Origin of the sequence: Mammaliicoccus sp. L-M44 (assembly GCF_022386355.1) — a bacterium.
GTDB lineage: Bacteria > Bacillota > Bacilli > Staphylococcales > Staphylococcaceae > Mammaliicoccus > Mammaliicoccus sciuri_A.
The window spans coordinates 1-47,311 of record NZ_JAJNIU010000020.1 but is presented as its reverse complement, the minus strand read 5'-3'; the positions used below and the strand labels follow the sequence as shown (position 1 = coordinate 47,311).

General features: G+C 33.1%; 54 protein-coding genes, 2 tRNA genes, 1 pseudogene and 1 riboswitch. Of the genes and pseudogenes, 4 read left to right on the top strand and 53 right to left on the bottom strand.

The window, feature by feature from the left end; translation table 11 throughout:
- Positions 1–102: 102 nt before the first annotated feature.
- From LQ611_RS11160 to LQ611_RS11070, 19 genes are all read right to left on the bottom strand, one after another.
- Positions 103–176: transfer RNA gene (locus tag LQ611_RS11160), tRNA-Gly, on the bottom strand.
- 23 nt (positions 177–199) lie between these two features.
- Positions 200–285 (bottom strand) — tRNA-Leu (locus LQ611_RS11155).
- A gap of 266 nt (positions 286–551) precedes the next feature.
- On the bottom strand, positions 552–998 hold the full coding sequence (locus LQ611_RS11150; protein WP_107565857.1) for a SprT family protein: 447 nt from the start codon (positions 996–998) through the stop codon (positions 552–554).
- Positions 988–3,141 carry a Tex family protein gene (locus tag LQ611_RS11145; RefSeq protein WP_107565856.1) on the bottom strand — a complete coding sequence of 718 codons (2,154 nt, stop codon included), beginning with the start codon at positions 3,139–3,141 and terminating at the stop codon, positions 988–990. Before LQ611_RS11145 ends, LQ611_RS11150 begins: the two co-directional genes overlap by 11 nt.
- 119 nt (positions 3,142–3,260) lie before the next feature.
- A complete protein-coding gene (gene sigB, locus LQ611_RS11140; protein ID WP_025904515.1) occupies positions 3,261–4,031 on the bottom strand; it encodes an RNA polymerase sigma factor SigB in 771 nt (256 codons plus the stop codon).
- Positions 4,006–4,482 carry an anti-sigma B factor RsbW gene (rsbW, locus tag LQ611_RS11135; protein WP_025904514.1) on the bottom strand — a complete coding sequence of 159 codons (477 nt, stop codon included), beginning with the start codon at positions 4,480–4,482 and terminating at the stop codon, positions 4,006–4,008. The genes sigB and rsbW overlap by 26 nt, the downstream gene beginning before the upstream one ends.
- Positions 4,483–4,486: 4 nt before the next feature.
- Entirely contained in the window at positions 4,487–4,810 is a 324-nt protein-coding gene (locus LQ611_RS11130; protein WP_025904513.1) for an anti-sigma factor antagonist, read from the bottom strand.
- A 104-nt stretch (positions 4,811–4,914) separates the two neighbouring features.
- On the bottom strand, positions 4,915–5,925 hold the full coding sequence (locus LQ611_RS11125; RefSeq protein ID WP_239709574.1) for a SpoIIE family protein phosphatase: 1,011 nt from the start codon (positions 5,923–5,925) through the stop codon (positions 4,915–4,917).
- A 96-nt stretch (positions 5,926–6,021) separates the two neighbouring features.
- A complete protein-coding gene (locus tag LQ611_RS11120; protein WP_025904511.1) occupies positions 6,022–6,393 on the bottom strand; it encodes a type II toxin-antitoxin system PemK/MazF family toxin in 372 nt (123 codons plus the stop codon).
- On the bottom strand, positions 6,394–6,561 hold the full coding sequence (gene mazE, locus LQ611_RS11115) for a type II toxin-antitoxin system antitoxin MazE (RefSeq protein ID WP_025904510.1): 168 nt from the start codon (positions 6,559–6,561) through the stop codon (positions 6,394–6,396).
- A gap of 84 nt (positions 6,562–6,645) precedes the next feature.
- Positions 6,646–7,794: an alanine racemase gene (gene alr, locus LQ611_RS11110; protein ID WP_107573085.1), complete on the bottom strand. Its 1,149-nt coding sequence runs from the start codon at positions 7,792–7,794 to the stop codon at positions 6,646–6,648.
- A 47-nt stretch (positions 7,795–7,841) separates the two neighbouring features.
- Positions 7,842–8,204 (bottom strand): holo-ACP synthase, encoded by a 363-nt coding sequence (acpS, locus tag LQ611_RS11105; RefSeq protein ID WP_239709573.1) that lies wholly within the window; start codon positions 8,202–8,204, stop codon positions 7,842–7,844.
- Between the two features lie 30 nt (positions 8,205–8,234).
- Positions 8,235–8,699, bottom strand: a complete 465-nt coding sequence (locus LQ611_RS11100) for a PH domain-containing protein (RefSeq protein ID WP_204257307.1) — start codon at positions 8,697–8,699, stop codon at positions 8,235–8,237.
- A complete protein-coding gene (locus LQ611_RS11095; protein WP_107565853.1) occupies positions 8,689–10,209 on the bottom strand; it encodes a PH domain-containing protein in 1,521 nt (506 codons plus the stop codon). The genes LQ611_RS11100 and LQ611_RS11095 overlap by 11 nt, the downstream gene beginning before the upstream one ends.
- Entirely contained in the window at positions 10,199–10,678 is a 480-nt protein-coding gene (locus tag LQ611_RS11090) for a PH domain-containing protein (RefSeq protein WP_103361829.1), read from the bottom strand. The genes LQ611_RS11095 and LQ611_RS11090 overlap by 11 nt, the downstream gene beginning before the upstream one ends.
- A gap of 90 nt (positions 10,679–10,768) precedes the next feature.
- Positions 10,769–12,298 (bottom strand): degradosome RNA helicase CshA, encoded by a 1,530-nt coding sequence (gene cshA / locus LQ611_RS11085; protein WP_037589762.1) that lies wholly within the window; start codon positions 12,296–12,298, stop codon positions 10,769–10,771.
- A gap of 173 nt (positions 12,299–12,471) precedes the next feature.
- Positions 12,472–13,137 (bottom strand): alpha/beta hydrolase, encoded by a 666-nt coding sequence (locus tag LQ611_RS11080; protein ID WP_239709572.1) that lies wholly within the window; start codon positions 13,135–13,137, stop codon positions 12,472–12,474.
- 11 nt (positions 13,138–13,148) lie between these two features.
- Positions 13,149–14,498, bottom strand: coding sequence for a UDP-N-acetylmuramoyl-tripeptide--D-alanyl-D-alanine ligase (locus tag LQ611_RS11075; RefSeq protein WP_239709570.1), 1,350 nt, complete (start codon positions 14,496–14,498; stop codon positions 13,149–13,151).
- 11 nt (positions 14,499–14,509) lie between these two features.
- Positions 14,510–15,583 (bottom strand): D-alanine--D-alanine ligase, encoded by a 1,074-nt coding sequence (locus LQ611_RS11070; protein WP_239709568.1) that lies wholly within the window; start codon positions 15,581–15,583, stop codon positions 14,510–14,512.
- A gap of 180 nt (positions 15,584–15,763) precedes the next feature.
- On the opposite strand from LQ611_RS11070, the gene LQ611_RS11065 reads away from it, so the two are divergent.
- On the top strand, positions 15,764–16,963 hold the full coding sequence (locus LQ611_RS11065; protein WP_239709567.1) for an FtsW/RodA/SpoVE family cell cycle protein: 1,200 nt from the start codon (positions 15,764–15,766) through the stop codon (positions 16,961–16,963).
- Positions 16,964–17,009: 46 nt separating this feature from the next.
- Here LQ611_RS11065 and LQ611_RS11060 read toward each other — a convergent pair whose 3' ends face one another.
- Entirely contained in the window at positions 17,010–17,144 is a 135-nt protein-coding gene (locus LQ611_RS11060; protein ID WP_224658879.1) for an Lmo0850 family protein, read from the bottom strand.
- 141 nt (positions 17,145–17,285) lie between these two features.
- Positions 17,286–17,489 carry a copper ion binding protein gene (locus LQ611_RS11055; protein WP_025904499.1) on the bottom strand — a complete coding sequence of 68 codons (204 nt, stop codon included), beginning with the start codon at positions 17,487–17,489 and terminating at the stop codon, positions 17,286–17,288.
- Positions 17,490–17,640: 151 nt separating this feature from the next.
- Between LQ611_RS11055 and cls the strand changes: the two genes are divergently transcribed.
- Entirely contained in the window at positions 17,641–19,122 is a 1,482-nt protein-coding gene (gene cls, locus LQ611_RS11050; RefSeq protein WP_107590703.1) for a cardiolipin synthase, read from the top strand.
- A gap of 64 nt (positions 19,123–19,186) precedes the next feature.
- Positions 19,187–19,852, top strand: coding sequence for an HD domain-containing protein (locus LQ611_RS11045; RefSeq protein WP_107590704.1), 666 nt, complete (start codon positions 19,187–19,189; stop codon positions 19,850–19,852).
- 26 nt (positions 19,853–19,878) lie between these two features.
- Here the strand turns inward: LQ611_RS11045 and yidC are convergent, their stop codons facing one another.
- The 6 genes and pseudogenes from yidC to LQ611_RS11015 form a co-directional block, all read right to left on the bottom strand.
- Positions 19,879–20,748, bottom strand: a complete 870-nt coding sequence (gene yidC, locus LQ611_RS11040; RefSeq protein WP_025904496.1) for a membrane protein insertase YidC — start codon at positions 20,746–20,748, stop codon at positions 19,879–19,881.
- A gap of 81 nt (positions 20,749–20,829) precedes the next feature.
- The gene (gene thiE / locus LQ611_RS11035) at positions 20,830–21,471 is read right to left on the bottom strand and encodes a thiamine phosphate synthase (RefSeq protein WP_107590705.1); all 642 of its coding nucleotides are present in this window, start codon (positions 21,469–21,471) and stop codon (positions 20,830–20,832) included.
- Positions 21,472–22,263, bottom strand: a complete 792-nt coding sequence (thiM, locus tag LQ611_RS11030; RefSeq protein ID WP_107590706.1) for a hydroxyethylthiazole kinase — start codon at positions 22,261–22,263, stop codon at positions 21,472–21,474. It lies immediately after the preceding gene.
- Positions 22,256–23,068, bottom strand: a complete 813-nt coding sequence (thiD, locus tag LQ611_RS11025) for a bifunctional hydroxymethylpyrimidine kinase/phosphomethylpyrimidine kinase (RefSeq protein WP_107590707.1) — start codon at positions 23,066–23,068, stop codon at positions 22,256–22,258. The genes thiM and thiD overlap by 8 nt, the downstream gene beginning before the upstream one ends.
- Before the next feature lie 97 nt (positions 23,069–23,165).
- Positions 23,166–23,264, bottom strand: a riboswitch (TPP riboswitch).
- A 125-nt stretch (positions 23,265–23,389) separates the two neighbouring features.
- Positions 23,390–23,662 (bottom strand): annotated as a pseudogene (locus tag LQ611_RS14225) (aggregation-promoting factor C-terminal-like domain-containing protein); the annotation flags it as partial.
- Positions 23,663–24,601: 939 nt separating this feature from the next.
- Positions 24,602–25,171: a single-stranded DNA-binding protein gene (locus tag LQ611_RS11015; RefSeq protein ID WP_107590709.1), complete on the bottom strand. Its 570-nt coding sequence runs from the start codon at positions 25,169–25,171 to the stop codon at positions 24,602–24,604.
- A gap of 180 nt (positions 25,172–25,351) precedes the next feature.
- Between LQ611_RS11015 and LQ611_RS11010 the strand changes: the two genes are divergently transcribed.
- Positions 25,352–25,789, top strand: a complete 438-nt coding sequence (locus tag LQ611_RS11010) for a YwpF-like family protein (protein ID WP_025904490.1) — start codon at positions 25,352–25,354, stop codon at positions 25,787–25,789.
- A 237-nt stretch (positions 25,790–26,026) separates the two neighbouring features.
- On the opposite strand, the gene fabZ is transcribed toward LQ611_RS11010, so the two are convergent.
- From fabZ to LQ611_RS10880, 26 genes are all read right to left on the bottom strand, one after another.
- Entirely contained in the window at positions 26,027–26,464 is a 438-nt protein-coding gene (gene fabZ, locus LQ611_RS11005) for a 3-hydroxyacyl-ACP dehydratase FabZ (RefSeq protein WP_025904489.1), read from the bottom strand.
- Positions 26,464–26,748 carry a DNA-directed RNA polymerase subunit beta gene (locus LQ611_RS11000; RefSeq protein ID WP_025904488.1) on the bottom strand — a complete coding sequence of 95 codons (285 nt, stop codon included), beginning with the start codon at positions 26,746–26,748 and terminating at the stop codon, positions 26,464–26,466. Before LQ611_RS11000 ends, fabZ begins: the two co-directional genes overlap by 1 nt.
- A 1-nt stretch (position 26,749) precedes the next feature.
- Entirely contained in the window at positions 26,750–28,045 is a 1,296-nt protein-coding gene (gene murA, locus LQ611_RS10995; RefSeq protein ID WP_025904487.1) for a UDP-N-acetylglucosamine 1-carboxyvinyltransferase, read from the bottom strand.
- Between the two features lie 150 nt (positions 28,046–28,195).
- Positions 28,196–28,426 (bottom strand): DUF1146 family protein, encoded by a 231-nt coding sequence (locus LQ611_RS10990; RefSeq protein WP_025904486.1) that lies wholly within the window; start codon positions 28,424–28,426, stop codon positions 28,196–28,198.
- A gap of 58 nt (positions 28,427–28,484) precedes the next feature.
- Complete coding sequence (locus tag LQ611_RS10985) at positions 28,485–28,889, bottom strand: F0F1 ATP synthase subunit epsilon (protein ID WP_025904485.1); 405 nt, start codon at positions 28,887–28,889, stop codon at positions 28,485–28,487.
- Positions 28,890–28,911: 22 nt separating this feature from the next.
- A complete protein-coding gene (gene atpD, locus LQ611_RS10980) occupies positions 28,912–30,327 on the bottom strand; it encodes a F0F1 ATP synthase subunit beta (RefSeq protein WP_025904484.1) in 1,416 nt (471 codons plus the stop codon).
- 18 nt (positions 30,328–30,345) lie between these two features.
- Positions 30,346–31,215: an ATP synthase F1 subunit gamma gene (gene atpG, locus LQ611_RS10975; protein WP_107590710.1), complete on the bottom strand. Its 870-nt coding sequence runs from the start codon at positions 31,213–31,215 to the stop codon at positions 30,346–30,348.
- A gap of 31 nt (positions 31,216–31,246) precedes the next feature.
- Positions 31,247–32,761: a F0F1 ATP synthase subunit alpha gene (gene atpA / locus LQ611_RS10970; protein WP_025904482.1), complete on the bottom strand. Its 1,515-nt coding sequence runs from the start codon at positions 32,759–32,761 to the stop codon at positions 31,247–31,249.
- A gap of 18 nt (positions 32,762–32,779) precedes the next feature.
- The gene (locus tag LQ611_RS10965) at positions 32,780–33,319 is read right to left on the bottom strand and encodes a F0F1 ATP synthase subunit delta (RefSeq protein ID WP_025904481.1); all 540 of its coding nucleotides are present in this window, start codon (positions 33,317–33,319) and stop codon (positions 32,780–32,782) included.
- Positions 33,319–33,843, bottom strand: coding sequence for a F0F1 ATP synthase subunit B (locus LQ611_RS10960; protein WP_048540915.1), 525 nt, complete (start codon positions 33,841–33,843; stop codon positions 33,319–33,321). The genes LQ611_RS10965 and LQ611_RS10960 overlap by 1 nt, the downstream gene beginning before the upstream one ends.
- A gap of 99 nt (positions 33,844–33,942) precedes the next feature.
- Complete coding sequence (atpE, locus tag LQ611_RS10955; protein WP_016998905.1) at positions 33,943–34,161, bottom strand: F0F1 ATP synthase subunit C; 219 nt, start codon at positions 34,159–34,161, stop codon at positions 33,943–33,945.
- Positions 34,162–34,214: 53 nt separating this feature from the next.
- Positions 34,215–34,937, bottom strand: coding sequence for a F0F1 ATP synthase subunit A (gene atpB, locus LQ611_RS10950; RefSeq protein WP_025904479.1), 723 nt, complete (start codon positions 34,935–34,937; stop codon positions 34,215–34,217).
- A gap of 30 nt (positions 34,938–34,967) precedes the next feature.
- Entirely contained in the window at positions 34,968–35,318 is a 351-nt protein-coding gene (locus LQ611_RS10945) for an ATP synthase subunit I (protein ID WP_058612666.1), read from the bottom strand.
- A 162-nt stretch (positions 35,319–35,480) separates the two neighbouring features.
- Positions 35,481–36,617 (bottom strand): non-hydrolyzing UDP-N-acetylglucosamine 2-epimerase, encoded by a 1,137-nt coding sequence (wecB, locus tag LQ611_RS10940; protein ID WP_037589782.1) that lies wholly within the window; start codon positions 36,615–36,617, stop codon positions 35,481–35,483.
- Positions 36,618–36,639: 22 nt separating this feature from the next.
- The gene (gene upp / locus LQ611_RS10935) at positions 36,640–37,269 is read right to left on the bottom strand and encodes a uracil phosphoribosyltransferase (protein ID WP_025904476.1); all 630 of its coding nucleotides are present in this window, start codon (positions 37,267–37,269) and stop codon (positions 36,640–36,642) included.
- A gap of 22 nt (positions 37,270–37,291) precedes the next feature.
- Positions 37,292–38,533, bottom strand: a complete 1,242-nt coding sequence (locus LQ611_RS10930) for a serine hydroxymethyltransferase (RefSeq protein ID WP_103361551.1) — start codon at positions 38,531–38,533, stop codon at positions 37,292–37,294.
- A gap of 24 nt (positions 38,534–38,557) precedes the next feature.
- On the bottom strand, positions 38,558–39,082 hold the full coding sequence (locus LQ611_RS10925) for a TIGR01440 family protein (RefSeq protein WP_048540920.1): 525 nt from the start codon (positions 39,080–39,082) through the stop codon (positions 38,558–38,560).
- Complete coding sequence (gene rpiB, locus LQ611_RS10920; RefSeq protein ID WP_025904473.1) at positions 39,079–39,516, bottom strand: ribose 5-phosphate isomerase B; 438 nt, start codon at positions 39,514–39,516, stop codon at positions 39,079–39,081. The genes LQ611_RS10925 and rpiB overlap by 4 nt, the downstream gene beginning before the upstream one ends.
- Positions 39,517–39,602: 86 nt before the next feature.
- Positions 39,603–40,019: a low molecular weight protein arginine phosphatase gene (locus LQ611_RS10915; RefSeq protein ID WP_107572982.1), complete on the bottom strand. Its 417-nt coding sequence runs from the start codon at positions 40,017–40,019 to the stop codon at positions 39,603–39,605.
- The gene (locus tag LQ611_RS10910) at positions 40,016–41,062 is read right to left on the bottom strand and encodes an L-threonylcarbamoyladenylate synthase (protein ID WP_107572981.1); all 1,047 of its coding nucleotides are present in this window, start codon (positions 41,060–41,062) and stop codon (positions 40,016–40,018) included. Before LQ611_RS10910 ends, LQ611_RS10915 begins: the two co-directional genes overlap by 4 nt.
- Before the next feature lie 90 nt (positions 41,063–41,152).
- A complete protein-coding gene (prmC, locus tag LQ611_RS10905) occupies positions 41,153–42,007 on the bottom strand; it encodes a peptide chain release factor N(5)-glutamine methyltransferase (RefSeq protein WP_107572980.1) in 855 nt (284 codons plus the stop codon).
- Complete coding sequence (gene prfA, locus LQ611_RS10900; protein WP_037589786.1) at positions 41,994–43,070, bottom strand: peptide chain release factor 1; 1,077 nt, start codon at positions 43,068–43,070, stop codon at positions 41,994–41,996. Before prfA ends, prmC begins: the two co-directional genes overlap by 14 nt.
- Positions 43,063–43,662 (bottom strand): thymidine kinase, encoded by a 600-nt coding sequence (locus LQ611_RS10895; RefSeq protein ID WP_025904468.1) that lies wholly within the window; start codon positions 43,660–43,662, stop codon positions 43,063–43,065. The genes prfA and LQ611_RS10895 overlap by 8 nt, the downstream gene beginning before the upstream one ends.
- 118 nt (positions 43,663–43,780) lie before the next feature.
- Positions 43,781–44,035: a type B 50S ribosomal protein L31 gene (locus LQ611_RS10890; RefSeq protein WP_025904467.1), complete on the bottom strand. Its 255-nt coding sequence runs from the start codon at positions 44,033–44,035 to the stop codon at positions 43,781–43,783.
- A gap of 109 nt (positions 44,036–44,144) precedes the next feature.
- On the bottom strand, positions 44,145–45,461 hold the full coding sequence (rho, locus tag LQ611_RS10885; RefSeq protein ID WP_025904466.1) for a transcription termination factor Rho: 1,317 nt from the start codon (positions 45,459–45,461) through the stop codon (positions 44,145–44,147).
- 214 nt (positions 45,462–45,675) lie between these two features.
- On the bottom strand, positions 45,676–47,106 hold the full coding sequence (locus LQ611_RS10880) for an aldehyde dehydrogenase family protein (protein WP_103361558.1): 1,431 nt from the start codon (positions 47,104–47,106) through the stop codon (positions 45,676–45,678).
- Between the last annotated feature and the right edge of the window lie 205 nt (positions 47,107–47,311).

The window sequence follows — 47,311 nt, the reverse complement described above, 5'->3', positions numbered from 1 at the left end:
GATTGGTTAAGCCAATCACTCTGAAGTACTTTCAGTACTCAATTATTGGAATTAACGTTGACATATTGTCATTCAGTTTTCAATGTTCATTATAAAATAATTTGGAGCGGGTGATCGGAATCGAACCGACAACATCAGCTTGGAAGGCTGAGGTTTTACCACTAAACTACACCCGCTTAGCTATATTAAAATTGATGAATGGTGCGGCCGAGAGGACTTGAACCTCCACGGGATTTCTCCCACTAGGCCCTCAACCTAGCGCGTCTGCCATTCCGCCACGACCGCGCATGGTTTGCAGTACTCAATCAATTTGTTATTTAAGTGACTGTCATTAAGTATATTACATTAAGTTTACAAAGTCAATACAAATGTTTAACTTTTTAATGTAATTTTACATTGAATAACTTGTCTTATTATTTGTTACGTTTCGTTCAAGCAACATTAACTATAATACGCTGGATCTATTATTTCGTCAATGCTTTTTTATTAAAAATTTAAATAAAAAGTACTACACTCGCATATTTTTAGTGTAGTACTTTCCCAATTATTCTTTATGTTATATTTTTTAACTTTCCACCACATCGTCCACATCTATATTTACGTGTATTAACACGTTTAATACGTTTGAATTCTGTTTTACATTGCCCACATTGATATAAATAGTTAGCACGTTCTTTATAACTTTGAACGGCTTTACAAAATCGTGGTGCACCTACTTCGTTACTTAAATCTTTAAAAGCTTTGTCTTTATGCTGATATCCTTTACCCTCTATATGTAAATGATAATGACAAAGTTCATGTTTAATAATATCTATTAGTGCTTCAACACCAAAATGTTCATATTGTTTCGGATTAATTTCTATATCATGACTTTTTAATAGATACCTTCCACCAGTTGTTCTTAACCTTTTGTTAAATACTGCATTGTGTTTAAAAGGCTTATTAAAATATTCCATTGATATATTAGACACAAGTTCTTGAAGTGTCTTATTGTCCATTAGGGTCTATCATAGTTAATGATACTTTTTGTTTATCTTGGTTTACATCTAATACCCAAACATCAACTATATCTCCTACACTTACAATATTCATAGGATGCTTAACATATCCTTTAGATAATTTAGAAATATGAACAAGACCATCTTGTTTTACACCTATATCTACAAACGCACCAAAGTCTACTACATTTCGTACTGTACCACTTAAAGCCATATTTGGTTTCAAGTCTTCCATAGAAAGAACATCTGACTTTAAAATTGGTGTTTCGAATTCATCTCGTGGATCTCTTAAAGGTGCTATTAAAGAAGCAATGATATCTTCAAGTGTCGGTATACCTATATTTAAATTTTCACTTGTATCTTGTATATCTAATTTATTTAGTTTTTCTTTTAATACATCTGAACCAATATCTTCTTTTTGTAAACCAACATGTTGAATTAACGCATAAGCCGCTTCATAACTTTCAGGGTGAATAGCGGTTTTATCAAGTGGTTCGCTTCCATCTAGTATTCTTAAAAATCCAATACTTTGTTCAAATGTTTTATTACCTAATCTTGGAACTTTAGCTATTTCTGAATGATGTGTAATAACACCTTTTTCTTCTCTGAATTTAATAATGTTATTTGCAACTGTATTGCTAAGACCAGATACATAACTTAGTAACGATGGAGATGCAGTGTTCACATCAACACCAACTTGGTTAACGGCAGTTTCCACAACGAATTTTAAAGTTTCACTTAGTGCTTTTTGATTTACATCATGTTGATATTGACCGACACCGATTGATTTAGGATCTATTTTAACAAGTTCACTTAATGGATCTTGTACACGTCTACCTATAGATACAGCACTTCTCTCTTCAACTTTAAAATCAGGAAATTCTTCTCTAGCTATATCTGAAGCTGAATAAACCGAAGCACCCGCCTCGTTAACGATCACAAATTGGCAAGGTAAGTCATGCTTTTTAATCATTTCAGCTACAAATTGTTCTGATTCTCTACTTGCCGTTCCGTTACCAATCGCAACTAATTCAATATTATGTTTCTTGATCATATCTACAAATATCTTTTCCGCTTGATCAGTTTTAGATACTGGAGGATGAGGATATATCACATTTTTATCAACAAATGAGCCATATTCATTAATAACAGCCAACTTACAACCCGTTCTGTATGCTGGATCTAGTCCTAGTATTTTTTTACCTTTTAATGGTGCTTGCAATAAAAGGTTTTTTAAATTCTCAGAGAAGATCTCAATTGCATGTTCTTCAGCTTTTTGTGTTAATTCACTTCTAATCTCTCTTTCAATAGAAGGTAAGATTAATCTTTTCAAGCTATCTTGAATGGCTTCTTTAATCACTTCAATATGTTTATGTTCTTTTTTCACAAATTGAGTTGTTAAATAACTTTCTAATGAAGCAGTATCTATTTCGAATCCTACTTTCAATATACCTTCTGATTCTCCACGGTTAATAGCTAGAACTCTATGAGGTACTATTTTCTTAATTGGTTCTTCATATGTATAGTACATTTCAAAAATATTTTTCTCATCTTCAGCTTTCTTTTTCTTCTCAGTCACTAATTTACCTTGTCTTTCAACACTATTTAAAATGTATTTACGGTATTTTGGCTCATCTGAAATCATTTCAGCTATAATATCTTGTGCACCTTTAATGGCAGCTTCATGAGATGTAACTTCTTCAGTAATATATTTTGAAGCTTCTTCTACTAAATCAATATTAGAAGTACCTTCAAGTATCCATTTAGCTAAAGGTTCTAAACCTTTTCGTTTTGCTTCTGTAGCTCTTGTTTTTTTCTTTTTCTTAAATGGTCGATATAAATCTTCTATTCTTTGTAATTTTGTTTGTTTTAAAATATCATTTTTTAAGTCTTCTGTTAATAAACCTTGTTCATCAATTAATCTAATGACTTCTTCTTTTCTATTATGCAAGTTAAGTGCATATGTATATTCATTTTCAATTTGTTTAATTTCAACTTCATCAAGACCACCAGTTAATTCTTTTCTATATCTTGCTATAAAAGGCACGGTATTCTTATCTTCTAGTAATTCTAGTACAGTTTTAATTTGTTTTTCTGTAAAAGGATGATTTTTCTTTATGATTTCTATTAGTTCTTGATTCATAATTGCCTCCTAAAAATGGTTATATTTTATTTTAACATAAATAGAATATAACCATTTTTGATTTTGAAATAAGAAAGCCAGAAACATTTGAAATGTTTCTGGCTCTACTAATATATTATTTATTTCATTGCAGCTTCTTTTAATTTCTTTATTGCTGTTCTTTGAAGTCTTGAAACATGCATTTGACTGAGACCTATTTTTTCTCCGGTCTCTTTTTGACTTAAGCCCGAAATAAAGGTGTATTGAATTATTTCTCTTTCTCTATCCGTTAAAATAGGCAGAATTTTTTCTAATATCATTCTTTTTTCAGTTAAATCATAACCTTCTTCTGATTCTCCCATAATATCCAACAACGTAACGGTCGATCCGTCTTTATCCGCTTCGATAGAATGGTCAACACTTAAGGCATTATAACTTTGACCCATTTCCATTGCTTCTAGGACATCTTCTTCTGTTACTTCTAGTCTATTTGCAATTTCAATAATTTTAGGTGACCTTCCTAATTCATTGGTCAATTCTTCATTTGCCTTTTTTATTTTAGGGCCAATTTCTTTAATACGTCTAGGTACATGTACACTCCAAGTTTTATCTCTTAAATATCTCTTTATCTCACCAATTACAGTTGGAACTAAAAATGCTTCAAACTTTCTTTCAAATGAAACATCGAATCTTTTTATAGCACCTAATAAACCAACCATACCAACTTGAACAAGATCTTCATGATGTGCTTGACCTTTAGAATATTTATATGCTAAAGATTCTACTAATTTCTGATAATGTAATACTAGCTTTTCTTGAGCTTCACTATTATCATTTTCTTGGTAATCTGCTATCCAAGCATTAATGTCTTCTGGAGAAACTTCATTATAAACTTTGGACTCTTCCGTCATGTGTTTGCACCTGCTCTTTAGATAAATACTTTGTCATACTTATTGTAACACCAGCATCTTTTTGGACACTTACTTCATCCATTAATGACTCAATAAGAAATAGTCCTAATCCACCTTGTCTCAAGAAATTGATATTATCACTTTCTTGGTATGGTCCAAGCACTTTTTTAGCTTCTTCATAATTAAAGCTTTTACCTGAATCTGATACAATGATTTCTATTTTATCTTCAAATACAAGGTAACCTATTAATATTTCACCTTCAACTTTATCACTATATGCGTGTTTCACTGCATTGGTTACCGCTTCTGACACTGCAATTTTTGAATCTTCAATATCTTCATATGAAGCACCAGCTCTATTAAACACGCCAGATAATGTTAATCTGACAAGTCCAACATATTCTGGAGCTGCAGGGAATCTCATCTCTATATAATCATAGTTAGATGTCATCTCATTATACCTCCGTTCCTTTGTTGACATGCATTAATTCTTTAAGTCCTGTAATATCAAATAATCTCTCAATTCTATCAGATACACCAAGCACATATAGTGATTTATCATGTTCATTGAGTGATTTTAATGTGCCAACAAATAAACCTAAACCAGTAGAATCCATATAACTTACGTTCTCCAAATTAACATGTATATCATGTGTTCCTTTTTGTCTAATCGGTTGTAATACGTCTTGAAGTTGAGGCGCAGTGTACACATCCAGTTCTCCGCCAACTTTAATTTCATAGTAATTTTCATGTTCAGTAGTTTCAATGTTAAGATTCATTCCTTGTTACACCCCTAAATGTATTAGACTTTCATCATTTATTTTTACCCGTTTTTAAAATGTTTAATCTTATTTAACACATCTTAAATATTTTTAACTTACAACTATTTAACTCTTTTAACAATTAATATCGTTAAATCATCTCTTTTATTTGGATTCTGTAGTTTAACAAGCTCTTCATATAAGATTTGGACAATGTCTTGCGGATGTAGTTGTTTATACTCATCAATCATACTTAATAAATCTGTCGTTTTGATAAATTCATTTTGTTGATTGCGCAGTTCTGTTACACCGTCAGTAAACACGATAATCATATCTTGTAATTCTATTTTTATTTCACTTTGCTTATAACGTGTATGTTTATTAACACCAAGTACAATGCCTCGTTCAGACATTTCTTTAAATTCTCCAGTCTGACTTCTATATATGTACCCTGGTTCGTGGCCTGCAGAACTATAATAAAGCATATTATTTATTTCTTCATATAGACCATAGAACATTGTTACAAACATATTTTGATTAACGTTCTTTTCTACAACTCGATTCAAACGTTTCAAACCGTCACTCGGTAATTGCGAATGACCGTAAGAATCCATGCCAAATTTAATCATACTCATCGCTAATGCTGCCGGTATACCTTTACCGATAACATCTGCTACTGCAAAACTCATTGTTCCGTCATTGTGATCAATTAAATTAAAATAATCTCCACTAACTTTTTGTGCTGGAACGGAAATTGCCCCAATTTGAATACTATCAAATTGAGGGATTTGAGGCTTTAGCATCGTTTGTTGCAAACTAGACGCAACTTCCATTTCTTTATCATGAATTTTAATCTTATTTAATAACTTCTTATAATCACGGTATGTAAAGCCATAGCCTATCATGACTTCTAAAAGAACATCAAATGAACGAATGATTTGTTCTTTAGTCAGTTCTTGTTCCTGTTCCTGTTCCATAATATTTACATGTAATTGTACTATCTCCTCTGGTGAAACATTATCTTCAATGGCTTCAGTTGAAAATGTTTGGCAAGATGATAAAATTGCGTCATCATTTGTTTGAACATAATCAAGTAATAATTGAAGATACTGTTGTTTCTTTTGTTCTGACACGAAGTCACCTCGTTTCAAATATACTAAAAAAGCTTTAGGTTAATCCTAAAGCGGAAGACGTTTTAAAGTAATATTGATTCTTTTAAAACAATTTCATTATGTATTACCTAATGTATCAAATTTTTGTTGCAAAGTAAGATTGAGGCTGATGGCAATTGCAGTATCAACCTCTTTCATCTTTGCATCAGATAAATATGTTAATTTTTCTTTTAAGCGTTTTTTATCAATAGTTCTGATTTGTTCAAGCAAAATTACGGAATCTCTGTCTAGTTTATATTTCGCTGCCTCAATTTCTACATGAGTGGGAATTTTGGCTTTATTTATCTTACCAGTAATTGCTGCAACAATCACAGTCGGGCTGTATCGATTACCTGTATCATTCTGGATAATAACGACTGGTCTTGTTCCCCCTTGTTCAGAACCTGTAACTGGTGAAAGATCTGCGAGATATACATCTCCTCTTCTCATTTATTCACCTTGCTGAGAGGCTATATGCGATTCATTTGAATCACAAGCTTCACATTCACAATAGTATGCTTCAGATGCAAGGGAGAGATTTAAATCGGCCATTGAACGGTAGCCTTCTTTCAGTGTTTGTTCTAAACTTTGTGTACGATTTTGCGTTAAAGATGTCATAACAAATACCTCCAGATAAAATAAATGTAAATTTTGTTGATTAAGTTATTAATATCATAACAAATGTAACTCTATTTGACTATGCTATTTTAATAATTCGTTCGTAATTTCAACATTTTCATCGTCATGATAAATACGTGGTAATCTCTTTTTCAAGTTACAAAGTACTTCATAATTAATGGTATCTTGCGCTTCAGCAATCTTTTCTGCTGATTGTTCTGAATCAACATCATTATCCATGAGAATGACTTTATCACCTGTTTGAACATCATCTGGCACTTTAATCATCGTTTGATCCATACATACTCTACCTATGACGGGACAATTCACACCATTTACATTCACGAGTGTGTCTTGCATCTTTCTTAAGTAACCATCTGCATAACCTATTGGTAATGTGGCCACTTTAATACGTTCACCAGCAGTAAATGTTGCACCATAACTCACTGTTTCTCCAGGTTCTAAATATTTAGTTTGAACAACTTCTGTTACTAATTGCGCAGAAGGCTTTAATTTTAAATTAGAAATTTCTTGAATATATTTTGATGGATAATATCCATATAATGAAATACCAAATCTAACAGCTGTACAAATAGATGCATCATATCTTAAAGCACCTGCTGAATTTTGAGCATGTATATATTCAGGTGTTTGAGAAGACTCTACAAATTCTTCAAATAATTCATATTGCTTTTTAGAAAAATCATTTGGTTCGTCTGCAGAAGCAAAGTGCGTATATACACCTTCAAATATAAGGCGTTCATGCTGTTCTATTTTGTGAACGACATGTTGGTAAGTTTCAATATCTTTTAATCCAATTCTACCCATGCCTGTATCTATTTTTACGTGCATCCATAAAGGTTTATCAGAATCATCATCTATTGATTCTATTGCATCATCTAACCATTGTTCTGACGGAACGGTTAATGCAACTCTATGTTGAACAGCTTTATTAATATCTTTAGTATTAATAACGCCGAGTACTAATATTTTAGCTTTAATACCATGCATTCTTAATTCAATTGCTTCATCTAATGTCGCAACTGCAAAGAAGTCTACACCTTCATTCATTAAGTAAGTCGCAATTGGTACACTTCCTAATCCGTATCCATTTGCCTTAACGACTGCCATAATCTTCTTATTTGGATGAAGTCTTCCTACTGCTTGATAATTTTCTAGTATTGCCTTTAAATCGACGTTGATATAAGTTGGCCTATAATATTTTTCGGACAACAGCAAGGCACCTCCTCTTATAATATTTGTATTTTATCATATAGAAATCAATCTTGCTTAATATTTTCTATAATCACAATAGCTTCTGCATAATGTTTTGTGTGTGTAATGGACGGATGAACACGGTATCCTTCGCATATTATTTCTGGTTTCCCATTTTTATCTGGTAAACAATTAATCGAATGAAAGCCGTATTTTTTACCAATACCTGTACCCATCGCTTTACTAAATGCTTCCTTCACAGCAAATCTACCAGCGATAAATTCGATTTTTCTCGATTCTAATTTAATTTTGCTATAAATATTTATTTCATCTTTTGTTAAAATTTTATTAACCATTTCTGGTCGTTTCGTATACCAACCTTGTATACGTTCTATTTCGACTAAATCTATGCCGACACCTTGAATCATCGTTAACACCTTCATTTTCACTGATTAAAATCATTTTTCAATTCTATTTTGTATTGCGTGTTTAATACGATTTGCCTTTTCTTTATTTAAATATTGAATCATTCGATTCCCTCCAGCTGTAGACAACGTAATATTAGCCAGGTTAAACTTTCTCATTATGAATCCTTCATATAAATCAACATTTTGAATTCTACCCATAGGTATCGTTGTTTCTCTAATCATAAAAATTCCTGATTTAATGTTTATTTCATCATCATTAATTTCATACCTGAAATTTCTATACATGTAATAAGGCTGGATGATTAAACCATATATTGCTATTACCAAGATAAGCACTACAGGAATAAGCAGAAACCATTTTGAAGCTGTCGTCCACCATAAATTAAAAATTACTGCCATGACGATTAATATGATGATGAGTATTGAAATTGTAATGAGCGATCCAATACGTTCAACGACCATTCCCTTTTTATCCATTCTATATCTAGGAAGCATCTACGTGACCTCCTTTATCTTTATACCATTTATAAATATTTAACGTATCTTGTTTATTAATAAATCTTAATCCTTTAGACAACATACCATTTCCATATGCTATTTGAATTGTGAAATGTGCAATATCTTTACGTTTAATAATTGGATTTTCATGTAATTCAAAAGTTAAAATCTTATTTCTATTCGCCCAAATTGTTGTATATTCAAACGGTGTTGCATTCAATATGACAATTGAGTCGTCATAAATTTTATATCCAGATTTCAACGTAATGATACTTGCATAAAATATCATAACCAAGAATATTACTAATCCGATCATCCAAGTATAAGACCATAAATATATTTGGATAGGTATCACTATTAACAATAGAATAATCGTCGGGATGAACACTCTTCTACGAATACCTTGTTTAGGTAAGCCTTTTTTAACGGAATGAAACTGAAATTGTGGAATAATATCTTCAAGTAATTGATATGCTTCTTTCTTCTTCATAAATGGCAAGATTGTAACAGTTCCTACATCAGTATCTTCTCCATTTTCAAAATGTCCATCTGAAGTAATTATCGCTGATATTTTAGTATATCCGATCACTCTTCTGAATATAGATTCTTCTTCTTTTAATGCTTGTATTCTTCTAATTGGAACGGTACGCTTTTGAACAGTTAACAAACCATATTTAACCGTTAAAAGTTCCCCATCAAATGTTAATTGATATTTATAATTTTTAATAAATACAATAAGTGATCCAACGACATAACTCAATATAATAAATAAAAGTGTAATTGATATGATAACAAATGTTAAATTAACAACTTGATTAATCAGTGGACTGATATAATCCTCGATATCGATTATTTGTGTGAAAAATCCAAGTAATGAGCCAAGTGCCGCAAATACAATCAAAATGCCACCACTTGTAAAACTCATCTTCAATAAATCTTTAGTAGATAATCTAAAGAACACGACTTCTTCTTTTTCATTAATAACATCACGTTGATCAGAATCAGACGACGTTCCATGTTCCTCGTTTAACTCATCTTCGCTTTGCTCTTTATTTTTAATAGCATATTTTCTTTCTTTTAAATATTTTGAAAGACTATCACTTTGTGACTTCGTAATCGTATCTAATTCAATACCATCACTCGGTGTTTTAATACTTAAACTCACGCCACCTAACAACTGATGTACAATATTTTGAGAAGTATCAACAGACTGAATCCTTTCAATATTTAACTCTTTACGATTTTTTGAAAAGACACCCCAAGTCATAATCAATTGATCATTCTCTATCCAATAACGTGTATTGTAAATCTTAATTGCTTTAAAAATACTACTTATAAGTGAAAAAATTAATAGAACAATTGGAAATGTAAGGTCCCAAAAATTATCAAGTCCGCGTGTTACAACAATAAACACAGCGATTATTAATGGAAATACATTTTCTTTTAAACTGGCTAGGAAGCCACTAACATAAGATATTGGATGTAATTTTTGAGGATCAAACATCATCAGTCACCTCTTTAACCTTAGTCATGATATTTAATCTCGTTTGGTCAGCTATCACTCGGTTGACCATTGGTAACACTTCTAAATTACCTGCTGTTACAACAACGACAAAGTAAATGTTAAACAATCTTGAAATTGGTCCGTGCTTTATCGTTACATATTGTATTCTGTCATATGGTTGTACAAATCTTTTTTGATAATAAAGCCCGCTTTGTACTTCAATATACCGTTCTCCAATTTCAAAAGATGTTCTTTTAAGTCGTATGATCGGACTTATAAATCCTATCGCAATGATCAACAGCGCAATCGGTGTCACAATATAAATGAGAAATGTCCACCAATCATATTTATGCCATAAAAATACAAATACACTGTACAAAACTAAGATAACTATGACATTTATAATATGATTTACATACTCATATTTTATAGACTGTTTTGGCATTTTGTGTTCGAGTATTGGTTTATACATATAATCTCCTCTATCGTTCAATTTACGTGTATTATATCATAAAGAAAGTGTGCGTAACCTTAGAGATTACACACACTTCTTGTTTAGTTTTTATTTTGAATGCTCAGCAAATGTTCTACCTGAGAATTGTTTTTTTGAACGTTGTTTGTTTGGTTTATTGTTTTTACCTTTGTTACGGTCAAATTGATTGTTTTTATCATTACCGCGACGTTTGTTGTTTTTACCATCAAATCTAGTTCTAGATTTACCACGTGAGTTACCACCACGGTTACCTTGTTTGCCTCTATGATTAGACTTTTTAGATAATGGTTTTTCAAATGTTAATTGAATTTCTGCATCGTTGTTAGAAGTAATTAATTCTTGTAATAATGCAGCAACTAATTTTTGGTCACCGTATTCTTTAATTAATGATTCAGCAATTTTTTCAATGCGACCTTCGATTGGACTTTCTACCCAACCTTTAACTTTATCTTTAACATCTGATTCTTTCGCTTTCATAACTTCACCAGGTGTTGGTGGACGTAAAGCGCTCATTTGACGTTTATTAGCTTTTTCGATTTGACGGATATAATCCATTTCGATTGGATTTACAAATGTAACGGCAACACCTTGTTTACCCGCTCTACCTGTACGACCAATACGGTGTGTATAACTTTCAGTATCTTGAGGGATATCAAAGTTATAAACGTGACTTACGCCAGAAATATCTAATCCACGAGCTGCAACATCTGTAGCTACTAAAATATCGATTTGATCATTTTTGAATTTTTTCAATACTTCTAAACGTTTAGCTTGTGTAATGTCACCGTGTAAACCTTCAGCACGGTATCCTTTAGTGATTAAAGCACTTGTTAATTCATCAACACGACGTTTCGTACGACCGAATACAATTGCTAATTCAGGATTTTGAACATCTAATAAATTCGTAAATGTCTCGAATTTTTCTAATTCTTTAACGATTGTGTAGAATTCATCAATTTGTGGATCTGACAATTCGTTAGACATTGTTTTAACAATTTTTGGACTCTTCATGAATTTTTGAACTAATTCTTGAATAGCTTTTGGCATTGTTGCTGAGAATAGTAATGTTTGACGATTTTCAGATGGAAGTTTAGACATTATAAATCTCATATCATCTATAAAGCCCATGTTCATCATTTCATCTGCTTCATCTAAGATCAATGTAGAAATTGATTCTGTTTTTAATGTTCTTCTATTTAAGTGGTCAATCACACGTCCTGGTGTACCTACTACGATTTGTGGACCTTTTTTAAGTGATTTGATTTGTCTGTCTATTGGCATACCACCGAATACAGTTACGACACTTACGTTTTGTCCTTTACTGAAACTACGTAATTGCTCTGCCACTTGGTTTGCTAATTCACGTGTTGGTGCAAGAATCAATGCTTGTACACCTTGTTTATCTGCTACTTTATCAATTAATGGAATACCAAATGCACCAGTTTTTCCTGTTCCAGTTTGTGCTTGTCCTAGCACGTCCGTACCTTGTAATGTATGTGGAATACTTTCGATTTGTATTGGTGTTGGTTCAGTAAATCCCATTTTGTCCAAAGCGTTTAAGGTAGCTTCAGAAATACCTAATTCTTTAAATTTTTGCAAAATAATTCTCCTTTTATATAGTTAATTCATCTCGTCTTTTTTATTCAACTTCTATATACTACCACCCTTTTACCAATAGCGCAATGCGATTAAATCGTCGTTTACATTTAATTTTCATAGACAAAAACATAAAAAAACTGCACTAAAAAGGGATTTAGTACAGTTTCACTTCTTTATTTATTTTTAAATATAAATTTTTCCACTTCATAAAAAACTTTATAATTTACTTTTGATAAACAAATTTCATGTGGTCCTTTATCAATTTCAACTAGACGTGCATGCTTTATTCTCTTTACTAAGTTTCTCGATTTCTCAATTGGAACAAGACCATCTATTGTGCCATGTATGATTAACGTTTTCGCTGCTATTTGTTCTGGAACATATAGCGCACTTTGCTGTAATTTTTTAAATGCCACAAATGATTTATAGTTTATTTTGATCGTACGTCTCACCATAAAATCAAGAATCTTTAAATCAGCATATCTCATATTATTGATAAATGCATATGGTGACTTGACCAAGTATTGTATATTGATATTTTCAAAAGCTGGTGCAATTAACACTAATTGATCGGGTTGTTTAATTTTAGCTAACAAACCTGCAATAATGCCACCCATTGAAAATCCTATCACAATGACTTTATCTGATTTCTTTCTTAATATTTCATAAGATTGTTTCGCTCTCTCAAACCACATATCTTCATTTGTATCTTTAATCAATAAATTCAAGCCATGTCCTGGGTATTCCGGCGCTTCAAGTATAAAATCATAGCGACTACTCAAATATTCAATTAATGGTAATAACTCATAACGACCACCTGTATAACCATGTAAAAACAAGATACCTACTTTCATGTAAGCGCGTTAATAATCGTTTCGAGTGACATACCTCTAGAACCTTTAAACAAAGTGATAGAGTCTTCATTTAATTGATTTTTTAAATAGTCTGTGATTTCCTCTTTATGCTCAAAGTGATAAGTTTCAGGTATATATGCTTTCGCAATATTTGATATATGAGCCGCTTCTTCACCATATGTGATTAACGTTTGTATAGCTTTATGTTCTAAATAATAGCCAACTTGCTCATGCATCTCTTGACTCATTTCACCTAATTCTAATACATCCGCAAGAATAAGTGTCTTATCCGATTGTTCCATATTATGCAGTGTATCAATTGCTGCTTTCATACTTGTTGGACTTGCATTATATGCATCATTAATGAGTAAACCATATTGGTCAGTTTCAATTCTTTGCATGCGCATATCCGTTAATACAAGATCATCTAGAGAACTTTGAATAACATCTTCCGTTACACCTAAATGTTTAGCCACTTGAATTGCATATGTGGCATTTTTAACATTGTGTTCACCTAATATATTTAAATGATAAATGAAATGACTATTATTCAATTGAAAATTGATGCCATGACTTGATGATTGATTCGTTTTGATGATCACATCATTATCATTCGCTACCCCTACAGATAGTTTGTCATGTTTCATTTCAGATACGAAAGGTTTAAGTAATAGCTCATCACCATCGTATATGAATAGTCCTTTATCTTTAAGACCTTCTGTAATTTCAAATTTGGCTTTTGCTATACCTTCTCTAGAACCTAAATCTTGCATATGAGACTCACCAATGTTCGTGATAATGGCAACATCAGGTTCAGCTAAATGTGTTAATTCACTAATTTCACCAAATCCACTCATACCCATTTCTAGAATGGATACTTCAGTATCTTCATCTAAGTCTAGTATCGTCAATGGACAACCAATCTCATTATTATAATTCCCTTGTGTCTTCTTAACTTTAAATGATTTATTCAATACACATTCAACCATATCTTTAGTTGTTGTTTTACCATTTGAACCTGTAATTGCGACAACTTTAGGATTTACATATTTCAAATATGCTTTAGCTAAACTTTGTAATGCTGCTAAAGTGTCATCAACAAAAATAATGGGTCCTTCTGGCGGATTTGGTACATCTTTTTGCCAAAATGATGCACCTACACCATCATCAAGTGTTTGACGTACAAATTTATGACCATCTACATTTTCACCTTTAAATGGTATAAACAAATTTGATTTAGCAATTTTTCTTGAGTCTATACATGTACCTTGAACAACGACATCAAGATATTCGTCTTGAATGTCACAATCAATCCATTCTTTAATTTTACGTAAATTAATATTCATTCTATTTACCCTCAGTCAATTTTATATTTGATATTCTTCTTGTTATCGTATCGTTCAATAGCAAGTTCAATTAACTTAGTTATAAGCTCTGTATAGCTTAAGTTCATGTTCTCCCATAATAATGGATACATGCTGTATTGTGTAAATCCTGGCATTGCATTTGTTTCATTAATATAAATTGTATTATCTTCTGTTAAAAAGAAGTCTGCTCTTACCAATCCAGAACAATCTGTTGCTTTAAAAGCTTCAATAGCCATATTTCTTAAAGTTGTTGCTATTTCTTCATCTACATCAGCAGGTATTTGAAGTTTAACTTTGCCATCTTTATATTTAGATTTATAATCATAAAATTGTACATCTTTAATAACTTCACCAGGTAAAGTTGTTTCTGGGTAATCATTACCTAATACGGCTACTTCAATTTCTCTTGCATCAACACCTTGTTCGATAACAAGTTTACGGTCAAATTGAAATGCTTCTTCAATACCAGAAATTAATTCTTCTTTATTCGTACATTTACTAATTCCAACACTTGAACCTAAATTTGCTGGTTTAACGAACACAGGATATTCAAGTTTATTTTGTATAAGCTCCACTATATTATGTTCATATTTCTCGTATTCACTTTTTAAGAAACTTACATATGGTAATTGAGGTAATCCTCTGTGAGCGAATAAATGTTTCATCACTAATTTATCCATTGAACTTGATGCTGCAAGCACACCATTACCAACATAAGGAATATCCAATACTTCAAATAAACCTTGAATTGTACCGTCTTCACCGTTTGGACCGTGTAATAATGGAAATACTGCGCTATATGCGTTTCCATCATTACTCGCTTCTAATAATTTAGATATTGGTGTTAATGATTCACTTGATAATTTTAATTGTTCAATATCTTCGACTTTTCCATCGATAGATTGGTCGCTTTTAATCCAATCCCCATCATTTGTAATATAAATGATATCAATTATGTATTTAGATAGATCAACTGCATTGATCACATTTTGAGCCGTTAAAATTGATACATCGTGCTCTGCACTTTTCCCACCATATATAATGCAAATATTTTTTTTAGACATATATAAGCCTCCAAGTAGATTATTAGCCTATATTTTATCATGTTTTTAGCTATTGTTGCACGTATCAACATGACTATTTTAAAAATAACGCTTTTCTGAATAGCAAAAATGTATCACTTTATGTACAATCAAGTTATAATGAAAATTATGAAATTTAGTGTTAATTAAAGGAGTCTTTTAATGGAAACTTCTACTCGTACATTAAATAAATCGTTTCTAGAAAGAATAGATTGGCGATTAATTACGATTATTCTTATCTTATTTGGAACGAGTTGTTTAATAATCAATTCTGCAATGTCTGGCGGACAATATGAAACAAACTTTTTAATTAAACAAGTTTTATACTATGTGCTTGGTTTTATTTTAGCCATTGCCTTAATGTTCATATCTCCAAAGACACTAAGAAAATATGTTTGGATTATATACATAATTGGAAACTTATCATTAGTTGGACTATTAATCCTGCCTGAATCTAGCTTTACACCTATTATTAATGGTGCTAAAAGTTGGTATAGACTAGGACCTATCAGTATCCAACCATCTGAGTTTATGAAAATCATTTTAATTATTGCGCTAGCTAATGTTATCTATCAACATAATAGATTTACTTACAACAAATCATTATCAAGAGACTTTAATTTATTACTAAAAATTGGTTTAACTTCTTTAGTACCAATGTTATTAATACTTTTGCAAAATGATTTAGGAACAACACTCGTATTAATTGCGATCATTCTTGGTATCGTTGTTGTTTCAGGCGTGACATGGAGAATACTCGCACCAGCATTCATCGCTTTTTTCGGAATTGGTTCAAGTATCATTTTATTAATGATTTTTAAACCAAGTGTGATTGAGAATGTTTCAGGTATTAAGACGTATCAATTAGGACGTATTAATTCTTGGCTAGATCCATATGCATACAGCTCAGGTGACGGATACCATTTAACAGAATCATTAAAAGCCATTGGTTCTGGTCAAATATTTGGTAAAGGTTTAAATAACGGTGAAGTTTATATCCCTGAAAATCATACTGACTTTATTTTTTCAATCATTGGTGAAGAATTTGGATTTATTGGAACGATGGCTGTACTGATTATTTTCTTAGCGTTATTCATACACTTAATTAGAATGGCTACTACGACACGTCATCCTTTTAATGTTGTATTTATAATCGGATACTTATCATTCGTACTATTCCACGTTGTACAAAATATTGGTATGACCATTCAACTACTACCTATCACAGGTATCCCATTATCATTTATAAGTTATGGTGGATCAGCATTATGGTCATTAATGGCAGGTGTCGGTATATTACTATCTATCTATTACCACGAAAAAGAGAAATTTACTGAATCCGACCAAAAAGCCGACATATAAAAAACCGCATCCTCAATTTGAGGACGCGGTTTTTTAGTTTACCAATTTATTTCAACTTGTTAGTTGCGACATTCGGCAAACTACGCATTATTTCTATTCGTGACTTAGTTTCTGTTATGTTTACGCCTAATGATGATAAAAGTTTGACCACATTCTTTACCTTTGACTTAGGTTGATTCATGGGTACCACCTCTTATTCAATTTAATTACCTTAAGTTCATTCTACTCTAAATTAAGTAGTTTGACTATAGTTCATTCGGCCTATATTGTTATTTTTTTGTTTAATTTGTTATTTTTTTATAATAATTATATGAATGATATCTTAAACAACTTCATATCCAGCATCGAAAATAGCATTTTCAATATTATCGATACTTGCAGGATCTTCGTATACGACACGTACTTGATTATCATCCGGACTAGCGACAACTTCTTTAACACCGATTAATTGACCTACTGATTCCTCAACTGCTTGTTTGCAATGTCCACAAGACATACCTTCAACATTAATGATTTGTTCTTTCATTTATAACACTCCTATATATTTAAATGATATTTTAATTGATGCCTTTTCATAATCATTATATGCATATGTTTTAGAAGGGTCAAATACAACCTTTTCAATTTTAATTTAAATGTATTATACTAGTTTAAGATAGAGAAACGGAGGCATTGGTATGAACTACTTCTCATATTTTTCATTTGATTTTTCCATCATAGTATCAGTGCTACTTATTACAGCATTTATTCTGAATGTTGTGTTTGGATTTATTATCATATTCTTAGAACCAAGAGAAGCTGGTGCGATTTGGGCTTGGTTGTTAGTGCTTTTATTTGTTCCGATATTAGGATTTATACTTTACTTACTATTTGGGAGACAAATTCAAAGAAAGAGCATTTTCAACTTAGATGAGCAAGATAAAATAGGTCTTGAACACATCATAAATGAACAAATCAAAGCAATTGATGAAAATAATTTCGAAATTGATAAGCCTGAGATTTCTAATTATAAGCATCTGATTCATATGTTGCTTTACAATAACTCAGCCTTCTTAACAACTGATAACAAAGTTGAAATGTTTACAGATGGACATGATAAATTCGATGCACTTATTGAAGATATTAGAAAAGCTGAGTCATATATCCATATTCAATATTATATCTTTAAGAAGGATAACTTAGGTAAAAAGATCTTATTTGAACTTGAAAAGAAACTTCAAGAAGGTTTAGAAGTTAAAATGTTATATGACGACATGGGTTCACGTAAATTAAATTTATCTTCATTCAAGAAATTTAGAGCTAAAGGTGGAGAAGTTGCAAGTTTCTTCCCTTCTAAACTCCCACTCATTAACTTTAGAATGAATAACCGTAACCATAGAAAGATTGTTGTGATTGATGGAAAAGTTGGTTACGTAGGTGGCTTTAATGTCGGAGATGAATATTTAGGCTTAGATAAAAAATTTGGTTATTGGCGAGATACGCACTTAAGATTAGAAGGCGACTCAGTCAATGCATTACAGCTTAGGTTTATGTTGGACTGGAACTCTCAATCTACACGTGACAAGATGCGCTATGAAACTAAATACTTCCCTGATGTTGAGTCAGGCGGTAAAGTTGGTATTCAAATTGCTTCAAGTGGTCCCGATGAAGAATGGGAACAAATCAAATATGGTTATTTAAAAATGATATCAGAAGCTAAAAAGCATATTTACATTCAAACACCTTATTTCATTCCAGATTTATCATTTTTAGATGCCATTAAGATTGCTGCCCTATCAGGCGTAGATGTTAATGTGATGATTCCTAATAAGCCCGATCACCCATTTGTTTATTGGGCAACATTTGCCAATGTCGGTGAATTAATTAAAGCTGGCGTTAAAGTTCATATATACGAAAAAGGCTTTATACACACGAAGATGGTAGCTATAGATGATGAAGTTGTAAGTATTGGTACAGCAAACATGGATAATAGAAGCTTCGTATTAAACTTCGAAGTTAATGCCTTTATTTACGACGAAGAAATCGCAAAGAATTCACGATTAGCTTATGAGAATGATATGACGCATTCATCATTATTAACAGTAGAAAGATATGAAAATAGAAGCACGTGGATTAAATTAAAAGAAGGTATAGCACGATTACTATCACCTTTACTATAAATTCTAAACAGGTAGAAGAGATGATTGTTCAAACTTTTCTACCTGTTTTTTTAAGGAGAAAGATATGAATAATGAACAGATTATTAAAGAAGCAGAATCATATGTTAGAACATTACATCAAAACGATACGACTGGTCATGATTTTGAGCATATTCTAAGAGTAAGACATCATGCTCTAGATATTGCACAGTTTGAGGACGTGGATTTATTCGTAGTTGAATTAGCAAGTTTACTACATGATGCTGTTGATAAGAAATTATTCAAAGATGCCGATACAGCGTGGCAACAACTTTATCAATGGATGAATGACATGGATATAAGCGAAACTATTCAAACAGAGATTATACATATTCTAAAGAATGTTAGTTATAACGGTGGTAAAAATGAAGGTAAACTTACAAGCTTAGCAGGAAAGATTGTCCAAGATGCAGACCGTATAGATGCGATTGGCGCGATAGGAATAGCTAGAACATTTCAATATGCCGGTCATTTTAAAGAACCTATGCATATTTCTTCTCAACAACCGCGTAATTTAAATGATCTACAAGAAGGTCAATATCATGATGAACCGAATACGGCAATCAATCATTTTTACGAAAAATTATTATTATTAAAAGATTTAATGAATACTAAACGAGGCAAACAAATCGCTGAAGAACGTCATCTATTTATGGAAAACTTTTTAGAACAATTTTATCAAGAATGGGACATAAATAAAAAAACAAACTAATCACAATGATTAGTTTGTTTTTGGTTTTATTTCTTTTTCTTTTTATTAGAAACGAGTTTAGCTGGTTTCTTCTCTTTGTTAGCTTCTTGTTGATTTCTTTCATGTGCTTCAATGATTGGTTTCATTTCTTCTTCAACTTTGTTGTTATAGAAGACATTACCTAACCATGTTTGAACAACTAAGAATGCACCACCGACTGCCCAGTATAAACCTAATGCAGATGCTGAAATGTATGACATCCAAATAATCATAATTGGAGAAATAAACATCATCATTCTCATCATATTTTTCTGTTCATCTGGAACATTCGCATACTTCATAGAAACAAATGCTTGTAATGCATAAATGATACCTGCAATGATTGTAATAATTAAATCAGGTTCAGTTAAATTAAACCATAAGAAATTCGGATATTCTGTAATTCCGCCTTCAGTAGGATATTTTAATACATAGAATAATCCCATGACGATTGGCATTTGTATAACGATTGGTAAACAACCCATGTTCATTGGATTAATACCATGTTTTTTGTATAATGCCATCATTTCTTGATTGGCTGCCATTTTTTCTTCTTGAGTACGAGCGCGTTTAACTTTTTCTTGAATTGCTTCCATTTCAGGTTTAGCAAGTTTCATTTTTTCACGCATTAACTTTTGATTCTTGTACGTCTTCATCATAAATGGGAATAACGCAAAACGAACAATTAGTGTTATAACGATAATAGCTAGACCATAATCGTGATTCAAATTTGTACCAAGCCAATGAATAACACTATCCATCGGTTTTACGAATGTATTATAAAAGAATCCATCCCTATTCTCAGGTTTAGAATAATCACAACCAGCTAGCACAACCATTACACCAAATAATAATGGCCATAAAGCTTTTTTCTTCATTTTTCCACCTCTATTGATATACTCACATAAAACTCATTCTATCATAGAATAGCGACAACATAAATCAATATATTAATTTTATCAAATATTTTTATACTGTTTATGAAAGCCCTTCACAGTTTGTTCAATATTTTGACTTTTCGCTATAGCAGAGATAACACTTACACCATTTGCGCCAGCTTTAATAAGTGGTTGTACATCAACTTCAGTAATGCCACCGATTGCAACAATAGGAATATCTTGATTGATTTTTCTCATATTTTTAATCTGTTTATACCCACCTTCTTCTCCTGCATCAGCTTTAGAATTTGTAGAATGTATAGGTCCGGTTCCAATATAATCCACTTCGGATATATCAGATTGATCATATTCCATTTTATTTGCAACACTCAAGCCAATGATTTTGTCTTTAAACTTATCTTTAAACTCAGATACGTTTCGGTCATCTTGTCCAACATGAATACCATCAGCATTTAATTTAATTGCTAAATCTACATCATCATTGACGATAAATGGAACTTGATATTGCTTGCACAGCTCAAATAATGATTGGGCTAGGGCTTCTTTTTCTGCCCCTTTTTTACTGGTCTCACCTTTTTCACGAAACTGAAACATCGTGATGCCTGCTTTTAAAGCTTCTTCAACAACACTTATAAGATTACCATCAGCAATATCTTGACTGCCTGCTATAAAATATACTTTTAACGTTTTTGGATCAAACATTTAGTTCACTTCTTTCACAATCTTTTTCTCTTTAACAATGTCTTCTGTTATAACATTCAGTTGATCTATAAACGAAATTTGGAATGTACCTGGTAAATGTGCCCCAGGTTGTTGATATGCCAACTCACTTGCAATATTATATGTTGATAATGCTTCTTCTAATAAGTCAATTGTGATAGTATTTTCATGAGATAAGAATGCAGCTATTACCCCACCTAATAAACAACCTCCACCAGTTACTTTCGTTAACATCTCACTACCATTGTGCAATTCGATGATTTTATTATGACATGCAATGACATCGACTTTACCAGTTATGATAATAGGTAGCTTTAATTGTTGATGTGCTTTTTTCGCAATTTTAACAGCATCAAGCGTATCATCACTATCTGTACCTTTCATAATTGTATCTTCTTCTATAAGCGCTAATATTTCTGATGCATTGCCTCTTATAACATCAACTACTTCATCATTTAATAATGTCGTACAAAAAGTCTTTCTTAATTGTGATGCACCAACAGCAACTGGATCTAGAACTACTGGAACACCATTTTGATGCATAATTTCAGCATATTGCTTCATATCATAGGCTTTATCAGTCGTAATCGTACCTATGTTAAGAAGAAAAGCACCTGCTGCTTTTGAGAATTCTTCTGCTTCTTCAGGTTCTTCACTCATTGCTGGACTTGCGCCTAATGAAATTAAACCATTTGCTGTAAAGTTTTTAACGACATCATTTGTATAACATACGATTAATGGACTATTTTCTCTAATATTTGTTATTTTACTCATAATCTAATCCCTCTATCTTTTGATATGCAAAGTGGTTTACTGGACCTCTACCTTTGCCTATTTCTGGTGTATATTGAATAGCTAACGTAATAAATCTTTTAGCTACTTCTACCGCTTCTTCAATTGTATGACCTTTAGCTAATTCTGCTGTTATTACTGCACTAAATGTACAACCTGTTCCATGTGTATGTTTCGTATTAAATCTTTCACTTTTCCAACTTTTTACGCCATTTTCAGTAAATAAATAGTCGATTGCATCACCTTCCAGATGCCCACCTTTTATAACTACACCTTTAGATCCAATTTCATTTAAGAAAAATGCACCAGCTTTTTTAATTTCTTCTTCAGTTTGAATTTTAAATCCAGTAATATCTTCTGCTTCTGGAATATTTGGTGTAACAACTGTAGCTAATGGTAATAATATTTCTTTAAGTTTCCCTTTCCCTTCATCATCCATTAGCGCATCACCACTTTTAGCAACCATGACTGGGTCAATAACATACGGCTTACCAGATTGTTCAATAAATGGTTTAATCGTTTGCATCATTTCTTCTGATGCAATCATACCTGTTTTGATAGCATGTGGTACTTCGTCATCAAAGACACTTTTTAATTGGCTTTCAATAACTTCAACAGGTAAATGGTAAACATCTTGTACACCTAGACTATTTTGAGAAACGATACTAGTAGCAACTGCCATTCCATAAACGCCGGATGCATGAAATGATTTCAAATCTGCCATAATACCCGCTCCACCACTTGGGTCCGTTCCAGCAATCGTTAATGCTATATTCGGTTTTTTCATTGTAATCCACCTCAAATTTATATTTATAATTCTATTATTTATAACTTCATAAAAAATGACCTCTTTCATAAGAAAGAGGTCAATTAATAGTTGTAAAAACGTTCATCGACCACTTTCCTACGTTGGCATTATCCAAATCAGGTGTTAAGGGACTGAATTAAATCATCTCAGCCGAATGGCGCCCCTAGCAGTCACTCATATATTCAGTTTATTTAAGATTATCAAATAGACGTATTGTGGTCAAATTAAAAAATCGCCTAGGATATTTCCTAGGCGATTGGATAAATTAATTTATAGCCACTTTAGATTAAAGTGTATGGCTTACCACCATCCGTTAGCTTGACGGAAAGCAATAGCAGCTGATTCTGAACCGTAACGGTTTTTAGCGTAGTTTAACATACCTTGAGTTTGTGTAGCTACTGAACCAGTACCCCAAGATTCTTTAGTTTGGCCAAGACCACGGTATCCAGCTGGGTTAACTGCATTTGGATTACCACTTGATTCTGGTAATACAATTGCATTCCACATAGCTTCTGAACCACCAGCAGCTAAGAATTGAGCTTTAGTAGATCCACCAGTGCTAGCTGTTGAAGTTTGAGTAGTTCTAACTTTTTGAGCTGGAGCTTGGTATGATTGTTGAGCTGGTGCTTTATATGTTTGTTGTGCTGGCGCTTGGTAAGATTGAACAGGCGCTTGGTAGCTTTGTTGTTGAACTGGAGCTGCAACTTGTTCTTGAGTTTGTTGAACTGGCGCTTGTTGTGCTACAGGCGCTTTAGCTGGCTCAGCTGATTGAGCTGGAGCTTGTAATGATAAAGTTTGTCCAACAATGATTAGATCTGAAGATAAGTTGTTCCATGCTTTTAATTGAGATACAGTTACATCGTATTTAGCTGCGATTTTACCTAAAGTATCTCCTGCTACTACAGTGTATTCTGTAGTTGATTCTGAACTTTTCTCGTTAACCTTGATTACTTGGTTAGGGAAGATTAAGTTAGATTTTAAACCATTTTCTGCTTTAATAGCACTTACTGAAGTACCGTATTGTTGTGAAATACTACCTAAAGTATCACCAGATTTTACTGTATGTGTTGCTGCATCGGCTGTAGCTGTTACCCCTGTAGTAACTGCAACTGCCGCAGTTGAAACTGCTAATAATTTTTTCATGATTGAATGTTTCCTCCTGTAAGGTTTTCACTTTTTATATGATTTTTACTGTTTAAACTATACCACTTATTTTTATGTCATAGGTTACAGCTATATGAAAAAATTACAGCTAATATTACAGTTAGATTACGTTAATTTTCAGACAATATTCTGAATATTAATGATTAAAATAGCTAGACAAAGGGATTTATAAAGATTGAACAAAATTAATTATCAGACAATTTGTCATATTCATGTAATTTTTTAAACAATTACTTGTAATTATGTATACTTGCTGCCCTACAGCAAGACAGCAAGTCTCGGAATTTAGAATCAAGAATATTTATTTTCGGAAGTATTTCTATAAACAGTTTTTATTGAAGTTTAATGCTATGAGGTTGTTACTTTTGATGCATCAGCATCAGGAGTTTGTTGTTCAGTTTCTTTAATAACGTCAACGACATTATGATATTCGCTATATAACTTATCATCTATGTTATTTTCACCATTTTCTTTAGCTAATGCTTCAGCTCGTAATTTTTCTTTTGCTACTTTAGATGAAAGGTCACTAGCATAACTTTCAGCACTTTCACTAATTAATTCACTCATTTCCTCTTTCGTTTGAGGGATCGTTGATTTACTTGATGCAGGCATATTTAAGAATTTAATCGTTTCACATATAATTTCTGTTATATAATGTTTCTTATCATCTTTAACATATGCTCTTGATTGAATTTGCCCAGTTAATGCAACAAGCTGTCCCTTCTTAGTATATTCATGAATATTATGTGCAAGTTTACCAAATGCTTTACATACAATAAAATCAACAGCAATCGTGCCATCTTTAGTCTTATATCCGCGTTCAACAGCTAAACAAAATGTAGAAATGATAATTTCGCCTTTCTTATAATATGCAGGGTCCTTAGTTAAACGTCCAACTAATACAGATTTATTTAACATATTCTCACCTCCTTATACTTATAATATAATGAGTCAATTTTTTCAGTCAAAGTCCGATAAATCATAAAATAAACACTTATTTTTCACTTTATTTTATGATTATTGTTATTTCATGCAAAAGTGCTTTATAATAGATAACAAAGTTAAACATTCGTAGATTTAACGATAAGGGGGATGTTTATGAAAACATTTAAAGCCGTACGCTTTCAAATTGTAGATGATGAACAGATTACAGAATATGAATTATTAGATGGTATCATTATAAATAAAGAAAATAGTGGTACAGGATGGCTACTAGAGATCTTAATTTCAGATATTCATTATGAACAAATGAAAGAATATCACGATAACCAAACCTTACTTGATACACGTGTCGTTATAACAAGACCTTCAAACGACCCAGCATTATTTGATGCAACCATCAAATACATAGAACAACTAGAAGATAAAATATCCGTCGTATTTGAATGTCATATCTATACATTACGACAAGTATATGCAGAACGATTATTAGAGCAACTCATAGATGAAGGCTTATCAGGAGATGAGCTTAAAACATCATTTAATAGATTGATGCAATCTAAACCAAAATTAAAAGACGAAAAAAGCAATATATAAAGAAAAATCTAGGACACTTAACGGTCCTAGATTTTTTATTAGGTGTATATTTGGGTGTTTAACTTCCCTTATTCTGAATTGTGGTAATTAGAACGCTGTAACTTCCATTATTCTGAATTCTGGTAATTAGGCAGGCAATTCTTACGGACATTTTTCGGAATTCTGTCCCTAATAAGATTCCATCTTATTTATAAGCAGAAAAAAAGAGAAAACAGTCGCCTGTTTTCTCTTTTCTATTTATTGATCTACAATAGCAAAGCTAATTTCACAACTACATGCAACTTCTCCATCTACTGTTGCTTTTGCTGTTCCTTTTCCTATTGGACCTTTTATTTTGTTTATTTCTACTTCAAGTCTTAGAGTGTCACCTGGTGTAACTTGTTTTTTGAATCGACATTTATCAATTCCTGCAAACATTGCTAGTTTTCCTTGGTTTTCTTCTAAGCGTAGCATTGCAACTGCACCTGTTTGTGCTAATGCTTCTACGATTAATACGCCTGGCATTACTGCATAATCAGGAAAATGTCCTTGGAAAAATGGTTCGTTACCTGCTACTTGTTTGATACCTACACAACGTTTACCGTCTTCTAATTCTACTATTCTATCTAATAATAAAAATGGGTAACGGTGAGGTATAATTTTTTTAATTTCGTTAAAGTCATAAATAGTTTCCATTATGAGCTCCTTCCAGTTAAATCAAAGATGTGTTGCCAAGTTTCGGGATTAAACACCCCAAATGGATTATGAAGTATACCGTATCCAATCATAGTTCCAACAATAAATAATAAAATCATTAATACTAATAATATAAGTAATTTAATCCATAATGGAATGACACGATGCTCTACTTCCACTCCTTGAATTGTTTCTACTCTATTTCTTTGAAGTTTCTCTTTAATAGATTGATAAGTTGACTTTCTTTTTTTATCGTCAGATCTTGATGATTGTGTTTCAGCCATACTAAACCCTCGCTTTATCGTTTAACTTGCCATTATCATTGATGCGTTCAACATCTGCACCTAATGCTTTAAGTTTACCATGAAAATCAACATAACCTCTATCTAAATGTTTAAGTTCTGTAACGTTTGTATATCCGTCAGACACAAGTCCAGCAAGAATCAATGATGCACCAGCTCTTAAATCTGTAGCTTTTACATCTGCACCTTGTAATTTACTGTTACCTGTAATCATTGCACTTCTACCGTTAATGAAAATATCTGCATTCATACGTTTGAATTCTTCTACATGCATAAATCTGTTTTCAAATACTGTTTCAGTTACTTTACTAGTACCATTAGCTGTTAATAATAAAGCCATAATTTGAGATTGCATATCTGTAGGGAATCCTGGATGTGGCATTGTTTTAACATCAATTGCTTTAATTTCACCAGGTACTTGAATATTTAATCCATCTTCGATATCCGTAATTTGAACACCAGCTTCTTCTAATTTAGACACTAAGCTTGTCATATGTTCTCTAATTGCACCAATAACATTAACATTTCCTCTAGTAATTGCTGCTGCAATCATAAATGTACCAGCTTCAATTCTATCTGGAATAATAGCATGTTCTGCACCGTGTAATTGACTAACACCTGTAATTCTAATTGTATCCGTGCCAGCACCGTGTACTTGTGCACCCATTTCATTTAGATAGTTAGCTAAATCTACAATTTCTGGTTCTCTTGCTACGTTTTGAATTTCAGTTTTTCCTTCTGCAAGTACTGCTGCCATCATAATATTTTGAGTAGCACCTACGCTTGGGAAATCTAAATAAATTTTAGCCCCTTTTAAGCCATTAGGTGTTGTTGCTTCAATAAATCCGTTATGTAGTTCAATTTCTGCACCTAAAGCTTCGAATCCTTTTAAATGTTGTTCAATCGGTCTTGAACCAATTGCACAACCACCAGGTAAAGCCACTCTAGCATGACCTTCTCTAGCTAATAAAGGACCCATAACTAAAATGCTCGCTCTCATCTTACTTACGTATTCATATGGTGCTTCGATTTTTAATGTATTTGATGCATCTATTTTTACAGTGTTATGATCTGCATCATATTCTATATCTGCATTTAAATGCGTAAGTACTGTGTTAATTGTATCTACATCACTTAATTTAGGTACATTCGTTAATACACTTTGACCAACACTTGGTAAAAGTGTAGCTGTTAATATTGGTAATACTGCGTTTTTTGCCCCTTCGACTACAACTGTGCCATTAAGACTTGCTCCGCCTTTCACGACGATTTTATCCATATAATTATCCTCCAAAAAACTTCACTTTTATTTATTTTACAAATGTATATATTTATTTAATACACATTTTTCTTGATTCATAAACATCACCAAAATATTATACTACTTTTTTGTTCTTTTTTCATATATTTATGTAATTTTTTCTTATTATTAGAATAGCAATCTTAATTGTAGCGAATATTGGAGTATATCTAAAATAAAACGACTTACAGCCGTACCTAATATGATAGATAAGATGATAATAAATGTTTGTGCTTGCGCAACATGATTTTTCTTAAAAATTTGTTCTAATCGTACGCCTTGGAGTGCCCAAAATGCTAAGCATACACAGATGACATGTAGTAAAAGTCCGATAATACCTAATTGACCATAATATTCCATATTAACAACTCCTTCTAAAAATATAAGGCTGAGACATCACCTGTCTCAGCCTTGTATTTTATCTAAATTTAGCCACTTCAATTCGATTAATTGCACGATGAAGTGCACGTTCAGCACGTCTAAAGTCTACTTCATCACGATTCATTTTCAATCGTTCTTCAGCACGTTCTTTAGAATTAATCGCACGGTCTTTATCTATTTCATCGGCAGTTTCAGCCGCTTGAACTAGAACTGTAACTTTATTAGTTCTTACTTCAACAAATCCTTCGGAAACAGCTAAATACTCCGTACCACTTGCTTTGTTTACTTTAACGTATCCTGTTTTCAAAGCTGCAACAGTTGGAATATGTCCAGCCATTACACCCATTTCACCAGTTTCAGTATGTAAAACAACAAGTTCTACTTCTTTTGCTGAGTAAACAGATCCATTAGGAGTGACAACATCTAAGGTAAATGTATTCATTTTCCATTCCTCCTAATTATTATTAGACCTCTACACCCATGTTTTTAGCATTTTCAAGAACTGCTTCAATACCACCGACTAAACGGAAAGCATCTTCTGGGATATGGTCATATTGTCCTTCTAGAATAGCTTTGAAATCTTGTACAGTTTGACTAACTGGTACGTATGAACCTTTTTGACCAGTAAATTGTTCAGCTACATGGAAGTTTTGAGATAAGAAGAATTGAATACGACGAGCACGTTCAACTGTTTTCTTATCTTCATCAGATAATTCATCCATACCAAGTATGGCAATGATATCTTGTAACTCTCTATATTTTTGTAACGTTTGTTGTACACGACGCGCAACATCATAGTGTTCATCTCCAACAATTTCTGGAGTTAAAGCACGTGATGTTGAAGCTAATGGGTCAACGGCTGGATAAATACCCATTTCCGTTAATTTACGTTCCAAGTTAGTAGTAGCATCTAAGTGAGCGAAAGCTGTTGCTGGCGCTGGGTCAGTATAGTCATCGGCAGGTACGAATACTGCTTGGATAGATGTAACTGATCCTTTATTAGTAGATGTAATACGTTCTTGTAATTGTCCCATTTCAGTAGCAAGTGTTGGTTGGTAACCAACGGCAGATGGCATACGGCCTAATAATGCTGATACCTCTGAACCTGCTTGTGTAAAACGGAAGATGTTATCGATGAACAATAACACGTCTTGTCCTTGCTCATCACGGAAGTATTCTGCCATTGTTAAACCAGAAAGTGCAACTCTAGCACGCGCACCAGGTGGCTCGTTCATTTGACCGAATACCATCGCTGTTTTCTTAATAACACCTGAATCGCTCATTTCATAGTATAAGTCATTTCCTTCACGTGTACGTTCACCTACACCTGCGAATACAGAAATACCACCATGTTCTTGCGCGATGTTATTGATTAATTCTTGAATAAGTACTGTTTTACCTACTCCGGCACCACCAAATAAACCGATTTTACCACCTTTGATATAAGGTGCTAATAAGTCTACTACTTTAATACCAGTTTCAAGAATTTCTACTTTTGTAGATAAATCTTCGAATTTAGGTGCTAAACGATGAATTGGATCGCGACGTACGCTTTCATCAATTTCTTCACCTAAATCAATTTTTTCGCCTAATACATTGAAAACACGACCTAATGTAGCATCACCAACTGGTACTGAAATAGGTCTTCCTGTATCAGTAACTTCTTGTCCACGTTTAACACCATCAGTTGATGCCATTGCTATAGAACGTACAACATCATCACCAAGGTGTAATGCAACTTCTAATGCTAAGTCAAAGCTTGATCCGTCTGGACGTTCAACTTTAAGAGTTAAAGCATTATTAAGTTCTGGCAATTCACCATGTGGGAAGCGTACATCAATAACTGGCCCTGTAATTTGCGTTACTCGGCCTAATCCCATGTAAATTCCTCCTAATCATTATTCGAGTGCAGCTGCTCCGCCTACAATCTCAGTAATTTGTTGAGTAATTGCAGCTTGACGAGCTCTGTTATATTGTAATGATAATTCATCAATTAATTCTGAAGCGTTATCTGTTGCATTCTTCATAGCTGTCATTCTTGATGCATGTTCACTAGCTTTACCATCTAATAATGCACCATAAATTAAACTAATTGCGTATTGCGGTAAGATAACTTTTAAAATTGTTTCTTTATCTGGTTCAAATTCATAACCAGCCATCATACTAGAACCTTTTCCAGTATCTTCATCAGATAATGGTAAGATTTTTTTAGATTTAACTTGTTGTTCAAGCACACTCACGAAATGACTGTAGTAAATTGTTAACTCATCATAAAATTCTTCATTAAACAAGTCTACAGCTTTTTCAGTTAAAGCTTGTACATTTTTAAATGTTGGTTGGTCAGGTAAACCTACATACTCTTCAATGATGTTATATCCTCTAGCTTTGAAGAAGTCTCGGCCTACTCGTCCGACAACAATAATGCCATATTCGTCACTATTGTTGTTATGTTTTTCTTTAATATCGTTAACGACATTTTTCAAAATGTTAGCACTATATGGTCCTGCAAGTCCTTTATCACAAGTAATAATTAAGTAACCAGAACGTTTTACAGGTCTTGTTTTAAGCATTGGATGATTAACATCTGTACTCTTAGACGCAATAGCTGTTACAGCATCTTGAATCTTATCCATATATGGTTGAAATGCTTTCGTGTTCTCTTCTGCTTTACGCAATTTAGAGTTTGAAACCATATTCATTGCTTTTGTAATTTGACTAGTCTTTTGAGTAGAAGTAATTCTACCTTTGATTTCTCTTAGTGAAGCCACAATTTCACCACCTTTTATTTAAAGCTTAATATTACTCTACATGAGATTTATTAAATACTTTTTTGAATGCATCGATTGCTGAAACAAATTTATCATCAGATGGTAATTGTTTTGTTTCACGAATTTCTTTAAATAGATCGCTTGCATTTGCATCAATCCAATTTAAGAATTCATCTTCGAATCGTGTAATATCTTCAACTGGGATATCATCTAAATGACCTTTAGTTAAAGCGTATAAAATAACAACTTGACGATCTACAGTCAATGGTTTGTTTTGATCTTGTTTAAGTACTTCTACTGTACGTTTACCACGTTCTAATTTAGCTTTCGTAGCTTGGTCTAAATCTGACCCAAATTGAGCGAATGATTCTAACTCACGGTATGATGCTAAATCTAGACGTAATGTTCCTGCTACTTTTTTCATCGCTTTAATTTGAGCTGAACCACCTACACGTGATACAGATAAACCAGCGTTGATCGCAGGTCTTACACCAGAGAAGAATAAGTCTGATTGTAAGAATATTTGTCCGTCAGTAATTGAGATAACGTTTGTTGGAACGTATGCTGAGATGTCCCCTGCTTGAGTTTCAACAAATGGTAATGCCGTAATAGAACCGCCACCTAAGTCATCATTTAATTTAGCAGCACGTTCTAATAAACGACTGTGTAAGTAGAATACGTCACCTGGGTAAGCTTCACGACCTGGCGGACGACGAAGTAATAATGATAACTCACGGTAAGCTGCTGCTTGTTTTGTTAAATCATCATAAACGATTAATACATGTTTACCGTTAAACATGAATTCTTCTGCCATACTTACACCAGCATAAGGTGCAATGTATAATAATGGCGCTGGTTGAGCTGCTGACGCAGATACAACGATTGTATAATCTAAAGCACCATGTCTACGTAAAGTTTCTACCGCTGTACGAACTGTAGATTCTTTTTGACCAATTGCAACATAGATACAAATCATATCTTCGTCTTTTTGGTTAAGAATTGTATCAATCGCAACTGTTGTTTTACCAGTTTGACGGTCACCTATGATTAACTCACGTTGTCCACGTCCAATAGGTACTAATGCGTCAATCGCTTTAATACCAGTTTGTAATGGTTCATCAACTGATTTACGATCCATAACACCTGTTGCAGGTGATTCTACAGGACGAGTCTTAGATGTATTGATTGGACCTTGTCCATCCAATGGTTGACCTAATGGATTTACAACACGACCAATTAATTCTTCCCCTACAGGTACTTCCATAATACGACCAGTTCTTTTAACTTCGTCGCCTTCTTTAATACCTTCTGCAGGTCCTAAAATTACAATACCTACATTATTTTCTTCTAAGTTTTGTGCTAACCCTAAAACGCCAGTATGGAACTCTAATAGTTCGCCAGCCATAACGTCATTTAAACCATGAGCTAATGCAATACCATCGCCGACTTGGATAACTGTACCAACATCGGTAACTGACATTTCTGACTCATAGTTTTCAATTTGAGAGCGTAATAAAGCACTGATTTCTTCAGCTTTAATGGCCATCTATGTCACTCCTTAATATTATTTCATTTGTTGAAATGATTTTGCTAATTGATTTAAGTCATTCTGAATGGAACCATCGTATACTTTAGTACCTATGGAAACACGAATACCACCAATTAAAGAATCATTAACTTGATTTTCTAAAATAAGTTTTTTCAAACCTGTTCTTTTAATAAATGCTTTACCAATTTCGTCTAATTCTTCATTAGATAAAGGATACACAGATTCAACTTTCATTAAATCTTGGCTATGTACCTGATTGTATATTTTGCTAAAATCTTTATGAATTTCTGGAATTAGTGACAATTTACTGTTATTAGCAAGTAGGTATAATGTGTTTAACAAAGGTTTAGAAGCACCTTTAAATACATTGTCAACAAATTGTTGTCTGTCGTTTTTTGCTAATTTAGGATTGTTATCAATTGCTTTTAAATCACTAATTTGTTCTTTAACACTTTCTGCTACTTGAGTAAGTTCATCTAAGACGCTGTCTGTTAAATCTTGCGCTTCAGCTACATCATATAAGGCTTGGGCATATTTCTGACTAATATTCGCCATTATTTATCCCCTGCCTCTTTAATGTATTTTTCAACAAGGTCTTTTTGATCTTGTTCAGAGATTTCTTTATTGATTACTTTAGAAGCAATTAATACAGAAAGTTCTGAAACTCTATTATTAATATCTGCAATAGCTCTTTGTTTCTCTTGTTGAATTTCTGCTTGAGCTGATTGTACTAAGCCATTTGCTTTAACATTTGCATCATTAATAATTTGCTCTTGTTGTACTTTAGCTTGATGTTTCGCATCATCAAGAATTGTTTGTACTTCTTCTTGAGTTTTTCTTAATAGATTTCTATTTTCTTCTTCTAATTTCTTAGCGTTTACTTTTGCTTCATGAGCATCATCAATATCTTTATTAATAGCGTTCTCACGCTCATCCATAATTGATTTTAATGGTCCCCAAGCAAACTTTTTTAATAAGGCAAGCAGGATAATAAATGTGATCAATGTAAATAAGACTGTTCCCCATTCGACACCGCCACCTGCTGCTCCTAAAACTAATACGTTTTGATCCACTGCCAACTACACTCCTTTCACTGCAATTAAAGATGAATAACATCTCATAAATGAATGGCGAAATCCTTTTTAGATAGACTCCGCCTGTTCTAAAAATATTTTAGCTTATCGATTCATTACCATGAATGCTACTACTACTGCAATGATAGGAAGGGCTTCAACTAAACCAACACCGATAAACATGATTGTCATTAATGGACCACGTGCTTCTGGTTGACGTGCAACACCTTCTACTGTTCTTGATACGATAAGACCGTTACCGATACCTGCTCCTAATGCTGCTAAACCAATCGCGATTGCTGCTGCTAATACACCTAAACTCATTATAATTTTCCTCCTAGAAATAAAAATATTAATTGTTTTTTTAAAATTATATATTAATGATCGTCTGCCACTTTATGGGACATATAAACCATTGATAACATTACGAATATGTAAGCCTGAATTGAACCAATAAATATTGAGAATCCTTGCCATACTATCGCTGGTAAAACTGCACCGAATGCGCCTAAAACGCCTCCAGCTGCTAATGTTGCTAATAAACCAAGTAATACTTCACCTGCGAATATATTACCGTATAAACGTAGACCAAGCGTTAATGTTGAAGCAAATTCTTCAACAATTTTGAATGGCACCATAAATGCTACTGGTTGTACAAATGATTTCAAGTACGCGCCAGTACCACGCATTTTAACACCATAGTAATGTGTTAAAAGAACCATCAATGTTGCTAACGTTAATGTTACTGTTGGATCTGCTGTAGGTGATTTCCACCATAGTGTATGTCCTACAACAATTGAGAACGGTAATCCTAACATATTTGATACAAATATGAAGAATATAAGTGTAACCGCCAAGAAGTGAAATCTTCCTCCGTCTTTCCATGCCATATTGCTTTGGATAATACCTTTTACAAAGTCAAATACCCATTCAATAAAGTTCTGTTTACCAGTAGGTCTAATTTTTAGATTCCTAGTACAGACAACAGCTATTACAAAGACGATAACTGCAGAAACTAACAACATTAACATACTTGAAAGATTGAAAACTAAATCAAATCCTCCCAAATTGATGGACCACATAGGTGATTCGTGTTCCATATCTTCACCTCTTTTCACAATTTTAATTATTTAATCGAGACTTTTCAGTGATTTAAACATAATTAATACATATGCTATCATCAATCCAAATAAAATCCCGATAATATCAACGATTAGTGGATATTTAAGCCAAAAACAGCAAGCAACGATTGTCACAAGATATCTGACCCAGTTTCCTGTTGATAATTGTAATGATTCAGCATTTTTAGCTCGATTGAGGTAAACTTCCCATGAAAACAAGTTAACAGCTGATGCTATTGTTCCAATAATAAGTCCTAAAATGAACTCATGTTTCAAGAAGAAATACACTACAACTAGAATAATAATAAAGAAAATAAAATACTGTAAATAAGACTTAAAAAAGCCCTTTATATCAAACATTCAGCTGAAACTCCTTAGATAAGTGGCATATCTTTGAAAACCGTTTCATCACACAGTTTTCATGATAATATAGTGGACTTATAGTGTCAATGCTATGACAAAAATAGAAAACAAATTTTCGTCATTTTTTTGTCACAGAATTGACACAAACCACCACTTTAATTATTTTGTTCTAAATGGTTCCGGTGCTTCTTTCAGAATATCAAAATAATATTTAATATTTTCACATATTCTCTTAGAAGCGAGACCATCCCCATAAGGGTTTTGAGCGATGCTCATTTTTTCATATAATGATTGATCATTTAATAACGCTTTAGTTTCGTTATAGATGTTCTCTTCTTCTACACCTACAAGTTTCAACGTTCCAGCTTCAACGCCTTCAGGTCTCTCAGTCGTATCTCTTAAGACAAGTACTGGTTTACCTAATGAAGGTGCTTCCTCTTGAACACCACCTGAATCTGTTAAGATCAAGTGAGAATTAGCTGCAAAGTTATGGAAATCTATAACTTCTAAAGGTTCAATCAATTCTATACGATCATGATCACTCAATATTTGGTTAGCAATTTCTCTAACCTTAGGATTTTTGTGCATTGGATAAACGACAACAACATCTTCATGCTCTTCAACAATTTGTCTAACAGCTTTAAAAATGTTCTCCATCGGTTTACCAATGTTTTCACGTCTATGCGCAGTTAATAGCACGATGCGTTTACCTTCGTGACGTTTAATAATTTCACTTTCATAATCGTCAGTTACAGTAGTTGATAACGCATCTATAGCTGTATTACCTGTCACAACAATAGATTCGTCTTTTTTATTTTCTTGAAGTAAATTATGTTTAGACTGATCAGTTGGTGAGAAGTGTAAATCAGCAAGGACCCCCGTCATTTGTCGATTCATTTCTTCTGGGAATGGAGAATATTTGTTCCAAGTTCTTAACCCTGCTTCTACATGGCCAATTGCAACTTCATTGTAGAATGCTGCTAAACTGCCTGCAAAAGTAGTCGTTGTATCTCCATGTACCAATATCATATCTGGCTTAGCTTCTTGAATAACACTTTCAAGTCCACCTAATACTCTTGATGTTACTTCTGAAAGTGTTTGCCCTTGTTTCATAATATTCAAATCATAATCTGGTGTAATATCAAATGTTTCTAGAACTGAATCTAGCATTTCTCTATGTTGCGCTGTTACAACAACAATTGGTTGTAACTCCGGATCATTTTTTAATTCTAAAACTAAAGGTGCCATTTTAATAGCTTCAGGTCGCGTACCAAATATCGTCATAATTTTCTTCATTGTAATAAAATCCTCCTATTATCTATTTAGTGCCAAATAATCGATCACCTGCATCACCTAAACCAGGTGTAATGTATGCATGGTCATCTAATTTTTCGTCTAATGCAGCAATATAAATATCTACGTCTTCATGTGCTTCTTGTAATGCTTTAACCCCTTCAGGTGCAGCAATTAAGCCCATAAAACGTATTTTATTTGCTCCACGATTCTTCAATGATTGAATCGCTTCGATTGCTGATGCACCTGTAGCAAGCATAGGATCTACTACAATAATTTCTCTTTCTTCAATATCTTGTGGTAATTTCACAAAATATTCTACCGCTTCTAAAGTTTCTGGATCACGATATAACCCTACATGTCCTACTCTAGCAGCTGGAACGAGTTTCATAATACCATCTGTCATTCCAAGGCCAGCACGTAAAATAGGAATAAGTGCTAATTTCTTCCCAGATAATCTTTGAGCGTTCATTTTAGTTACGGGTGTTTCGATTTCAACATCTTGTGTTTCAAAATCTCTCGTAACTTCATACGCCATAAGCATACCGACTTCATCGACAAGCTCTCTAAACTCTTTAGTGCCAGTTTTACGATCACGAATATAACTCAATTTATGCTGAATTAATGGATGATCAAAAACGTGTACTTTACCCATAAGTCTAGCCTCCAGTAAATATTTATTTGTTGTAAAGTGGAAACTTAGAAGTTAGTGATAATACGCGTTCATGTGCTTCTTTTAATGTATGTTCATCTTCTGGATTTTTAAGCACAAGTGCTATTATTCTACCTACTTCTTCAACTGCTTCCTCATCAAATCCGCGAGATGTAACTGCTGGTGTACCTAAACGAATACCACTTGTTACGAAAGGTTTTTCTTGATCAAATGGAATTGTATTCTTATTACATGTAATACCAACTTCATCTAAAGCATTCTCAGCTAATTTACCAGTAATGCCAAGAGAACCTTTAACATCTACACAGATAAGATGATTATCAGTACCGCCTGATACAATTCTTAAACCTTCGTCTTCTAGAGTTGCTGCTAATTTTTGAGCATTCTTAATTACTTGTTTTTGATATTCCTTAAATTCTGGTTGTAATGCTTCACCAAATGAAACTGCCTTACCAGCGATAACATGCATTAATGGACCACCTTGAATACCAGGGAAAATTGTTTTATCAATTTCTTTAGCATATTCTTCTTTACAGAAAATCATACCGCCTCTTGGTCCTCTTAATGTTTTGTGTGTTGTCGTTGTTACAAAGTCAGCATAATCAACAGGGTTTTGATGTAAACCTGCTGCAACTAAACCAGCGATATGAGCCATATCAACCATTAATTTAGCGCCAACTTCATCTGCTATTTCTTTGAATTTCTTAAAATCAATTTGTCTTGGATAAGCTGAAGCACCTGCTACGATTAATTTAGGTTGTGCTTCTTTTGCAACTCTCAAGATTTCTTCATAGTCAATTTGTTCATTTTCTTCAGAAACACCATACTCTACAAAGTTGTATAACTTACCACTGAAGTTAACTTTTGCTCCATGAGTTAAATGTCCACCATGACTTAAGTTCATTCCAAGTACAGTATCACCCGGTTCTAAAGCCACAAAATATACAGCCATATTTGCTTGTGATCCTGAATGAGGTTGTACATTTACGTGTTCTCCACCGAAAAGTTGTTTAGCTCTATCGCGTGCTAAATCTTCAACGATATCAACGTATTCACAGCCACCATAATAACGACGACCTGGGTAACCTTCTGCATATTTGTTAGTTAATACAGAACCTTGTGCTTCCATTACTGTTTCAGAAACAAAGTTCTCTGATGCTATAAGTTCGATATTATTATTTTGTCTATCAAACTCTTTTTCCATTGCTTTGAAAAGTTCTTCGTCTTGCTTTTTAATTAATGACATGTACAATCCCTCACTTTTAAGAATTTAATACTTTGCTCTTTCGCCGCCTATTAATTTAGGACGACTCTTAGCTATTGTAACAATAGCTTCTCCAATGCGCTTAGTTTCAATTGATACAGGTACTGCGACGTGCTTTAAATGCATACCAATTAGTGTCTGACCAATATCAATACCTTTATCGCATTGAATGTGTTCAACAACTATTGGGTCTTTCATGTGTTGATATGCATAAGTTGACAAACTACCTCCAGCATTGGCTTGTGGTACAACAGATACTTCAGTCATTGTATAAGGATCAAATATTTCTCGCTCGATTGTTATAGCTCGGTTAATATGTTCGCAACCTTGAAACGCAAAGTGAACACCTGTCTCTTTATGTATAAAATCAAGACTTTCATATATAACCTTAGCAACATCAATCGAACCATCTGAACCTATCTTTGAACCTTTAACTTCTGAAGTTGAACACCCAATGATGCATAGTTCTTGATTGTTAAAAAAATCAATAGACTTTAGTTCATTCAACAATTGTTTTAAATCTTCTTTCATGAACAACCGCCTTCAATCTTATCTATACGTCTTTGGTGCCTACCGCCTTCGAATTCACTTGTCAACCAAGTCTTGACGATGAGAAGTGCTAAACCTTCACCTATAACACGTTGGCCCATTGCTAATACATTAGAATCGTTATGTTGTCTCGTCACTTCAGCAGTAAAAACATCATGCACAAGTGCACAACGAATCCCCTTTACTTTATTTGAAGCGATAGACATACCAATTCCAGTTCCGCAAATCAAAATTCCTTTATCAAACGTTCCATCTGCAACACTTTCAGATACTGGTCTTGCATAATCTGGATAATCTACCGACTCACCTTTATGTGTACCAAAATCTTTATATTCAATGTTCATTTCATCAAGTAATTGTTTGATTGCTTCTTTGTATTCATAGCCACCATGGTCTGCTGCAATAGCTACTTTCATCTTCCCACCTCCCAATTTGTTTATACTATAATATTATAACTTATTTTCTATGTCTGTTATAGCAATTCTGCAAATTATTTGAATTCTTAATTACTTTGTAATAAATCTTCTATTAGTGCTCTCAATTCTTCGTAAGTATTTTGATAAATGATTTGTGACTGTCCAAAAGGATCTGAAACATCTCCTTTTTCGCCTCTTACGTATTGTTTTATTGAATGAATGTTGTGATGTGTAAATTGCGATTCTAGAATCGTTTTATGAGATTCAGTCATAGTTAAGATAATATCAGCATCTAAATCTTGCTCAGAAAATTGTTTAGCAGTATCAGGTATTGGCAAATCATTTTTAAAGATGATTTCCATTGATTGCGGAGATATTGGTGTCCCATCAAAAGCTGAAATGCCTCTAGACTGAATATTATATTCAGGTTTAATATCTTTGGCTATCGCTTCAGCCAATGGACTTCTACAAGTGTTGCCTGTACATACAAAAACTATTTTCACAATTCATCTTCTCCTTTAATATTGTGACCACTTGCTTTATCAATTCTATTCATTAATGCGATCGTATCGTCATTTCTTTCGTAGCCACTTATATAAATTTCATCAATGTTTGTAAGTTGATCTGCTATTCGCAAAGCATCATACAAATCGTGATGTGCACCTTTTATATCCGAAATATCTCTACCAAGCGGTATAAAAGTCATTTGTTCTGTGATTAATGGCTCAATACTTTTAGGACCTATTACTGCTATCTTTTTAGAAGTATTATCTGACAAACTCATTTGTTTAGTAATACCACCTTCTATTAATGTTACAGGTTGTGAAGGTGCATAATGTTTATATTTCATACCTGGCGCAATTGGCTTTTCCAAATCTAACTTTTCGTTAATAACACTGTTTGGCAGAACTTTATTAATCATTTCTATTGTTACAGAACCAGGTCGTGCAATTTTAAATGGATAACTTGTACAATCTATTACAGTACTTTCTATACCTTCATCAATATCTTCTGCTTGAATGATGCCATATATTCTTCCATCCAAGTCATGTTTAACATGTTCAAATTTAGTTGGTGAAGGACGTCCACTAATGTTTGCACTTGGTGCCGCAATCGGTAAATTTGTTAATTGTAGAACTGCTCTACCGACATGATGACTTGGCATACGTACAGCAACAGATTGTAATCCACCCGTAACACGATCACTTAAAAATCCTGACTTGTAAGGAACAATAAATGAAATTGGCCCTGGCCAAAAAGCATCCATTAAAATTTCAGTTTCTTGAGATATATTTTGCGTGAAATCATTTAATTGAGATTTATCATGTATATGTACGATAAGTGGATTATCAGACGGTCTACCTTTTGCTACATATATTTCTTTAACCGCTTCTTCATTTTTTGCATTAGCGCCTAATCCATATACCGTTTCAGTTGGTAAAGCAATCAATTTATTTTGATGATATCCTGCAATAATCTCATCAATTTGTGGATAACTTTGTAAGTTATGAACATACTTGCGCACATCCCAAACATTTGTTTCCAATGCATTTCTTCCCTTCTTTAAAGCATTTATTGTATTAAAACAAAAGTTATCCACACAACGTGGATAACTCCCGTTAAATGTGCATAACTTCTATTGATTATTCCAATTAAATTGTATCATACGATTGTTTTGATTTATATCTTGAATGATTTTTACATGTTCAACATTCAAATGGGTTTCAATAAAGTCTTTTAATAGTTCACCTTGTAAATGGCCAATTTCAAAAATGACGAGTCCATTATCCGACATAACGTGTTCTAAATTTAGAATAATATCTTTATAGATCGCTAAGCCATCATCTTCTGCAAATAAAGCCAAATGTGGTTCATAATTTAAGACAGTATCAGACATTTCTTTTTGTTCTTCATATGAAATATACGGTGGATTTGAGACGAGTACATCCACTTTAATATTTTCTTTAATCAATGGTTCTAAAGATTTACCTTTTAGAAATTCTATCGGTGCTTCAAGTGTTGATGCATTTGTTTGGGCAATTAATAATGCTTCTTCACTAATATCAGTTGCGATAACAGATAAATCAGGTCGCTCTTTTTTCAATGTAATTGCGATAGCACCTGTACCTGTTCCTATATCACATACGACTACTTGTTCGCTCTGTATCATCTGTAATGTTTGATAGACAAGTTCTTCTGTTTCAGGTCTAGGTATTAATACATGTTGGTTTACTTTGAACTTTCTACCATAAAATTCTGCAAAACCTGCAATATACTGTACAGGTTCACCTTCATACATACGTTCTCTACTTTTTAAGTAAGCATCTAAAATATTAGCAGGTACATTTTGATTTAAATTCATGGCAATTTGCGTTCTAGACATGCCTGAAATATCCTCTAATAACCAATCAGCACGAGAGGTTTCAAACCCTCGTGCTGATAATCCATCATAAGTTTCATTTAGTAACTGTTGAAAATTATAATTGGCCATTATTTAATTCTTCCAATTTTTCTGTTTGTTCGTGCAACGTTAATGCATCGATAATTTCGTCAACTTTACCTTCCATAATTTGATCTAACTTTTGTAAAGTTAATCCAATACGATGGTCAGTTACTCTGTTTTGAGGATAGTTATACGTTCTAATTCTTTCTGAACGATCTCCTGTACCAACAGCTGACTTTCTTTTTTCAGCGTATTTAGCATTTTCTTCTTGAACCATCATATCGTAAACTCTGGCTTTCAATACTTTAAATGCTTTTTCACGGTTCTTAATTTGAGATTTTTCAGATGATGTCGCAACAATACCAGTTGGTAAATGCGTAATACGTACAGCTGAGTCTGTCGTATTGACGTGCTGACCACCTGAACCACTAGAACGGTAAGTTTCTATTTTTAAATCTTCTGTTCTAATATCAATTTCAACATCTTCAGCTTCAGGTAATACTGCAACTGTTGCTGTAGAAGTATGAATACGTCCGCCTGATTCAGTTTCTGGTACACGTTGTACACGGTGTGCGCCATTTTCATATTTAAGTTTACTGAATGCACCGTTTCCTTGAATAGAAAAGCTGACTTCTTTATAGCCACCATGGTCACTAATATTTTCTTCAACGACGTCAATTTTGTAGCCATGTGCTTCAGCAAATCTTGAATACATTCTGAATAAGTCACCTGCGAAAATAGCCGCTTCATCTCCACCCGCTGCGCCACGAATTTCCATAATAACGTTCTTATCATCGTTAGGGTCTTTAGGAATAAGTAGGAATTTTAATTCAGATTCTAATTCAGGTACTCGTTTAGTAAGACTGTTAATTTCTTCTTTCAACATATCTTGTTCTTCTTTATCTGTTGTTTCGTTTAACATTAATTTCGCATCTTCAATGTCACCTTTAACAGATTTATAAGTTCTATATACATCAACTGTCTTTTGTAAGTCAGATTGTTCTTTTGAATATTTTCTTAGCTTGTCTGTATCCGAAACGACATCCGGATCACTAAGTAATTCATTTAATTGTTCATATCTATTTTCAACAATTTCTAATTGATCAAACATTTATATCACTCCTTATTTCAGTTCTAATTATATGATGATCTCTACATCTTGGTTCATAACTTTCGTCTGCACCAACTAATATAATCGGGTCATCAATATGTGCTGGTTCACCATTTATAAGTCTTTGTGTTCGACTTGATGGAGATCCACATACCGCACATACCGCTTGTAATTTTGTAACAATTTCCGCAACTGCCATCATTTCAGGCATTGGTTCAAATGGCACACCTTTAAAGTCCATATCTAATCCAGCTACAACAACTCGATAGCCCTCTTCTGCTAATTTTTGTGCTACGCTTACGATTTCATTATCAAAAAATTGGACTTCATCTATTCCAATAATATCGATGCCTTGTAAATCATATTTTAATATTTGACTAGAATGTTCTATGCTGATTGCATCAAGTTGATTTCCATTATGAGATACTACAGCTTCTTCACTATATCGATTATCAATAGATGGCTTAAATACTTTTACATTTTGTTTCGCATATAAACCTCTTCTCAGACGTCTTATAAGCTCTTCAGACTTACCACTAAACATACTTCCGCAAATACATTCTATCCATCCGGAATGGTAATTTTCGTACATATTACTTATCCACCTTTTTCAACATAATCGCTTAATTATATCATATTATTTTTACTTATTTATTAATTTTTACAAAAAAAAGCACCCTTTATAAAAGGATGCTTGATTCGCTTCATAATTAGTTGTTTGATTTGAAACCAAATTTTTTGTTGAAGCGTTCCACACGACCATCCGCAGATGCGAATTTTTGACGTCCTGTATAGAATGGATGTGAATCTGAAGAGATATCTAAACGGATAACTGGGTATTCGTTTCCATCTTCCCATTCCATAGTTTCATTTGAAGTACGTGTTGAACCACTTAAGAATTTGAAGTCTGTAGTTGTATCTAAAAAGATAACTTTATTATACTCTGGATGAATTCCTTGTTTCATTTTTTTCAGCTCCTTTGCCCTGAACCATCTGGAACAGAGTTTATTTGTGACTTATTCACTCAATACTTACATATTATATATGTTGAAGAATTAAAATGCAACCTTAAATTTATATAATCGGTTTACCAGTCTTGGCACTATCGACCATAGATTTTCTTAAAACTTCAAAGAATTCTTCGTTAGAATCCGTGCGTTTTAACTTTCTAATAAATCTTTCAGAGAAATCATTTGAATCAGTAAATAAATTACGTAGTTGCCAAATCATTTCAAGTTCTTCTTTATCTAAAAGCAATTCTTCTTTACGTGTTGAACTTCTTCTAATATCAATTGCAGGGAATACTCTCTTCTCAGACAATTTACGATCTAAATGAAGTTCCATGTTACCTGTACCTTTAAATTCTTCATAAATCATATCGTCCATACGAGAACCTGTTTCAACTAATGCAGTCGCTAATATTGTTAAACTACCACCCGCTTCAATATTTCTAGCAGCTCCGAAGAAATGTTTAGGTCTATGAAGTGATGCTGGATCTAAACCACCTGATAATGTTCTACCACTTGGTGGCACGACTAAGTTATATGCTCTAGCTAATCTTGTTAATGAATCCATTAATATGATGACATCTTCACCGATTTCAACAAGACGTTTAGCTCTTTCAAGTAGTAATTCAGCCACTTTAACATGATGTTCTGGCGGCTCATCAAAAGTTGAGTTAACGACTTCAGCTTGTTCAACAGAACGTTCAATATCCGTTACTTCTTCTGGACGTTCCCCAATTAATAATACAAATAATTTCGCTTTTGGTTGGTTAATTGCGATAGCATTTGCTATTTCTTTAAGTAATGATGTCTTACCAGCTTTAGGTGGTGCTACAATCATTCCACGTTGTCCTAGACCTATTGGCGTAATTAAATCCATGATTCTAGTTGAATAATTTTTACTTGTAGTTTCTAATTGGATACGTTGTTGTGGGTATAGAGGAGTTAACGCTTGAAAGTGTGGTCTTTTTTTAACTTCTTCTGCATTTTGATCATTTACAAAGTCAACTTGTAACAATCCGTAATACTTTTCATTTTCTTTAGGTTTTCTAACTTTACCAGTTACTTTGTCACCTTTTTTAATCTCAAAGCGTCTAATTTGGCTAGCAGATATATAAATATCTTTTTCACCTTTAGAATAGTTAACAGTACGTAAAAAGCCATAACCATCAGGTTGAATATCATCTAAGATACCTTCCATATAATAGTTGCCGTCTTTTTCCATTTGAGCTTCCATAATTGCTAAGACAAGTTCTTTTTTATTTAATTTACTATAATTTGTTATTCTTAGTTCTTTTGCCTTTGATGTTAATTCTTTAGTTGTATAGTTCTTGTATAATTCGTGAAACGATTCATACTGAGGACTTGTTCTAACTCTTTCAGCCATATTTATGACACCCATTTCTTAAAAATCTCATTCATTTTTATCAGATTTATAATCTGCCTTTAAACTATAGCATTTTTTTATGAAGATGACAAAATAAGTTATATATAAATTATGTTAAAATATTTCACTTTTTATTCAATTATAACTATCATATAAAAAGACTGAAACATCGAAATGTTTCAGTCTTAAAAATATATTGTATTTTGTAATTTTACTATTCTTTAAAATAACCAGGAATTGCTTTAATTTCTAAGAATTCTTCAATTCCATAGTCGCCCCATTCTCTACCAATACCTGATTGTTTATAACCACCGAATGGTAAATTAGGTTTTCTACCTGCGTCATTAATTTCCACAGTACCTGCTTCTAATGATTTAGCAACTTCTCTTACACGTTCTAAATCTTTACCATATACATATGCTGCTAAACCATAAATTGTATCATTTGCAATTTCAATTGCTTCATCTAAGTCTTTATAAGTAATAATTGTACCTACTGGACCAAAGATTTCTTCTTGAGCAATTGTCATATCATTAGTTACATCAGTAAATAATGTTGGTTTAACGAAGTAACCTTTTTCAAGACCGTCTGGTTTACCAACACCACCATGTAATAATGTTGCACCTTCATCGATACCTTTTTGAATATAGCTTTGAACTGTATCAAATTGTTTTTTAGATACAACTGGACCTGCATCTTGGCCAGCTTCTCTAGGATTACCAACTTTAACATTTTCAATTGCTTTTTTAGCTGCTGCGATAAATTCATCTTTAATACTTTCTGGTACTAATGTACGTGTACCTGCTGTACAAACTTGACCAGTATTTTGTACGAACTTAGCAACTGCACCTTTAGCTGCTTCTTCGATATCAACGTCATCTAACACTACTAATGGTGATTTACCACCTAGCTCTAATGATACTTTTTTGAAGTCTTTAGCTGAGTTTTCCATGATTTTTCTACCAGTTGGACCTGAACCCGTAAATGACATCATACGTACATCAGGATGTGAACTTAATGGATCACCAACACTTTGGCCATCACCATTTACTAAGTTGAACACACCTTTAGGCACGCCAGCTTTTTCAAATATTTCAGCTAAAATAATCGCTGCAAATGGTGTTTCTTCAGATGGTTTTAAGACTACAGGTGAACCTGCAGCAAATGCACCAGCTAATTTTAATGATGTTTGGTTAGTTGGGAAGTTCCATGGTGTTACTAATCCAGAAACACCGATAGCTTCTTTAATAACTAAATCATCACCACGACGTTCTTCAAATTGAATTGAATCGATCGCTTTACTTGCTTCTCTAAAATGATTTAAGCCCATTTGATAATGAACAGATTCTGATTTTTCAATTGGTGAGCCAAGCTCATCCGTCATTACATCTATTAAATCTTCTTTTCTATTTTCATATTCATCTGCAATTCGTTCTAATAAAGCTTTTCTTTCTTCTAAAGAAGTATTTCTAAATTTCACGTACACTTTTTTAGCGGCAGCTACAGCGTCATCAACATCTTGTTTGTTACCTGCAGCAATTTTACCCATAACTTCTTCTGTAGCAGGGTTAATAACATCTAATGTTTGTCCACTATGACTTTCAACCCATTCGCCATTTATATATTGCTTGATATCTTGTCTCATGAATTATCTACTCCTTTATTTGTTACATTGGTTATTATAGTATGGATGATAGTCATAATTAAAATAATCTGTTTGAGAATTGAATATTTTAAATTTCAAACAAAATCAAAACCCCCCGTTTAACGGGTGGTTTGTTCTGCGGCTATAAGCCTCTATTACTGACCAGCCCTAAAAGGGCACTGAGAAGATCAGCCAAATGTACTAC

Bases quoted from the DNA above. Each gene is read 5' to 3' on its own strand.
- rsbW (WP_025904514.1), bottom strand. From the start codon at position 4,482: ATGACATCTAACTATGATTATATAGAGATGAGATTCCCTGCAGCTCCA.
- LQ611_RS10990 (WP_025904486.1), bottom strand. From the start codon at position 28,426: ATGGAATATTATGGTCAATTAGGTATTATCGGACTTTTACTACATGTC.
- LQ611_RS10880 (WP_103361558.1), bottom strand. From the start codon at position 47,106: ATGAGACAAGATATCAAGCAATATATAAATGGCGAATGGGTTGAAAGT.
- mazE (WP_025904510.1), bottom strand. From the start codon at position 6,561: ATGACATCTTTAACGCAAAATCGTACACAAAGTTTAGAACAAACACTG.
- LQ611_RS11070 (WP_239709568.1), bottom strand. From the start codon at position 15,583: ATGTCTAAAAAAAATATTTGCATTATATATGGTGGGAAAAGTGCAGAG.
- rho (WP_025904466.1), bottom strand. From the start codon at position 45,461: ATGGCTGAAAGAGTTAGAACAAGTCCTCAGTATGAATCGTTTCACGAA.
- LQ611_RS11000 (WP_025904488.1), bottom strand. From the start codon at position 26,748: ATGGCTGAAACACAATCATCAAGATCTGACGATAAAAAAAGAAAGTCA.
- thiM (WP_107590706.1), bottom strand. From the start codon at position 22,263: ATGAGTAAAATAACAAATATTAGAGAAAATAGTCCATTAATCGTATGT.
- prmC (WP_107572980.1), bottom strand. From the start codon at position 42,007: ATGGCCAATTATAATTTTCAACAGTTACTAAATGAAACTTATGATGGA.
- sigB (WP_025904515.1), bottom strand. From the start codon at position 4,031: ATGACGGAAGAGTCCAAAGTTTATAATGAAGTTTCTCCAGAAGACATT.
- upp (WP_025904476.1), bottom strand. From the start codon at position 37,269: ATGGGTAAAGTACACGTTTTTGATCATCCATTAATTCAGCATAAATTG.
- LQ611_RS10890 (WP_025904467.1), bottom strand. From the start codon at position 44,035: ATGAAACAAGGAATTCATCCAGAGTATAATAAAGTTATCTTTTTAGAT.
- LQ611_RS11100 (WP_204257307.1), bottom strand. From the start codon at position 8,699: ATGCTTCCTAGATATAGAATGGATAAAAAGGGAATGGTCGTTGAACGT.
- LQ611_RS11010 (WP_025904490.1), top strand. From the start codon at position 25,352: ATGAAAACATTTAAAGCCGTACGCTTTCAAATTGTAGATGATGAACAG.
- rpiB (WP_025904473.1), bottom strand. From the start codon at position 39,516: ATGAAAGTAGCTATTGCAGCAGACCATGGTGGCTATGAATACAAAGAA.
- wecB (WP_037589782.1), bottom strand. From the start codon at position 36,617: ATGAAGAAAATTATGACGATATTTGGTACGCGACCTGAAGCTATTAAA.
- prfA (WP_037589786.1), bottom strand. From the start codon at position 43,070: ATGTTTGATCAATTAGAAATTGTTGAAAATAGATATGAACAATTAAAT.
- LQ611_RS10965 (WP_025904481.1), bottom strand. From the start codon at position 33,319: ATGGCGAATATTAGTCAGAAATATGCCCAAGCCTTATATGATGTAGCT.
- LQ611_RS10930 (WP_103361551.1), bottom strand. From the start codon at position 38,533: ATGTCATTAATTAAAAAGCAAGACGAAGAACTTTTCAAAGCAATGGAA.
- atpA (WP_025904482.1), bottom strand. From the start codon at position 32,761: ATGGCCATTAAAGCTGAAGAAATCAGTGCTTTATTACGCTCTCAAATT.
- acpS (WP_239709573.1), bottom strand. From the start codon at position 8,204: ATGATTCAAGGTGTCGGCATAGATTTAGTCGAAATAGAACGTATACAA.
- LQ611_RS11145 (WP_107565856.1), bottom strand. From the start codon at position 3,141: ATGAATCAAGAACTAATAGAAATCATAAAGAAAAATCATCCTTTTACA.
- thiD (WP_107590707.1), bottom strand. From the start codon at position 23,068: ATGAAAAAACCGAATATAGCATTAACGATTGCTGGAACGGACCCAAGT.
- LQ611_RS11015 (WP_107590709.1), bottom strand. From the start codon at position 25,171: ATGTTAAATAAATCTGTATTAGTTGGACGTTTAACTAAGGACCCTGCA.
- LQ611_RS10985 (WP_025904485.1), bottom strand. From the start codon at position 28,889: ATGAATACATTTACCTTAGATGTTGTCACTCCTAATGGATCTGTTTAC.
- fabZ (WP_025904489.1), bottom strand. From the start codon at position 26,464: ATGGAAACTATTTATGACTTTAACGAAATTAAAAAAATTATACCTCAC.
- LQ611_RS11075 (WP_239709570.1), bottom strand. From the start codon at position 14,498: ATGAATATTAATTTACGTAAAATTAAAGAATGGATTGATTGTGACATT.
- atpE (WP_016998905.1), bottom strand. From the start codon at position 34,161: ATGAGTTTAGGTGTATTAGCAGCAGCAATCGCGATTGGTTTAGCAGCA.
- LQ611_RS11095 (WP_107565853.1), bottom strand. From the start codon at position 10,209: ATGATGTTTGATCCTCAAAAATTACATCCAATATCTTATGTTAGTGGC.
- yidC (WP_025904496.1), bottom strand. From the start codon at position 20,748: ATGAAGAAAAAAGCTTTATGGCCATTATTATTTGGTGTAATGGTTGTG.
- cls (WP_107590703.1), top strand. From the start codon at position 17,641: ATGAACTACTTCTCATATTTTTCATTTGATTTTTCCATCATAGTATCA.
- LQ611_RS10945 (WP_058612666.1), bottom strand. From the start codon at position 35,318: ATGTTTGATATAAAGGGCTTTTTTAAGTCTTATTTACAGTATTTTATT.
- LQ611_RS11045 (WP_107590704.1), top strand. From the start codon at position 19,187: ATGAATAATGAACAGATTATTAAAGAAGCAGAATCATATGTTAGAACA.
- LQ611_RS11150 (WP_107565857.1), bottom strand. From the start codon at position 998: ATGGACAATAAGACACTTCAAGAACTTGTGTCTAATATATCAATGGAA.
- LQ611_RS10895 (WP_025904468.1), bottom strand. From the start codon at position 43,662: ATGTACGAAAATTACCATTCCGGATGGATAGAATGTATTTGCGGAAGT.
- atpB (WP_025904479.1), bottom strand. From the start codon at position 34,937: ATGGAACACGAATCACCTATGTGGTCCATCAATTTGGGAGGATTTGAT.
- LQ611_RS11055 (WP_025904499.1), bottom strand. From the start codon at position 17,489: ATGAAAGAACAAATCATTAATGTTGAAGGTATGTCTTGTGGACATTGC.
- thiE (WP_107590705.1), bottom strand. From the start codon at position 21,471: ATGTTTGATCCAAAAACGTTAAAAGTATATTTTATAGCAGGCAGTCAA.
- LQ611_RS10925 (WP_048540920.1), bottom strand. From the start codon at position 39,082: ATGAAAGAAGATTTAAAACAATTGTTGAATGAACTAAAGTCTATTGAT.
- murA (WP_025904487.1), bottom strand. From the start codon at position 28,045: ATGGATAAAATCGTCGTGAAAGGCGGAGCAAGTCTTAATGGCACAGTT.
- LQ611_RS11130 (WP_025904513.1), bottom strand. From the start codon at position 4,810: ATGAATCTTAACATTGAAACTACTGAACATGAAAATTACTATGAAATT.
- atpD (WP_025904484.1), bottom strand. From the start codon at position 30,327: ATGGGATTAGGCCGAGTAACGCAAATTACAGGGCCAGTTATTGATGTA.
- LQ611_RS11060 (WP_224658879.1), bottom strand. From the start codon at position 17,144: ATGAATCAACCTAAGTCAAAGGTAAAGAATGTGGTCAAACTTTTATCA.
- LQ611_RS11090 (WP_103361829.1), bottom strand. From the start codon at position 10,678: ATGTATAAACCAATACTCGAACACAAAATGCCAAAACAGTCTATAAAA.
- LQ611_RS11065 (WP_239709567.1), top strand. From the start codon at position 15,764: ATGGAAACTTCTACTCGTACATTAAATAAATCGTTTCTAGAAAGAATA.
- LQ611_RS11120 (WP_025904511.1), bottom strand. From the start codon at position 6,393: ATGAGAAGAGGAGATGTATATCTCGCAGATCTTTCACCAGTTACAGGT.